The following is a 47,483-nucleotide window of genomic DNA, read 5'->3' on the forward strand; positions in this document are numbered from 1 at the left end:
ATGGCCAGACCTACAACGTCGTCGACATCACCCTCGCCCCGACCGTTCCAGCGCCGGACGCGAGCCTCGACCGCGCCTTTTACACCAGCAGTTCCTGCGGACTGTGCGGGAAGACCAGTATCGACGGGGTCCGGTTGCGCAGCCGGTACGAGGTGGACGCCGACCCGCTGGTGCTGCGTCCGGATGTGGTGCTCGCGCTGCCCGACCGGCTTCGCCTGGCGCAGAAGGTCTTTGCCACCACCGGTGGGTTGCATGCGGCCGCGATCACCGATGCCGACGGGAACCTGTTGGTGGCCCGGGAGGACGTCGGCCGCCACAACGCGGTCGACAAAGTCATCGGATGGGCGGCGCGTGAAGGGTGGCTGCCGTTGCGCGAACGGGTCCTGGTGGTCAGCGGCCGCGCGTCGTTCGAGCTGACCCAGAAGGCCCTGCTGGCTGGGATTCCCGCGCTGGTCGCGGTGTCCGCGCCGTCATCGCTCGCGGCGGACCTGGCTGAGGAGGCCGGGATGACGCTGGTCGGGTTCGTCCGCGGCGGCTCGATGAACGTCTACACCGGCGCGCACCGCATTGCCGAGGCGCTGGTGAACAGCGGTTCATGAGGAGAGGATTCCAACGATGCCACGTCATGCTCCACGGGAGGACAGCGGCGAGAGCGGGATCAAGGTCGGTTCCCCCGCGTCGTCCGCGGCCGGTATTCCCGGTGTGCTGCACGCGATGGCGCATGTCCGTGACCAGTTGGGCGTCCGCCGCGGAGTCCGCTCGCTGCTCGCGCTGAACCAGGTCGACGGTTTCGACTGTCCCGGGTGTGCCTGGCCCGAAGGCGACCCGGCCGAGCGCAGGAAGGCCGAGTTCTGCGAGAACGGCGCCAAAGCCGTCGCCGAGGAGGCGACCCTGCGTCGGATCACCCCCGCGTTCTTCGCCGAGTACTCCATCGGTGAACTTGCCTCCCGCAGCGGGTACTGGCTGGGTCAGCAGGGCCGCCTCACCGAGCCGATGTACAAGGCGGCCGAGGCGGAGCACTACGTACCGGTGGGTTGGGACGATGCGTTCGCGATTGTCGCCGAGGAACTGCGGGCGCTGGACAGCCCGGACGAGGCGGCCTTCTACACGTCCGGGCGGGCCAGCAATGAGGCCGCCTTCGTCTACCAGTTGTTCGTGCGCGCCTTCGGCACGAACAACCTGCCGGATTGTTCGAACATGTGCCACGAGTCGTCCGGGTCCGCGTTGACCGAAACGATCGGCGTGGGCAAGGGCAGCGTAAGCCTCGACGATCTCGCCAAAGCCGACCTGATCTTCGTTGTGGGGCAGAACCCGGGCACGAACCATCCGCGGATGCTCACCGCGTTAGAGGCGGCCAAGCGCGCGGGAACGAGCATCATCGCGATCAACCCGTTGCCCGAGGCGGGCCTGCTGCGCTTCCGTAACCCCCAGCATCCCCGTGGCGTCATCGGGTCGGGCACGGTGTTGGCCGACCAGTTCTTGAAGATCCGCATCGGCGGCGACCTGGCCTTGTTCCAGGCGATCAACGCACGCCTGCTGGCCGCCGAGGACGCGCGGCCGGGGCAGGTACTCGACCGGGCGTTCATCGACACCCATACCGACGGTTTTGCCGAGCTGGCCGCGCAGCTGCGGACGCTGTCCGCCGATGACGTGCGGGCTGCCACGGGCCTGGCCGACGCGGAGATCGACCAGGTCGTGCAGCGGGTACTGGCCGCAAAGAAGATCATCGTCTGTTGGGCGATGGGGCTCACCCAGCACCGTGACTCGGTGCCCACGATCCGGGAGGTCGTCAACTTCCTGCTGCTGCGTGGCAACATCGGTCGTCCCGGTGCCGGGGTGTGCCCGGTGCGCGGGCACAGCAACGTCCAGGGTGACCGGACCATGGGCATCTGGGAGAAGCCGCCGGCGCTCTTTCTCGACCGGCTGGCGGCCGAGTTCGGTTTCGATCCACCGCGTGCGCACGGGCTCGACGTGGTCGACACGGTGCGGGCGATGCGCGACGGCCGGGTGAAGGTGTTCACCGCACTCGGCGGGAACTTCGTCGCGGCCACCCCTGATTCCGAGGTCACCGAGACCGCGATCCGGCGGCTGCGGCTCAGCGTCCAGGTGTCGACGAAACTGAACCGTTCGCATACCGTCACCGGCCAGCGGGCGTTGATCCTGCCCACGCTCGGCCGTACCGAGATCGACGTGCAGGCCGGCGGGCCGCAGTTCGTCACGGTCGAGGACTCGATGAGCGCGGTGCACGCCTCCCGGGGGAATCTCGCGCCCGCCTCGGTCGCGCTGCGTTCGGAGGTGGCGATCGTCTGCGGGCTGGCCCAGGCCACGCTGGGTGATCGTGTCGCCGTCGACTGGGAGGGGCTCACCGCCGACTACGGCCGCGTCCGGGGGCATATCGGCCGGGTCGTTCCCGGCTGCGAGGAGTTTGAGGCGAAGGTCGCCCGGCCCGGTGGGTTCGTCCTCGCCCACCCGCCGCGGGACTCCCGTACCTTCCCGACCGAGACCGGGCGGGCCCGGTTCACCGTCAACACCCTGGACGTGCTGCGGGTTGCACCCGGGCATCTGCTGTTGCAGACGGTCCGTTCGCACGACCAGTTCAACACCACGATCTACGGGCTGGATGACCGTTACCGCGGTGTCCGTCAGGGCCGCCGGGTCGTGTTCGTCAACCCCGACGACCTCGCCGCCCTGACCATCGCCGACGGCGATCAAGTCGATCTGGTCAGCGTGTGGGGGGACGGAGTCCTCCGGCGCGCGGCGGACTTCCGGGTGGTGGCGTATCCGACCGCGGCCGGCTGTGCCGCCGCCTATTTCCCGGAGACCAACGTCCTTGTGCCGCTGGACAGCACAGCGGCGGTCAGTAATACTCCCACCTCCAAGTCGATCGTGATCCGGCTGGAACCCGTCGTATCCGGCCGGCGGTGACGATTCTCAAATCCGTGACATCACGTGGAAATTCCTGATTCATTCAGGTGAACGGAAGGCTGTTGTTGTCTCAGTCCGGTGCTGCTGACCGTTGAGCCGGGCGCGATCTGCGAGGCTGACGGACGTGATAACACTGGCGGCTTGTGCGCTTTGTTCCCTGTTGGTGTGGTTGGTGCTGCTCGGCGGCCACGGAATGTTCTGGTGCACCGACACCCGGCTTGATCCCGATGATTCCCGAGCACGGGGCGGAGCGGAGCCGCCGGGCGGCTGGCCCGCGGTCACCGTGATAGTCCCTGCTCGGGACGAGGCTGAGATGTTGCCCCACAGCCTGCCGTCGCTGCTCGGCCAGCATTACCCCGGTTCGCTGCGGGTCGTGCTGGTCGACGACGCCAGCGACGACGGAACCGGTGACGTTGCCCGTACTCTGGGCCGGCATCCCGATGCACAGGTGCCGTTGACGGTCATCACCAGCCAGCCGCGGCCGGCCGGCTGGGTCGGCAAGGTATGGGCGCTGGAACAGGGCATGCGCACCGTGCCACCGGATGTGGACTGGCTGCTGTTCACCGACGCGGACATCGCCCACGGCCCGGATTCGGTCACCCGGCTGGTGAGCCACGCAACCAGCCGCGGTCTCGACCTCACGTCGCTGATGGCCGTGCTGCGCACCGAGAACCGCTGGGAAAGGATCATCATCCCGGCCTTCGTCTACTTCTTCGCCCAGCTCTATCCGTTCCGCCGGGCCAACCGGCCCGACGCGAGGACGTCGGCCGCGGCCGGCGGTTGTGTGCTCCTGCGCCGGGCCGCGCTGGAACGTGCCGGTGGGCTGGCCGCCATCTCCGGCGCGGTCATCGACGACTGTTCCCTGGCCGGCGCGATCAAACGAACCGGTGGTCGGACCTGGTTGGGCCTTGCCGACCGCGGCCCGCGCGGCGTGCGCAGCGTGCGACCCTACCCGCAGCTGGCGGACCTATGGAAGATGGTCGCCCGCAGTGCCTACACCCAGCTGCGGCATTCCCCGGCGCTGCTCGTCGGTACTGTCGTCGGACTGATATCGGCCTACCTCATCCCTCCGCTGGCCGCGGTGGCCGGCCTTGCCGGTCTCGCCGCCGGTGTCGGTGGCGGCGCCGCGGCCGTCGCTGCTGGGGCCGGGATCAGTGCCTGGGTGGTGATGACCGTCACCTATCTCCCGATGGTCCGTTACTACCGCCAGCCGCTGTTCGTCGTCCTGACCCTCCCTGCGGTCGCGGTCCTCTATGTGCTCATGACGCTGGATTCGGCGCGGGCACACCGCCGTGGCCACGGCGCCGCGTGGAAGGGGCGCGCATACTCGGCGCCGGACCCCGGTGGCGTCAACTCCGGTGGCGTCAACTCCGGTGGCGTCGCCTGAACGTGAGAGTCCCGGCGTCCGCGCCCCCGCCGGTCACCGGGACGTGAGTGGCCGGGGCGCGGCTGGTGGGCCACCCCGTAGGGTGTGCGACATGGCGCTGATCCTCCTGCCTGCCGTGGATATCGCCGACGGCCGGGCCGTCCGGCTGGTTCAGGGCGAGGCCGGTTCCGAGACCTCCTACGGCGATCCGCGCGAGGCGGCCCTTGCCTGGCAGCGCGACGGCGCCGAGTGGATCCACCTCGTCGACCTTGATGCGGCGTTCGGTCGCGGCTCGAACCGTGATCTGATCGCTGAGGTGGTCCGGTCGGTCGACGTGGCGGTGGAGCTCTCCGGCGGTATCCGCGACGACGATTCGTTGGACGCGGCACTGGCGACCGGCGCGGCCCGGGTCAACATCGGCACGGCCGCGCTGGAGGACCCCGACTGGGTGCGTGCCGCGATCGGCCGGGTCGCCGACAGGATCGCCGTCGGTCTCGACGTCCGCGGCACGATCCTGTCCGCCCGTGGGTGGACGCGCGACGGTGGCGAGCTGTTCGACGTCCTGGCCCGCCTGGATGCCGACGGCTGTGCCCGGTATGTGGTGACCGACGTTCATCGTGACGGTACGCTTACCGGGCCCAACCTGGACCTGCTGACTGCCGTCACCGCGGCGACGTCACGGCCCGTGATCGCCAGTGGTGGGGTGTCGTCCCTGGCCGACCTGGTCGCGATCGCGGGTGTGGCCGGGGTCGAGGGCGCCATCGTCGGCAAGGCCCTCTACGCCGGGGCGTTCACCCTGCCCGAGGCGTTGGCGGTCGCCGCGGGCCGACCCGCGCCCACCCGATGAGCGGGTCCATCCGATGACCGTCGCCGTCCGGGTGATCCCCTGCCTGGATGTCGACGCGGGCCGGGTCGTCAAGGGTGTGAACTTCACCGACCTGCGGGATGCGGGCGACCCGGTGGAGATGGCGAAGCTGTACGACGCCGAGGGCGCCGACGAGCTGACCTTCCTCGACATCACCGCGTCCAGCGGGAACCGGGAGACCACCTACGATGTGGTCCGGCGCACCGCCGAGCAGGTGTTCATCCCCCTGACCGTCGGCGGCGGGATACGGACACCCGACGACGTCGACCGGCTCCTGCGAGCGGGAGCGGACAAGGTCGGTGTCAACACCGCCGCGGTCGCTCACCCCGAGCTGATCCGCGAGTGCGCGCTGCGGTTCGGCAGCCAGTGCATCGTGCTGTCGGTGGACGCCCGACGCGGCCACGAACCGGGCGGCCCGCGGTTCGAGGTGACGACCCACGGCGGGCGCCGGGGTACCGGCATCGACGCGGTTGCCTGGGCGGTGCGGGCGGCGGAGCTCGGTGCCGGGGAGATCCTGCTCAACTCGATGGACGCGGACGGGACCCGGGACGGTTACGACCTGGAGATGATCGGGGCCGTCCGCGCGGTCGTCGACGTGCCCGTGATCGCCAGTGGCGGGGCCGGGTCGCTCGCCCACTTCCCCCCGGCTGTCGCCGCGGGCGCGGACGCGGTGCTCGCCGCGAGCGTCTTCCACTTCGGTCACCTGCGCATCGGTGATGTCAAGAACGCGTTGCGAGCCGCCTCGGTATCTGTTCGCTGAGTACCTGTTCGCTCAGTGCACGTCAGTTGTTGGATGTCCATTGGACATCCAGCCGGCCAAAGGGCGTGCGACGATCGTCAGATCGCGCGCCCGGAGGCCGAAGTCCTCGGACATCACTTTCGGTTCGAATCCGTTTGGGCGGTGCCGACGTCGGCGGCGTGGTGAGCGACGAGAGGAGAACCATGCCCGATGACCCGGTGGGATCGACGGAGTCGGTTTCCGCAGGTTCACCCGATGTCATCCGAAGAGGTCTGGCAATCATCGGGATGGGCATTCGCGAGGAACCCCGGTCGTTTGCCGTGGCAGTCGCCGGCAGTTCGCTGTTCGGCCTCATGACCGTGGCAAGTTCGGTCGTGCTCGGCGAGGTCACGGACAAGGTCCTGCTGCCGTCCTTCGCAACCGGACGGGTGGCGGTGGGCAGCTTAACGCTGGCAGCGACATTACTGGTCGCCGTCGGCGTTGCCAGGGCGGTGGGCATGTTCGTGCGCCGGCTCGGTGGTGGGGTGATGACGTTCCGGCTACAGGCACTCTACCGTCGCCGGGTGACGCGGCAGTACCTGCTGCTGCCGCTGTCGTGGCACCAGCGCCACTCGACCGGCCTGCTGCTGTCCAACGCCAATGCCGACGTCGAGGCGACATGGGCTCCGATCCTCCCGCTGCCGTTCGCGGTGGGTGTACTCGTCATGATCGTCGTTGCCTTGATGGTGCTGATCGCGACCGATCCGCTGCTGGCCGTTGTCGGATGCGTCATCTTCCCCTTCTTCGGCATCGTCAACGTCATCTACGGGCAGAAGGTCTCGCCGCTGCTGTCGCGCGCCCAGCAACTGCGGGCGGAGGTGAGCGGGGTGGCGCACGAGTCGTTCGACGGCGCCCTGGTGATCAAGACGATGGGGCGGGAACGGGACGAGACCGCCCGGTTCGCTCGCAAGGCGGACGAGCTGAAGGATGCGATGATCAGCGCCGGGCGGGTGCGCGGGCTGTTCGATCCGGTGATGGACGCCTTACCGAACATCGGCGTCCTCGCGGTTCTGCTGGTCGGTACGGTCAGGATCTCGGCGGGTGCACTCGATGTCGGAGATCTGATACGTGTCGCCTACCTGTTCACGCTCCTGGCCTTTCCGCTGCGGGCGATCGGCTGGGTGTTCGGTGAACTGCCCCGATCGGTCGTCGGTTACGGCCGGGTGCGCGCGGTCCTGGGCGCCCGCGGCGAGCAGCACTTCGGATCCCGGACACTGCGTGAGCAGGGCCCGGCGAGACTGACCGTGGACGCCGTCACCTACACCTATCCGCGATCGGCGGATGCGGACGGGCCGGCGACCCAGGTTCTGGACGGGGTGAGCTTTGATGTCCCGCCCGGCCGGGTGGTGGCGCTCGCAGGACGGACCGGGTCCGGGAAGTCGACCGTGGCAGGCCTGCTGGTCAGACTGTACGACCCTGACGTCGGAGCGGTCCGGATCGACGGAGTTGATCTTACTGAGGCCGCCGACGGCGAGGTCGCCTCGGCCGCGTCCCTGGTTTCCCAGCAGGCGTTCCTGTTCGACGACACGGTCCGCGGCAACGTCGCGCTCGGCCTGGCAGTGGACGACGCGGCGGTGTGGGAGGCGCTCGCGTGTGCGCAGGCTGACCGCTTCGTCGCGGCACTGCCCGCCGGTCTCGACACGCAGGTCGGCGAACGCGGAACCACGCTGTCCGGCGGGCAGCGGCAGCGGATCGCCCTGGCTCGGGCGTTGGTCCGCCAGCCGCGTCTACTCGTTCTCGACGACGCGACATCCGGGGTCGACCCGCGGATCGAGGCGGCCATCCTCGCTGGTCTGCGGGAGCGGGCGGGCGCGTCCACGGTGGTCGTCGTCGCACACCGGCGGGCGACGATCGAGCTGGCAGACGAGGTCGTGTACCTGGATCGGGGACGGGTGGCCGGGCGAGGCAGCCACGATGGACTGATGGCCACCTCGCCCGGGTATGCGGCGCTGTTGACCGCATACCACCCGATGAGCGGCGCGAGCGCCGTCGATGACGTCGTCGGGGATGTCATCGACGGCGCCGTCGAGGACGCCGGAGCGGCACGGTGAGCGTGACGGTGCCGGTTCCTCGCCAGGAGGACGGCCCCGTCAGCCACAGGTCCCGCGACCGGGGACGGCTGGTGGGTGGTCCCGACAGCGGTGATCGGCTCCGCTCCGGGGAGCCGCTGGGGGTGACCCTCAACAAGATCCGGCGACTTGTACCGGAGCTCACCGTCGGGCTGCCCGTAACCCTTGCTCTCGCGGTCGTCGCCACCGCGGGACGGGTGGTGGTCCCGATCGCGGTCCAGCAGACCATCGACCACGGCCTGCTTCACGGGACACCCAACCTGTCGGTGGTCCGTTGGGCGGCGGCCGGCGCAACCGTGGCGATCGGGGTGACGGCCTTCGCGGCCTACCTGATGAGCGTCCGGCTCTACCGGACGTCCGAGTCGGCCTTGGCGACGCTGCGGATACGCGCGTTCGGGCACATCCACGATCTGTCCGCCCTGACTCAGTCGGAGCAGCGGCGGGGGGCGCTCACCTCGCGGGTTACCAGCGACGTCGACCAGATGTCGCAGTTCCTGCAGTTCGGTGGCATGATCCTGCTGCTGTCCTCCGGGCAGATGATCATAGCGACCGTCCTCATGGCGGTCTACTCCTGGCCGCTGACCATCGTCGTCTACGTGTGTTTCGTACCGATGGCCCTTGTGATCAAACGGTTCCAGTCGATTCTCGCGCAGCGGTATCTGGCCGTTCGGGAACGGGTTGCGGAGATGCTGGGCGGGATCTCGGAATCCGTGGTCGGCGCGGCGGTGGTGCGCGCCTACGGTGCTCAGGCGCGCACGGCGACGCGGGTCGACACCGCCGTGGACCGCTACCGGTCGGCGCAGACCGCGGCGCAGCGGATGGTCGCCACGGTTTTCTCGGCGGGCGAGCTGGTGGCGGCCTGCGCGACCTGCGCCGTGGTGGTCGGCGGGGTGCTGCTCGGGGTGGACGGCGATCTCAGTGCCGGCCGGTTGGTGGCATTTCTGTTTCTGGTCACACTGTTCGTGGTACCGCTGCAGACCCTGACCGAGGTGCTGAACGAGGGAGCCAACGCCTTCGCCGGTATGCGTCGCGTGCTCGACGTTCTGGACACGCCGCAGGACGTGCGTGACCCGGGCCCCGACGGCGGACGAGATCTTCCGCCCGGCCCGCTCGGAGTGCGTTTCGACGGTGTCGCGTTCGCCTATCCGGGGGGACCGCGCGTTCTGGCGGCCGTCGACCTGGACATCGCACCTCGGACGAGGGTCGCCGTGGTCGGCGAGACCGGATCGGGCAAGACCACCCTGGCCAAGCTGCTCACCCGGCTGATGGATCCGACCGTCGGTCAGGTGCTGCTCGGCGGCGTGCCCGTGGAGCAGGTCCGGTTCGCGTCGTTACGCAGGCGGGTCGTGATGGTCCCGCAGGACGGCTTTCTGTTCGATCTGACCATTGCGGACAACGTCCGCTATGGCCGTCCGGAGGCATCCGACGCCGATGTCATGGCGGCGTTCACCTCGCTGGGGCTCGCGGACTGGGTTGCGGGGCTCGCCGACGGTGTGCACACTCGGGTCGGCGAACGCGGGAGCGCGCTGTCCGCGGGAGAACGTCAACTTGTCGCCGTCGCCCGCGCTCAGGTCGCCGGACCGGACCTCCTCGTCCTTGACGAGGCGACATCGTCGGTCGACCCGGCGACAGAGGTGCGGCTCGCCCGCGCGCTGATCGCGCTGACCCGGGGGAGGACATCGGTCACGATCGCCCACCGACTGTCCACGGCGGAGGCTGCGGACCTGGTGGTGGTCGTCGACGCCGGCCGGATCGTCGCGCAGGGGACCCACGCCGAACTCGTCGGTGTCCCCGGGGTGTATCGGCGGCTGCACGCCTCGTGGACGGCGGGCATAGCCCATGACCTCGACGGCGACCTCATCTGACCGGGGGCACGGCACAATGGGCAGGTGTCCGCCTCCGCGTCCCGACTGGACCCCGCCATAGCCGGTCTGCTCAAGCGTGACGCGGCCGGTCTCTTCCCGGCCGTCGCACAGCAGTACGACACCGGAGAGGTGCTGATGGTCGGCTGGATGGACGACGAGGCCCTGCACCGCACGCTCACCACCGGGCGTGCTACGTACTGGAGCCGTAGTCGCCGGGAGTACTGGGTCAAAGGGGACACCAGCGGCCACCGCCAGCTGGTCCGGTCGGTCGCCCTCGACTGCGACGGGGACACCGTGCTGGTCCAGGTGGACCAGCTGGGTCCGGCCTGCCACACCGGCAGCCGAACGTGCTTCGACAACCGCAGCCTGCCGGCCGCTGCCACGCAATCTGCCACGCAATCTGCCACGAAACCTGCCACGAAACCTGCGAGGAGAGCCGAGTCGTGACGACAGGCGAGGTCAGTCCGGGCCGGGCCGACTTCCACGCGCTCGCAGCCGAGTACCCGGTGGTCGCGGTGACACGCCGCCTGCTCGCCGATGGTGAGACCCCGGTCGGGATCTACCGCAAACTCGCCGGGGGGCCGGGAACGTTCCTGCTGGAGTCCGCCGAGCACGGCGGGGTGTGGTCGCGGTATTCGTTCATCGGTGTCCGGGCCGCGGCGACCCTTACCGAGCGGGACGGATCAGCGGTCTGGACCGACGGCCAGGCGCCGCCGGGTGTTCCCACTGATGGGGACCCGTTCGACGTCCTTCGCGCGGTGCAGGTGGCGTTGCGTACTCCCAAGCCGCCGGATGCGCCACCGCTCACCGGCGGGCTGGTGGGTTACCTGTCGTACGACATCGTCCGGCGGGTCGAACGGCTTCCGTCCGGTTGCGTGGACGACCTGGGCATGCCCGAGCTGCGCATGATACTGACCGCCGACCTCGCGGTACTCGATCACAGAGACGGTTCCTGTCTGCTGATCGCAAACGTGTTCACCGGCGGCGAAGGCGACCCGGACGCAGCCTATGACGACGCCGTGCACCGCCTTGAGGCGATGACCGCCGATCTCGGCAAGTGGAGCGAGCCGACGGTCGCGACCACCACGGCGCCAGCCGATCTCTCGCTCGCCGGCTTTGCCTCGCGTACCGCTCCGGAGCGCTTCGAGGCTGCCGTCGAAGCCGCCATCGAGGAGATCCGGGCCGGCGAGTGCTTCCAGATCGTGGTCTCCCAGCGCTTCGAGCGGCCGACCGCAGCTGCGGCCCTGGACGTCTACCGGGTCCTGCGGGCCTCGAACCCCAGTCCCTATATGTACCTGCTCCGCTTCGATGATCATGATGTCGTCGGATCGTCGCCGGAGGCGCATGTGAAGGTGACGGGCCGGCACGCGTTGCTGCATCCGATCGCCGGCAGCCGTCCCCGTGGCGCCACACCCGAACAGGACGCCGAGCTCGCCGCACAGTTGCTGGCCGATCCCAAGGAGCGGGCCGAGCACGTGATGCTCGTCGACCTGGTGCGCAACGACCTGGGACGAGTCTGTACGCCGGGTTCGGTACGGGTGGTCGAGTTCGCCGCGGTCGAGCGATTCTCGCACATCATGCATATCGTCTCCACGGTGGTCGGTGAGGTCGCGCAGGACCGGTCGGCTGTGGACGTGCTCACGGCGACCTTCCCCGCGGGCACCCTCACCGGTGCGCCCAAGGTGCGTGCAATGGAGATCATCGATGAGCTTGAGTCGACCCGCCGGGGCCTGTACGCGGGCGTGGTCGGCTATCTGGACTTCGGCGGCGATCTGGACACCGCGATCGCCATCCGGACCGCTGTGCTCCGGGACGGGCGGGCCTACGTACAGGCCGGCGCCGGAATCGTCGCCGATTCCGTGCCCGTGACCGAGAACAACGAAAGTCGAACCAAAGCGGCGGCGGTGCTGCGGGCAATCGAGATCGCCGAGTCGCTGCGTCCCCCGACATGACCGATCAGCAGGAGTCCGTCGCCACGGACACGGACACGGGCACGGGCACGGGTACCGGCCGCCGTGGACACGGGGAGATGGCTGCGGCGGTGCTCTGCTGCCTGTTGGGCGCCGCGCTTGTCCTTGTCAGCGTCGGCGCGACCTGGGTGAATCTGCGTGTCGCGGACGGGGCCATAGCCGGGGAACCGGTCACCGCCGCGCCGCTCGCGGTACACCTGTCCGGTTCGGATCTTGCCCCGGCCGTGGCCGGTCTGGGTCTGGTCGGGCTTGCCGGAGTCGTCGCGATCGCCGCGACCCGGCGACGGGGGCGTGTACTCGTCGGTCTGCCGGTTCTGCTGGCCGGGGTGGTGGTCGCCGTCGTCGCAGGCCGGATCGCCGCCGACCCGCTGCCGGCTGTGCGCGTCGCCTCGCAGGTGCGCCAGATCGCCCCGAGCCTCACCGCTGATCTGCGGGACCTTCGGCGTACGGCCGCGCCGTGGCTTGCCACCTGCGGAGGCGTACTCCTTGCGTTCGGCGGCGCACTGGTGGCATTTCGGGGGCACACATGGTCGGCGCTGTCCCCCCGATATCAGGCTCCGGCCGCCCGGCCGGTCGACGCCTGGCAGGCCATTGACCGGGGCGACGACCCGACGTGACCGGCGGCTGTTGGTCGGCGTACCGGTCCTGACCCTCGGCAGCAACAGAGATCGTTGGACAACGACAGGACAATCACGATCCGTGCATATGCAGCGAGCATGCCCGACGTGGGTGGCCTTTCCAGTCGCCCATGTCGGTGCGTCTCCGGCTTGGGTCAACCGACGGGCAACCGCCGAACGTGATGGTCGGCTGTCGTCGACGGGGGTCTGGTGCCCCTGGCCGATGCCTGGCCTAACATCGGCGCCATGGCTGTGACAGTCCTGGGTACCGGCCGATGAGTGTCCTTGACGACATCCTGTGCGGGGTACGGGCGGATCTTGCAGAGCGGGAGGCTGCGGTCTCCCTGGCGACGCTCAAACGGCGGGTGGAGCGTGTCCCCGATCCCAGGGATGCACTCGCTGTGCTGCGCACCCGGGCCGTTTCGGTGATCGCCGAGGTGAAGCGTCGCTCGCCGTCAAAGGGCGATCTCGCCCCGATTGCCGATCCGGCGGCGCTCGCGGCGCAGTTCGAGGCTGCGGGCGCGGCGGCGGTGAGCGTCCTGACCGAGCGGCACCGGTTCGGCGGGTCGCTCGCCGACCTGGACGCCGTGCGGGTGGCGGTGGACGTGCCCGTGTTGCGCAAGGACTTCATCGTGTCGCCATACCAGGTCTTCGAGGCTCGGGCGCACGGCGCCGACATCGTTCTGCTGATCGTGGCGGCGCTGGATCAGCCGCGCCTGGTCGGGCTGCTCGATCGGGTCGAGTCGCTGGGTATGACCGCGCTGGTCGAGGTGCACGACTGCGACGAGGTCGTCCGCGCGGTCGATGCGGGTGCGCGTCTGATCGGTGTGAACGCACGCAGCCTGCGGACGCTCGAGGTCGATCGCGACACCTTCTCCCGGTTGGTGCCGCTGTTGCCGCCAGGGGTGATCAAGGTTGCCGAATCGGGTGTGCGCGGCCCGCACGACCTGCTCGCCTACGCGGCGGCAGGAGCGGACGCGGTGCTTGTGGGGGAGGCTGCGGTGACGGGGAGTGATCCACGCCAGGCGGTCGCGGATCTGGTCACCGCGGGTGCCCACCCTGCGACCAGGGTGGGGCGCTGACTGAAAGCGGTCCTTGACCGATACAGTCAGACGATGACCTCCGCCGGAACCGCCGGGTTCGCCGCTGAGGGTGTCGTCTCGGGCGGCCCGGTGCCTGACAGCGCCGGTCACTTCGGTCGTTTCGGCGGTCGCTTCGTGCCGGAGGCGTTGTTCGCCGCTCTGGATGAACTGACAGCGGCGTACGCGGCCGCCCGCGCCGATCCGGCGTTCACCGCGGAACTGGACCGGCTGCTCGCGACATATGCCGGCCGGCCCACCCCCCTCACCGACGCGACCCGCCTGGCTGAGTACGTCGGCGGTGCCCGCATCCTGCTCAAGCGTGAGGATCTGGCGCACACCGGTTCGCACAAGATCAACAATGTGCTCGGCCAGTGTCTGCTCGCTCGTCGGATGGGCAAGAGTCGGGTGATCGCCGAAACCGGTGCCGGCCAGCACGGCGTCGCCACGGCCACGGCCTGTGCGCTGCTCGGCTTGGACTGCGTGGTCTACATGGGTGAGCAGGACACGCGCCGCCAAGCGCTCAACGTCGCGCGGATGCGACTGCTGGGCGCCGAGGTCGTTGCGGTCGCCTCGGGCAGCCAGACCCTCAAGGACGCCATCAACGAGGCCATGCGGGACTGGGTGGCCTCGGTGGACACGACGCACTACTGCATCGGTTCGGTCATGGGGCCGCATCCGTTTCCGGCGTTGGTCCGTGACTTCCAGCGGGTCATCGGCGTGGAGGCCCGCGGCCAGGTCCTCGACGGTATCGGGAGGCTGCCCGATGCCGTGGTGGCCTGCGTCGGTGGCGGATCCAACGCGATGGGCATATTCCACCCGTTCATCGCCGACCCGTCCGTTGCGCTGGTCGGTGTCGAGGCCGGCGGTGACGGGGTGGCGACCGGACGTCATGCGGCCGCGATCGCGGGCGGGGTACCCGGCGTCCTGCACGGGATGCGGACCTACCTCCTCCAGGATGCCGACGGGCAGACCCAGGTGTCGCACTCGATCTCGGCCGGGCTTGACTATCCGGGCATCGGTCCGGAACACGCCTGGCTGCACGAGACCGGCCGGGCGACCTACCGGGTGGTCGACGACCGTGACGCCATGGACGCACTGGCCACCGTCGCACGGCTGGAGGGCATCCTGGTCGCGATCGAGAGTGCACACGCGTTCGCCGGCGCGTTCGCCCTCGCCCGGGAGCTGGGTCCCGACGCGGTCGTGATGGTGAACTGCTCCGGTCGGGGCGACAAGGACGTCGACACCGCGGCTCGGTGGTTCGACCTTCTCGATCATTCATGAGCTGACGGAACGGACGCGCTGTGCAGAGTCTGTCAGGTGAGCGGAGCCGTCTCGGCGGTGAGCGGAGCCGGTTGAGCGACACGTTCGCGACGGCACGCGAGGCGGGGCGAGCGGCACTGATCGGCTACCTGCCGGCGGGTTTCCCCTCGGTTGCCGGTGGTGTCAGCGCCATGCGGGCCATGGTCGAGGCGGGGGTGGACATCGTCGAGGTCGGCCTGCCCTACTCCGACCCGACCATGGACGGCCCGGTGATTCAGGCCGCGGCCGATGCCGCGCTGAGCCGTGGTGTCACGACACGTGAGGTTTTGGCGACCGTGGAGGCGGTGGCCGCCACCGGTGCCCCCGTCCTGGTCATGAGCTACTGGAATCCGGTCGAGCGGTACGGGGTCACCGCGTTCGCCCGGGATCTCGCGGCTGCCGGCGGGGCTGGGACGATCACTCCGGACCTTCCCCCCGAGGAGGCCGATCCCTGGCTTGCCGCCGCCGCGGCGGTCGGCCTCGACCCGGTGTTCCTGGTCGCCCCGAGCTCCTCGGATGCGCGCATCGCGCGGATCGCCCAGGTCAGCCGGGGCTTCATCTACGCTGCCTCGCTCATGGGGGTGACCGGTGCCCGGTCGGCGGTGGGTGCGCAGGCGGCCGGGCTGGTGAGCCGGGTCCGAGCCGTCAGCGACACTGCGGTCTGCGTGGGGGTGGGCGTGAGCACGCCCACCCAGGCGGCGGAGGTCGCCGGCTTCGCCGACGGGGTGATCGTGGGTTCGGCTCTGGTGAACGTGTTGGTGGACGCCGACCGTGCGGGCGATGATCCCGATACCGCTGCGGCGGCGGTGGGACGGCTCGTGGCAGCTCTGGCCACCGGTGTCGGCCGGGATGCGGCCGGGTAGCCGGCCCGACCGTGGTACGGGAATGTCGGGTATAACGTTGGCGACCGTGGTCCTAGCTGCGATTCCCAGCCCGTCGACGGGCGTCCTGCATGTGGGTCCCATTCCGCTGCGGGCCTATGCCTTTATGATCATCCTTGGTGTCCTGGTCGCGATCGTCGTCACCGACCGGCGCCTGCGGGCCCGTGGCCAGCCGCCGGGCCTCGCAGCGGACGCCGCGGCCTGGGCGGTCCCGCTCGGCATCGTCGGTGCGCGGATCTACCATGTCATCACCAGCCCGGACGCGTACTTCGGCGCCGGCGGCCATCCCCTCGACGCGCTCAAGGTCTGGCACGGCGGGTTGGGGATCTGGGGCGGTGTCGCCGGTGGCGCGCTCGGCGTGTGGCTGGCCTGCCGCCATCGCGGGACACCGTTCGGCCTGTTCGCGGACGCCGCGGCCCCCGGGCTCGTGCTCGCTCAAGCCGTCGGGCGTTGGGGTAACTGGTTCAACCAGGAGCTCTACGGACGGGCGACCGAGCTACCCTGGGCAGTGCGGATCGACCCGGGCCATCAGCTTGTTCCCGGTGTCTCGCTTTACCATCCGACGTTCCTGTACGAGTCGTTGTGGGATGTCGGCGTCGCCGGTGTGCTGCTGTGGGTGGACAGTCACCGCAGGCTCGGGCGGGGGAAACTTTTCGTCCTCTACGTGGCGCTGTACACTGCCGGGCGAGGGTGGATCGAGGCGCTGCGCATCGACGACGCCCACACGTTTCTCGGGATGCGGCTCAACGACTGGGTGTCGATCGTCGTGTTCGTCGTCGCGGTGGCCGCCATGGTGGCGGTACGCAGATCGGTCGATCCGCCGGCCACCGTGCGCCCGGGGCCGCCGGACGCGGATACCGGTTCGCCGGGCGCGAACGCAGACGCGGGCGCCGGTTCGCCGGACGCGGATACCGACTCGGGTCCGCAGCCGGTATCCCAGGAGGTACCCCAGCGCGGCCGGTGACGGTGGTTTCATGCCCGGTTGGCCACATCGGGGTCCGGGCTGTGATTGATCACGGCGGATCCTGAGCGTACGTGGCACACTCATTAGTGCGCCTGGCCGGGACTGCCCTGTCACGGTGGCGCGTCCGGACAGCGTCGTCCGCCTCACGGAGAACCCCTGAAGACGGACAGGACCCGCCGGATGTTGATCGCACAAGGCTTGTACGACCCCACCTTCGAACACGACGCCTGCGGGGTCGGTTTCGTCGTGGATGTCCGTGGCCGACGCAGTCATGAGCTGGTCGAACAGGGCCTCACCGTGCTGCGCAACCTCGACCACCGCGGAGCGTCGGGCTGCGACCCGGACACCGGCGACGGCGCCGGCATCCTGCTGCAGGTGCCGGACGTCTTTCTGCGCGACGTCGTCGACTTTCCGCTACCTCCACCCGGCCGGTATGCGGTGGGTACCGCCTTCCTGCCGCAGGTCGCCGGTGACCGGGACAACGCCGTCCGCGCGATCAGTCGTATCGTCCGCGCGGAAGGCATGCGGGTACTGGGCTGGCGCGAGGTTCCAGTGGTCAGCCACATCGTCGGCCGGGCCGCCGTCGAGGTCGAGCCGCGGATGCGGCAGATCTTCCTCGGCCTGCCCGCGGCGGTCGACGGTCCGGGTGAACCCGCGGAGCCCGCCGACCTGCTGGATCTTGAGCGGCGGGCGTTCTGCGTCCGCAAGCGGGCGCGCCGTGAAGCCGGTGTGTACTTCCCGTCGCTGTCGGCGCGCACCATCGTCTACAAGGGCATGCTCACCACCCATCAGCTCTCGGCGTACTTCCCCGACCTGGACGATCCCCGGTTGGCCAGCGCGATCGCCCTCGTGCACAGCCGGTTCTCGACCAACACCTTTCCGAGCTGGCCGCTTGCCCATCCGTACCGCTACGTCGCCCACAATGGTGAGATCAACACTGTGCGTGGCAACCGCAACTGGATGCGGGCCCGTGAGGCCCTGCTGGCCAGCGATCTCATCCCCGGTGACCTGCACCGGATCTTCCCCATCTGCGCGGACGGCGCGAGCGACTCTGCCAGCTTCGACGAGGTCCTGGAACTGCTCCACCTGGGTGGCCGCAGCCTCCCGCACGCCGTCCTCATGATGATCCCGGAGGCATGGGAGAACCACGACGAGATCGACCCGGCCCGCCGGGCGTTCTACCAGTTCCACTCGGCGCTGATGGAGCCGTGGGACGGCCCGGCGTCCATCGCGTTCACCGACGGAACGGTCATCGGCGCGGTGCTTGACCGTAATGGGTTGCGCCCGTCGCGTTACTGGGTGACCGACGACGGTCTGGTCGTCATGGCCTCCGAAGTCGGTGTCCTGGACCTTCCCGCGCACAAGGTGGTGCAGAAGGGCCGGCTCCAGCCGGGGAAGATGTTCCTGATCGACACCGCGCAGGGCCGGATCGTCGACGACGAGGAGATCAAGTCGGAGCTGGCCGCTGCCGCGCCGTACGGGGAATGGCTGCACGCGGGGTTGATCGCCCTGGACGACCTACCCGAACGCGAGCACGTCGTCTACGGTCATTCCTCGGTCCGCCGCCGCCAGCAGGTCTTCGGCTACACCGAGGAGGAACTGCGCGTCATCATCGCGCCCATGGCCCGAGGCGGTGTCGAACCGATCGGCTCGATGGGCACCGACACGCCGGTCGCGGTGCTCTCGGGCCGTCCGCGGCTGCTCTTCGACTACTTCAGCCAACTGTTCGCGCAGGTGACCAACCCGCCCTTGGACGCCATCCGGGAGGAGATGGTCACGAGCCTGGGCCGGACGCTCGGTCCCGAAGGTAATCTGCTGGCGCCGTCGCCGGCATCGTGTCGAGTGGTACACCTGCCGTTCCCGGTCATCAGCAACACCGAACTCGCCAAGATCGTCGGTATCAACGACGACGGGGACATGCCCGGGTTCGCGGCGGTGACCGTCCGTGGTCTTTACGACGTGGAAGGCGGCGGCGTGGCGCTCGCCGAGCGGCTGGCCGAGATCTGCCGTGGCGTCAGCGAGGCGATCGCGGACGGTGCCCGCGTCGTGGTCCTGTCCGATCGTGACTCCGATCGATACAAGGCGCCGATTCCCTCCCTGCTGCTCACCGCGGCCGTCCACCACCACCTCATCCGGGAGAAGACCCGCACCAAGGTCGGTCTCATCGTCGAGTGCGGCGACGCACGCGAGGTCCACCACGTCGCGCTGCTCCTCGGGTACGGCGCGGCCGCCGTCAACCCCTACCTGGCGTTCGAGTCGATCGACAGCATCCTCGACAGCGGTGACCTGGACGGCATCACCCGCGACCAGGCCCAGCGCAACCTCATCAAGGCGCTGGGCAAGGGTGTGCTCAAGGTGATGAGCAAGATGGGCATCTCCACCGTGGCCAGCTACACCGGAGCCCAGGTGTTCGAGGCGATCGGGCTGTCCCAGCAGTTGGTGGGCACCTACTTCACCGGGACGCCGTCGCGGCTGGACGGCGTGGACATCGATGTCATCGCGGCCGAGGTCGCGGCCCGTCACCACAAGGCGTACTCGGCGGTCTCCTCGGAGTTGGCCCACCGCAACCTGGACACCGGTGGTGAGTATCAGTGGCGCCGCGAGGGCGAGGTGCACCTGTTCAACCCGGAGACGGTCTTCCTGCTCCAGCACGCCACGCGCAGCCGGCAGTACGAGGTGTTCAAGCAGTACACCGCCACCGTCGACGAGCTGTCGCGGCGCAACGCCACCCTGCGCGGCATGTTCTCGCTGCGTGAGGGCCTGCGCCCGCCGATTCCGATCGACCAGGTCGAGCCGGTGTCGGAGATCCTCCAGCGGTTCGCCACCGGTGCGATGTCCTACGGATCGATCAGCGCCGAGGCGCATGAGACGCTGGCGATCGCGATGAACCGGATCGGGGCGAAGTCGAACACCGGCGAGGGCGGCGAGGACGCCAGACGGTTCACACCGGATGCCAACGGCGACCTCCGTCGATCGTCGATCAAGCAGGTCGCCAGCGGTCGCTTCGGCGTGACCAGTGAGTACCTTGCCAACGCCGACGACATCCAGATCAAGATGGCCCAGGGCGCCAAGCCCGGTGAGGGCGGCCAGCTGCCCGGGCAGAAGGTCTACCCGTGGATCGCGCGGACCCGGCACTCGACGGCGGGCGTGGGTCTGATCTCGCCACCGCCGCACCACGACATCTACTCCATCGAGGACCTCGCCCAGCTCATCCACGACCTGAAGAACGCCAACCCGGGGGCACGGGTGCACGTCAAACTCGTGGCCGAGGTCGGTGTGGGTACGGTGGCCGCCGGCGTGTCCAAAGCCCATGCGGATGTCGTACTGATCTCCGGGCATGACGGCGGCACCGGCGCGGCCCCGCTGACCTCGCTCAAGCACGCGGGCGCCCCCTGGGAGCTGGGCCTGGCCGAGACCCAGCAGACCCTGCTGCTCAACGGTCTGCGCGACCGGATCGTGGTCCAGGTCGACGGCCAACTCAAGACCGGCCGCGACGTCATCATCGGTGCACTGCTGGGTGCGGAGGAGTTCGGGTTCGCGACCGCCCCGTTGGTGGTCGCCGGCTGCGTGATGATGCGCGTGTGCCACCTTGACACCTGCCCGGTGGGGGTGGCGACCCAGAACCCCGAGCTGCGTGCCCGTTTCACCGGCAGACCCGAGTTCGTGGAGGCATTCTTCACCTTCATCGCGCAGGAGGTGCGTGAGTACCTCGCGGCGCTGGGGTTCCGCACGCTGCACGAGGCCGTCGGCCACGTGGAGGTCCTCGACGCGCGGGCCGCACTCGACCACTGGAAGGCCGCCGGCCTGGACCTCACCCCGCTGCTGCACGCGCCGGAACGGCCCTTCGGTGGCTCCCTGCACTGCACGACCGCTCAGGACCACGGGCTGGACAAGGCGCTGGACAACTCCCTGATCCAGCTGTGCGAGGGGGCGTTGGAAGACGGTCGGCCCGTGTGGCTGGAGATGCCGATCCGTAACGTCAACCGGACGGTCGGCACCATGCTCGGTTTCGAAGTGACCAGGCGTTACGGTGCGCAGGGGCTCCCCGATGACACGATCTCGCTGCGGTTCACCGGCTCCGCCGGGCAGAGTTTCGGCGCGTTCGTGCCACGTGGGGTGACTCTCACGCTCGAGGGTGACGCCAACGACTACACCGGCAAGGGCCTGTCCGGTGGACGGATCATCGTCTTCCCGCCCAAGGAGGCGCCGCTGCGGGCCGAGGAGAACATCGTCGCCGGCAACGTGCTGCTCTACGGTGCCACGGCCGGTGAGGCGTATTTCCGCGGCATCGTCGGCGAGCGGTTCTGCGTCCGCAACTCCGGTGCGACCGCCGTCGTCGAAGGCGTCGGCGATCACGGCTGCGAGTACATGACCGGGGGCACCGTGGTCGTCCTGGGGTCCACCGGACGCAACTTCGCGGCCGGGATGAGCGGTGGCGTGGCCTTCTTGTACAAGCCCATCCTGCGCCGGATCAACACGGAGATGGTCGACGTGGACCCGCTGGATGACGACGACCGGGCGCTGCTCCTCGCCCTGATCGCCCGGCACCGGCGCGAGACCGGGTCGACCGTGGCGGCGGGCCTGCTCGCGGACTGGCAGGCCGAACAGTCCTCCTTTGTCAAGATCATGCCCCGGGACTACAAGCGGGTGCTCGCCGCGATGCGCAGAGCCGAAGAGGACGGCCTGTCCGCCGAGGATCTGATCATGGCGGCGTCCCGTGCCTGATCGGTGTCCTACCGCGTGTTGGCGAACACGCCCCGGCAGCCCCGATACGATCATTCGACAGGAGCGGCATGGCTGACCCGACCGGCTTCCTCAAGCATCGCCGGGAGTTGCCGACACGCCGGCCCGTCGACGTGCGGATCACCGACTGGAACGAGGTCTACGAACCGTTCCCGGTCGAATCCCTGCGTCAGCAGGCAACCCGGTGCATGGACTGCGGCATCCCCTTCTGCCATAACGGCTGCCCGCTGGGGAACATCATCCCGGAGTGGAACGACCTGGTACGACGGGCCGACTGGGGCGAGGCGATCGAACGGCTGCACGCCACCAACAACTTCCCGGAGTTCACCGGGCGGCTGTGCCCGGCGCCGTGCGAGACAGCGTGTGTGCTGGGAATCTCCGATGATCCGGTGGCCATCAAGCAGGTCGAGGTGTCGATCATCGGTCGGGCCTGGGCCGATGGTACGGTCCGGCCGGTCCTGCCGTCCGCGCGCACCGAGCAGCGGGTCGCCGTGGTCGGCTCGGGCCCGGCGGGGCTCGCCGCGGCTCAGCAGCTCACCCGGGCCGGCCACAACGTCGTCGTGTACGAGCGGGCCGACCGCATCGGTGGGTTGCTGCGCTACGGCATCCCCGAGTTCAAGATGGAAAAGCAGGTGCTGGACCGTCGGCTCGCGCAGATGCGAGCCGAGGGGACGGTGTTCATGTCCTCGTGCAACGTGGGTGTGGACATCACCGCGGACGAGCTACGCGCGTCCTATGACGCGATCGTGCTCGCCGGTGGGTCGACGGTCGGGCGGGATCTCAACGTGCCCGGCCGCGAGCTGGCCGGCGTCCACCTCGCGATGGAGTACCTGGTTCCCGCGAACCGGGTCCAGCAGGGCGACCTCACCGAACCGCCGATCAACGCGGCGGGCAAACGGGTGGTCATCATCGGTGGCGGTGACACCGGCGCGGACTGTCTGGGTACTGCCCACCGCCAGGGGGCGGTGTCCGTGCACCAACTGGAGATCATGCCGCGACCGCCGCACCTGCGACCGGAGGCGAACCCGTGGCCGACCTGGCCGGTCGTCTACCGGGTGTCCAGCGCGCACGAGGAAGGCGGCGAGCGGGTTTTCGCCGTCTCCACCGAGTGCTTTCTCGGTGATGACGGCGGTCGGGTTCGCGCCTTGCGCATGCACGAGGTCGCCATGGTCGACGGCCGCTTCGAGCCGGTGCCGGGCAGCGAGGTGGAGCTGGCGTGCGACCTCGTGTTGCTGGCGATGGGTTTCGTCGGGCCGGAACGACCCGGTCTGCTCGACCAGCTCGGTGTCGCGTTCGACGCCCGTGGCAATGTCGCCCGGGACGCCGGCTGGGCGAGTTCCGTCGCGAAGGTGTTCGTCGCCGGGGACATCGGCCGGGGTCAGTCCCTGATCGTGTGGGCGATCGCGGAGGGTCGGGCCGCCGCCGCGGCGGTGGACCGTTACCTGCGTGGCACCACCGATCTCCCTGCACCGATCACCCCGACCCGTCGATGATCGTCCGTGGTCGGGTTGGCGGGCGGTAGGCTTTTCAGCGACGTGCAGGGATCCCGCTGGAGGGCGACGAGGCCAGATGCTGGACAGACGGTTCATCCGGGAGAATCCCGACGCCGTGCGGGATGCCGCCCGCGTTAAAGGGGTTGACCTCGACGTCGACGCCATCTTGGGCCTCGACCAGTCCGTACGGGCGCTGCAGCACGCGCTGGACACCGCCCAGCGTGAGCGTCGGGAGCTCGCCGGTGGCTTCAAGGCCGCGGACGCGGCCGAGCGCGAGCGGCTGCGGGAACGCTCGGGCGCCCTGGACGAGCAGCTACGCCGGACCCGTGCGGAGCTTGAGGACGCCGGCGCCCGGCTGGCGGACCTGCTGCTGGCGACACCGAACATCCCGTGGAGCGGGGCACCGGTCGGGCCCGATGAGGCGGCGAACACCGTCATCCGGGTCTGGGGCGATCCCCCGGTGTTCGACTTCACCCCGGTCGACCATGTCGAACTGGCCGAGAAGCGTGGCTGGGCGGAGTTCGAACGGGCCCGTAACTCCTCGGGGGAGCGGGCGTACGCGCTCGCAGGTGACCTCGTGCTGTTGGAGCGGGCCGTGCACTCCTACGCGCTGGACCTGCTGGCGGGCAGGGACTTCCGGCTGCTGTCGGTGCCGTCGCTGGTCAAGCGCGAGGCGCTGGTCGGTACCGGCTTCCTGCCGGGGCACGGCGAGGAGATCTACCAGCTACCCGGGGACGATCTCTACCTCGCCGGCACCGCCGAGGTCGCGCTGGTTGGCCTGCACGCAGGGGAGATGCTGTCCCTGCGTGACCTGCCGTTGCGTTACGCCGGGATCTCGCCGTGCTTTCGCCGGGAGGTCGGCAGCGCCGGACGCGACGTCCGTGGGCTGCTGCGCGTGCACCAGTTCGAGAAGGTCGAACAGTTCGTGATCTGCGCGGCCGACGAGGCGGAGTCGGCCCGCTGGCACGCCGAACTCCTCGACACCGCCGAGCACGTCCTGCAGGCCCTGGACCTGGCCTACGAGGTGGTGGAATGTGCCACCGGCGACATGGGCCTGGGTAAGTTCCGGATGAACGACATCAACACGTGGTTCCCGTCGCTGGAGCGCTTCCGGGAGACCCACAGCTGCTCGACCCTGCACGACTGGCAGGCCCGGCGGGCGAACATCCGCTACAAGGACGCCGACGGACGGGTCCGGTTCGCTCACACGCTGAACAACACGGCGGTGGCGACGCCCCGGCTCCTGGCGGCCATTCTGGAGAACTTCCAGACCGCCGACCACCGGGTCCGCGTCCCCAAGGTGCTGCGGCCCTATCTCGGCGACCGCGAACTCATCTGACCCCGGCTCAGGGAGGCGGAAACACAGGGGCGCGTGAACACATGGGCGATGGTGCAGTGGACGGTGGCCCGGGTGGATTCCCGCCCGCCCGCAGCGCATTGGGTCTGCGTCTGGCTCTCGCCCTGTTCGGGCTGCTGTTCTGTGCGGGTGCCTGTGTGTACTACGCCGTTTCCGACCAGCCGGTCCCGGCCGTCCTGCTCGGTGTGATTGCGTTGACGGCGGTGGTCGACCTCACCGTGATCGTCCGGCGGATGCGCCGGGAACGACGCTGAGGGCTTGGGCGGTGTTGCGGGGGATCCCCCGGGGATGACGGCCGCCGGCGGTAGGTGGAAACTGTCGTTCCCGTGACCGCAATGACCTACCATGCAGTTTCTTGGCCGCCGGCGGTAGGTGGAAACTGTCGTTCCCGTGACCGCAATGACCTACCGTACGGCTGGTGGGCGGTTATCGGCTATTTTTGTAGTCGTGCGAGGCGGGTGTTGATGACGTCGGTGTCGAAGAGCGCGTCAGTACGGCCTTCGCCGTCCTCGTCGAAGTAGTACTGGACGGGATCGGGCTGGCGTCCGCCGATGCACTGGGGATAGGCGGCGCCCGCCGTGACGGGAACGACCTTTTCGACAATGACGTCGTGGTCCAGATCGTCGCCGAAGTCGAAGAGGTAGCGGAATTTGACGCCTTCCCCGGCGATCTGGGCGATGGTCGTCTCATCCGGATCCCGATCGCCCAGGTCGGGGGAGCAGCCGAACTTTCCGTACGCGGTCGTGAACATCCACAGATGGTCGTCGTCCCAGTCGAACGCGGCCTGGATCACGTTGTGCAGATCCGCCAGCGTGCTCGTCGAGGAAATCTCAAGCCGACGCCAGATCGGCGGTTTCGACCCGCGTAGCAGGACTTTGATCTGATGGACGGTTCCCGTCGATTCAACGGTGGCGGCGGGGATCGTGGGTGGCTGCACGGCCAGCCCGGCGTCGTCGAGTTGCCTGCGCAAAAAGGCGGGGGCCGCCGCGTACAGTCTGTCGAACACGGCTTCGGAACTGGTCTCGGTCTCGTACAGACGGAAGTCGATGACATCCGCGCAGGTGGCGCGGTGGTCGGCCGCATCGGGTTCCCGGTAGGAGGCCGCGAACTCGTCCAGTATCTCCGGCAGCTGCTCGTCCCACTGCTGGTGCGCGGCGGAGCCCAGCTCGCGAGCGTCGGCGGTGAAGTGTGCCCAGGCCCGGATGACGGCTGGCAACAGTGCGAGGTCGTCGGCCCCGAGCGCGATGTGCTGGCTCACTTCGGTGATGAGAAAGTAACCCAGCGAAAGAGGGCCGTAGCGTTGCGCTGGTCGTCCCAGGTCGAGAGCCCAGTCGGCCGCCATCCGTGCCCAGATCCGGGCCGCCTCGCGATCGGGCAGCGCCTGGGCGTGGTCGGATGCGAGGAACTCCGCGGCGACCCGCTCCGCTTCCGCTCGGTCTGCCTCGTCGTCGATCAGGTCGATATCGAACTCGTCGGCGTCGGCGAGCAGATCGTCAGCGAGTAGGTCGTCGGGTAGTAGGTCGTCGGGTAGTAGGTCGAGCCGTGCTCGCAGCAATGCCCAGCTGCGGGCCGCGTCACCCTCGTCCTCGTCGTCCGTGCCGCTGTCATCGTCGCTGCCGGCCTTCTCCGCAGCCGGTGCGTCCCGCTGGTATTCCACGTCCGGTGGCCCGTGATCGAGCATCCTGTCGAGGGCGTCATCGAGCAGGGTTTTTACCTGCGCTGCCTCCAGCGGGACCGGCGCGGCAAGGGATCCCTGCGCGCCGAAGGTCTCGACCAGTCCGCTGATGCCGTCGGCCGCCAATTCGCCAATCATGATCTTAAAGATGCCCGCGAGAGAGGCGTGGTCGACGAACACCACGACTGCGTGTTCGGTGTCGGCTCGCCGGAAGCCGAGTGTGATCACTTCGACATCGCCGAACATGTCGGTCATCGACAGGACGTCGGTCAGTTCGGCCGGTTCGGCGACGTCGGTATGTGCGCCCCACGCCGGTTCCGGGACACCGCGCCTGGCCAGCCCACGCGCGGCATCGGTGGCCAGCTCGCGCGTCCAGTCCTCACCCACCAGCGCCAGCGCGCGCAGAACCGCAAGCCCGGCGGGTGTGGGCTGGCCCGCCATATGGCGGATCAACGCTTCGACCTCGTTCTGCAGGAAGTCGTTCGGGTCGTGGGCGTCGTCGGCTGCGTAGCCGGCCCAGCCGGCAACCCAGATCTGCCCCAGCAGCGCTGACGCCCACGCTTCGGCGATGAGCACCGACTCCTGGCCATGAAGCTCAGCTGCGTCGTCGAGTATCGGCCCGTACGGCGACGGTGCGCTCCGGTTACGGCTCTTCGTCAGAGTGCGACCGGACTTTTTCCTGGCACGGTTGGCGGAACTCACACCCGTTATCGTAACAAGCCGCGACCAGGCAAGCGCGGGCAGGCTTGCCCATGCCGAGCGTTGCGGTGGCCCGGCGCTGCGGCCTGACGCCTCACCCGCGCCGGCCACAAAGTGGTCGTGTACGAGCGGGTCGATCGTATCTGCGATCTGCTGCGCGACGGCATCCCCGAGTTCGAGATGGGGAAGCACTTCCGCCTTGGATTCCTCTACCTGGCTCCCCGCTCGTTGATCCGAGACCCCTGTTGCCGGTCGCTCTCAGGCCGTGTCTCGTGGTTCCCCGGCGCGGTTCCTGGGCCCGCTGGTGTGATCAGTTTCTGCAGGCAGGGCCCGAACAGGTGGGTCAGGCGCTCGGCAGGTACCTCCGCGACCGCAGGGATCTTCAGGAGGTAGCGCGTGATTATCAGGCCGATTATCATGCTGGCGACGAGTCCGGATCTCACCTCGGCGTCGTCGCCGATGATTATGTCGGCGAGCGGGCTGGCTCCCTTGTCGATCATTGCGGCCCGCACCGCCTCGGCGGCCTGGTCGTGGGTGAGCATCGACCGCAGCATGGACACGGTCGCCTCCGGGGCGGACTCAAGCCGCTCCAACAGCGTACCGAGCAGGCGTTCACCCAGATCGTCAATCGGCCCGGGTAGGGCGTCGTCGATGCCCAGTTCGATCTCGGCGGCGGAGACGAAGAGCGCCTCCTTCGATCCGAAGTGCTGCATGACCAGGGCTGGATCCACGCCCGCTCGGCTGGCGATAGCCCGGATCGTCGTGCCCTGATAGCCGCAGTCGCCGAACACTGTGCGGGCTGCGGTGAGGATCGCGGCTCTCGTGCGGGCGCGACGTTCAGCCCGCCCGATGGGCGGCGTGTCTGATATCACAGAACGTGTTACTCCACGCACGTTGACTGACCTCCGTACGTCCTTCTACGGTCATTGAGTCTACAAGTGTTGAGTATGTGCTCAAGATGATCCTTCCGGCGGTCAGGCCCACACAGGCCGTTTCGCGGACCCTCGAGTGTTCCACCAGTTGATCATTGTCTTCGCCTGTCGTGCCAAGAGGGGAACCTGTGACAATACTGGCCCGCTGGAGCTTCCAGCACCGCCGCCTTGTCCTGCTGCTGTGGCTTGCGGCTGTGCTCGGTGTCGGCGCGACCGGCGCCGCCACAGGTACCGACTACAAGAACGTCTTCTCACTTCCGGGGACCGGCTCGCAGGAGGCGATCAATCTCCTCGCCCGTGAATTCCCCGCGGCGTCGGGGGACAGCGCGTCGATCGTCCTGCATGCCCGTTCCGGGACACTGCGGGATCCGCAGGTGCAGGCCACCGCCTCCCGGATGCTCGTTTCTGTCGCGCGGCTGCCCCATGTCGTGGAGATCACCAGCCCCTACGGCCCCGAAACGGTCGGTCGGTTCAGTGAGGACGGCCGGACCGCCTTCGCGACTGTGGCGCTCGACAGACAGGCGAACGAGATCCCCAGGGACGACATCGTCGCGATCGTCGACACGGCTCGGGCCGCGGACAGCGGTGCCCTGCAGGTGGAGCTGTCCGGCAACCCGATCAGCGTCGCAGAACAGGAGCTCGGCAGTACCAGCGAGCTGGTGGGTATCGCCGCCGCCGCGGTGATCCTGTTTATTGCCTTCGGCACGCTACTGGCCATGAGTCTGCCGCTGCTCACCGCGATCATCGCGCTGGGAGTCGGACTTTCGCTCATCGGACTGCTCTCCCATGCGATGAACATCGCCGAATTCGGGCCGACCCTGGCCACGTTGATCGGACTGGGTGTCGGCATCGACTACGCCCTGTTCATCGTCAACCGGCACCGGACTGCGCTGCGGGCCGGCAGGAGCCCGCTGGATGCGGCCGTCACTGCCGTCAACACTTCCGGTCGCGCGGTCATGTTCGCGGGTGTCACCGTGTGCATCGCCCTGCTCGGGATGCTCGCGCTGCGGGTGGACTTCCTGGTCGGGGTCGCCGTGGGCGCGGCGCTCACGGTGGCTCTGACCATGGCCACCGCTGTCACCCTGCTGCCCGCGCTGTTCGGCTTTTTCGGGATGAAGCTGCTCAGCAGGAAGGAGCGGGCGAGGCTTGCGACCGCTGGTGGGGAACCCGAGGTGCCCACCGGCTTCTGGTGGAACTGGGCCCGCCGGATCGAGCGGCGTCCCGCCCTTTCGGCCGTGATCGCCACTGGACTGATCGTGGCCGTGGCCGTGCCCTTCTTCTCCCTGCGGCTCGGGTCCTCCGATCAGGGCAACGGACCGGAGTCCAAGACGTCCAGACGGGGGTATGACCTGCTCGCGGAAGGGTTCGGCGCCGGATTCAACGGTCCGTTCGTGCTCGCCGCCGAGATTGGCTCCCCGGCGGACCGCGGTGCCCTGTCGAGGCTGGTCGCAACGTTGCACGACACACCCGGAGTGGCGTCGGTGTCAGAGCCGCGGGAAAGTCCCAACGGACGCGCCGCGACGGTGACGCTCTACCCGACCACCAGCCCGCAGGACGCTGCGACCTCCAAGCTGCTCGACCGGCTGCGGAACAAGATCATACCGGAGTCGGCCCGGGGCAGTTCGCTGGTCGTCCACGTAGGCGGCGTAACGGCGATCTTCGATGACTTCGCGAATGTGCTCGCGGACAAGCTGCTTCTGTTCGTCGCCGTGGTCATCGGCCTCGCCTTCCTGCTGCTGGTCGTGGTGTTCCGCAGCTTCGTCATTCCGCTGATGGCGTCGGTGATGAACCTGCTCGCGGTCGCCGCGTCCTTCGGGGTCCTCGTTGCGATTTTCCAGTGGGGATGGCTGTCCGACCTGTTCGATATCCAGTCCGGGCCGATCGAGCCGTTCCTACCGGTGATGATCTTTGCGATCCTCTTCGGACTGAGCATGGACTACGAGGTGTTCCTGGTTAGTCGGATGCACGAGGAGTGGCTCGTGCGCCGGGACAACCGGATCGCCGTCTCGCTGGGCCAGGCCGAGACCGGCCGTGTGATCAGTGCGGCTGGAGCGATCATGGCGTTGGTGTTCGGCTCCTTCATGCTCGGGGACGATCGTGTGATCAAGATGTTCGGTCTGGGCCTCGCGCTCGCGGTCGTGATCGACGCGTTCGTCATCCGGACCGTGCTGGTGCCCGCGCTGATGCACCTGTGCGGTAGGGCGAACTGGTGGCTGCCGGCCCGGCTCGACCGGGTGCTACCCAGGGTCTCGGTTGAACCCGCGGACCAGAGCGAGGAGATACGCCACACGCCCGTACCCCCCGGTGCCGACGTGCCGGCGCAAGCCGGTGTCGGCGGGCACAGCTGACAGGCGCATGCGGGCAGGCGGCATCCGGCGTGCAGACCTGGCCGACGGCGGCGCTATGATCTTTTTGCGTCGGCGCTCTAATAGGACGGTGCCGTACACACTGGTCTCCTTCCACGCCCACCCGGACGACGAAGCGCTGCTCACCGGCGGAACCCTGGCGCGGGCAGCCGCGGAGGGTCATCGGGTGGTGCTCGTGGTCGCCACCACCGGCGGAGCCGGCCCGGCGTCGCGCGACGTGCTCGCCCGCGGCCCGTTGGCCGACCAGCGCAAGGCCGAGCTGGAGCGCTCAGCCCGGGTACTCGGCTGCGCCCGGGTCGCGTGGTTGGGCTACGAGGATTCCGGGACGGCCGACGCGCCCTCGGGGGCGGACTCGGCGTTTGCCGAGGCCGATGTCGAGGAGGCAGCGGCACGCCTGGCCGAGATCCTGCGCGAGGAGCGGGCCGACGTGCTCACCATCTATGACCCCGCCGGTGGATACGGTCATCCCGATCACGTGCAGGTGCACCACGTCGGGGTCCGTGCCGCCACGATCGCCGGTACCGGTGTCGTTCTGGAGGCGACGCTGGACCGCGGGGCGTTGCAACGGATGCTGCGAATCGTCTCGCGGTTACCTCGTGTCCCGGCGAGCTTCGACCCCGTGCGCGTCGCGGACCTCTACACCGCGCGCGAGGCGTTGACCCACCGGGTCGACGTGCGTCGCCATACGCGGGCGAAGCGGGCGGCTCTGGCCGCGCACGCCAGCCAGGCAAGCACCGACTCGGGGCTGCGCCTGCTCACGGTGCTCCTTCGGCTTCCCCGTCCGGTGTTCCGGTGGGCACTTGGCCGTGAGTGGTACGTCGAACACGGCCGGGCACCCGGGCAGCCGCTCCTCGACGACATCTTCGCAAGCCTCACCCGGTGAACCCGCACCCGCACCCGCAGGCCGCGGTATCGGGCGTCCTCACACGCCGGGGCTGGCGGTGGGCCGGTTGCCGGGGGAGCGCGACCTTCGTCGGTGACAGGACGGGACGGTGGTCCCCCGCGGCGGGAAACGTCTTTCCGTCGTTGCTTCCCCAAAGTCCCGCCAATGGTGTTGTCCGCGCAATTGTGGACGCTTTTCCCGCACGTCCGAGGATATATGTGACGGTGCTGTTGTCGAATTCAGCGTGACGTGCACCGCCCCCTTTATGAGATGGCGATTTGACACCGCGAAACACCGCTGAATCAATGCCTCCGTATAAGAAGGACGGGCGAGCCGCATGGCCCGCTCTACCCACTGTAGAACAGTGGGTACGCACCCTCGCCGACCGTCGGTCATTGAGGAGGTCCACGTACGTGGCCAAGCAGATTCAGCATCTGGACCGGGTGGCAATCCGGTTCGCCGGTGACTCCGGCGACGGAATGCAGCTCACCGGCGACCGTTTCGCCTCCGAGACCGCCATCCTGGGAAACGACCTGTCGACCCTGCCCAACTACCCCGCCGAGATCCGCGCCCCATCGGGCTCGTTGCACGGCGTGTCCAGTTTCCAGGTGCATTTCGCGGCCCATGACGTCCTCACCCCCGGTGACTCCCCGGACGTCCTGGTGGCGATGAACCCGGCTGCGCTGCGCGCCAATCTCGCCGATCTGCCGCCGAATGCGGAGATCATTGTCAACACGGATGAGTTCACCACGCGTAACCTTGAGAAGGTCGGTTACACGAGCAATCCGCTGGAGAACGACTCGCTCGACGGGTACACGGTGCACCGGGTGCCGCTGACCACCGCGACCGTCGCCGCGCTCGCCGACATCGACGTCTCCAAGAAGGACGCCGAGCGGGCGAAGAACATGTTCGCGCTCGGGTTGCTGTCGTGGATGTACAGCCGGCCCACCGAAGGTACGGTCGAGTTCCTCAAGCAGAAGTTCGCCAAGAAGCCGCAGCTGGCCGCCGCGAACGTGGCCGCGTTCCAGGCCGGTTGGAACTACGGTGAGACCACCGAGGACTTCGCCGTCCGCTACGAGGTCAAGCCCGCGAAGCTGGTACCCGGCACCTACCGCAGCGTCAACGGCAACTCGGCGCTCGCCTACGGCCTTGTCGCGGCTGGTCTGCGCGCCCAACTGCCGGTCTTCCTCGGTGCCTACCCGATCACCCCGGCATCGGAGATCCTGCACGACCTGTCGGGATACAAGCGTTACGGCGTGACCACCTTCCAGGCCGAGGACGAGATCGCGGCGGTCGGTTCGGCGCTCGGTGCCTCCTACGGCGGCGCGCTCGGTGTCACCTCGACCTCCGGCCCGGGGCTGGCGCTCAAGACCGAGACCCTCGGCCTCGCGGTGATGCTGGAGCTTCCGCTGGTGGTCGTGGACGTGCAGCGGGCCGGCCCGTCGACCGGTCTGCCGACCAAGACCGAGCAGTCCGACCTGAACATCGCCCTGTTCGGCCGGCACGGGGAGGCACCGCTCGCGGTGATCGCGGCCCGCTCCCCGGCGGACTGCTTCGACGCGGCGCTGGAGGCGGCGCGGATCGCGCTGACCTACCGGATGCCGGTCATCCTGCTCTCCGACGGATACCTGGCCAACGGTTCCGAACCGTGGCTGCTGCCGGACCCGGCCGACCTGCCCGACCTGCGGGTGGAGTTCGCGACCGAACCCAACGGGCCCGACGGGACGTTCCTGCCGTACCTGCACGACCCGCACACGCTCGCGCGTCCCTGGGCGGTGCCGGGCACACCGGGTCTGGAACACCGCGTCGGCGGGTTGGAGAAGGCCGACCGTACCGGTGCGGTGTCCTATGTGCCGGCCGACCACGACCTGATGATGCGGCTGCGCGCCGCCCGCGTCGAGGCGATCGACGTGCCCGACCTGGAGGTCGAGGACCCCTCCGGTGAGGCCCGGGTGCTGGTGCTCGGCTGGGGTTCCACCTACGGGCCGATCGGCGCGGCCTGCCGCGCGCTGCGGGAAGGCGGGGTGGCCATCGCCCAGGCACACCTGCGTCACATCTCCCCGATGCCGAAGAACGTCGGCGCGGTACTTGCCAGCTACGACCGCGTCGTCATCCCGGAGATGAACCTCGGCCAGCTCGCCCACGTGGTGCGTGAGCGTTACCTGGTCGACGCCGTGTCCTACAACAAGGTCAACGGCCAGCCGTTCACCTCGGCCGAGCTGGAGACGGTCCTCGAGGAGGTCGTGCGTAATGACTGAAGTGCCCGTCAAGCTCACCGCCAAGGACTTCCGGTCGGATCAGGAGGTCCGCTGGTGCCCGGGCTGCGGTGACTTCGCGATCCTGTCGGCGATCCAGTCGTTCATGCCGGAACTGGGTATTCCGCGCGAGAACGTCACGTTCGTCTCCGGGATCGGCTGTTCGTCGCGTTTCCCGTACTACCTCAACACCTACGGCATGCACTCGATCCACGGTCGGGCGCCGGCGATCGCGACGGGTCTGGCGGTCAGCCGGCCGGACCTGTCGGTGTGGGTGGTCACCGGTGACGGTGACGCCCTGTCGATCGGTGGCAACCATCTCATCCACGCGCTGCGCCGCAACGTCAACATCAAGATTCTGCTGTTCAACAACCGTATCTACGGGTTGACCAAGGGTCAGTGCTCGCCCACGTCGGAATTCGGCAAGGTCACCAAGTCGACGCCGGTCGGCTCCCGCGACACCCCGTTCAACCCGATCGCGCTGGCGCTCGGCGCGGAGGCGTCGTTCGTGGCCCGCACCGTCGACTCCGACCGCAAGCATCTGCAGTCGGTGCTGCGTGCCGCCGCCGCGCACGAGGGCAGCGCGTTCATCGAGATCTACCAGAACTGCGCCATCTTCAACGACGGTGCCTTCGACGTGCTGAAGGACCCGGCCAGTCGCGACTCGGTGCTGGTCCGCCTTGAGCACGGTAAGCCGATCACGTTCGGTGGCTCGGGGGAGAAGTGTGTGGTGCGCGAGCCGCGCGGCTTCGGGCTTGAGGTCGCGGACACCGCCCACGTCCCCCGCAGCGAGATCATCGTCCATGACGAGACAGTGGAGGGCCCGGCCTACGCCTTCACTCTGTCCCGGTTGTCCGACTCCGACCTGAGCAACACCCCGATCGGGGTTTTCCGTCGGGTGGGTCGGCCCACCTATGACGCCATGGTGGCCGAACAGAATACCTCGGCACGGTCGGGTACCGCGAACGCGACTCCCGACGAGCTGCTGTCCGAACTGTTGCACACGGGCAACACCTGGACGATCGGCTGATCTACTGATCCACCGGCATGGTCTGATCCCGCACTTTCCCCGCTCGACAGCGCACATTGATCCCTGGCGTTCCCCGGTCGTCGGCGTCGTCACAACGCCCGCGGCCGGGGGACGCCTTTGTTGTTCTCATCACCGTCTTCCGCGGTTCCGGCATTCGGTCATGGATGCCAAGGACGTGTGAACAATGGCTCGGGCCGTTGGTCGGAAAGTACAGGTACGTTCGTCCCACCAGCGGCGGTCAGTCGTATTTGGGCACGGCTTCCGGTCGTAAAACAATGAGCGGGAGACAACCTGTCGTATTGCACCGTGGGCAGGGTGTCGGCCGGCGGCGCACCATTCGGCGCCAGCCGTTCGCACCGTTGGTCCCAGGGTCTTTCGGACACCCGGCCCGAGCTCCTTCAGCTATTCGTCCCAGAATCGCGGATGCGGCCGAAACGTTACTGGGAAGATACGGCGCTTAAAGAGCACGAAACAACAGTGGACGACATTCCTAATCGCGGCGCTTCAACGGCGAGGCCCGCGGAAGTCGCCACCGGTCGCAACAGCCGATCGCAGGCGGGCACATCTCGCCACCTTCCTTTTCAACCGACGGAGGGCAACTGTGGGGCACGACATCGTGATCGGGTTCTGTGACACCACCTTGCGTGACGGTGAGCAGGCCCCGGGAGTTGCCTTCACGGCGGAGGAGAAGCTGGCCATCGCCACCGCGCTCGACCGGGCGGGGGTGGCGCAGATCGAGGCGGGCGTGCCGGCCATGGGTCCGGCCGAGCGCGAGGTGCTGGCTCGCATCGCCGGCGCCGGGCTGCGAGCGGAGATCGTCGCCTGGTGTCGTGCCTTGCGGTCCGACATCGACGCGGCGGTCGCCTCCGGCGTCGGCCGGGTGCACCTCAGCATTCCCGTGTCCGACCTGCATCTGGCACACAAGCTCGGTCGGGACCGGGCGTGGGCGCGCAGCCAGATCCGCGACTGCGTCGCCGACGCCCTCGATCGGGGGCTTGTCGTCGGGGTCGGGTTCGAGGACGCCTCACGGGCGGACGACAGCTTCGTTATCGAGCTCGCCGACGAACTGGTCCGCGATGGTGTCGACCGCCTGCGATGGGCCGACACCGTCGGAGTCCTCGAGCCCTTCAGCGCCTGTGCCCGGATGTCTCGGCTGGTGGGCGCGGTGCCCGCCAACTGGGAGATCCACGCCCATGACGACTTCGGACTCGCCACCGCCAACACTCTCGCGGCGGTTCGGGCCGGCTTCGGGTTTGTCAGCACCACCGTCGCGGGGCTCGGCGAACGTGCCGGCAACGCGCCGCTGGAAGAGGTGGCGATGGCGCTTCGCCACCTGTTGGGAACCAGGGTCGACCTTGACACCACGTCCTTCCGGGCGCTGGCCGGCCTGGTCTCGCGCGCGGCACGCCGTCCGGTGCCATGCGGGAAGGCCATCGTCGGTGAGTCCGCGTTCATCCACGAGTCCGGCATCCACGTGGATGGCGTGCTCAAAGCGCCCAGCATCTACGAACCCTTCGACCCCGCGGAGGTCGGTGCGCACCGCCGCCTGGTCGTGGGCAAGCACGCGGGGCGGGCGTCACTGCGGTACGCCCTGCGCAAGCACGGAATCGATGCGGACGAAAGCGTTCTCGGACCTGTTCTGGAGGGTCTGCGATCGCAGGTCTGCATGCTCAAGCGGCCGCTGCGCTCGGACGAGGTCCGCGATCTCTACGAGCAGTTCCAGGTTTCGGCTGTCTGCACCAGTACCGCTGTCTGAACCAGCACGGCTGCCTGTACCAGCACGGCTACCTGAACCAACTCCGGCTTTCCCACAGTGACGCACGCTCGGGCGTGCGGTGAAGGAGCACACACCGATGAGGCAGATCGCCTTTTACGGCAAGGGTGGTATTGGTAAGTCCACCACTCAGCAGAACACGATGGCGGCGCTGGCCACCCGCGGCAACCGCATCATGATCGTTGGCTGCGACCCGAAGGCGGACTCGACCCGTCTGATCCTGCACTCGAAGGCGCAGACCTCGGTTCTGGCCCTGGCCGCGGAGAGGGGCTCGGTCGAGGACCTCGAGCTCGAGGATGTGCTGCTGTCCGGCGAGTTCAACATCCGCTGCGTCGAGTCCGGCGGTCCGGAGCCGGGTGTCGGGTGCGCGGGTCGTGGTGTCATCACCGCGATCACCTTCCTCGAGGAGAACGGCGCCTACGAGGACCTCGACTTCGTCTGCTACGACGTCCTGGGTGACGTCGTGTGCGGTGGCTTCGCGATGCCGATCCGCCAGGGCAAGGCCCAGGAGATCTACATCGTGACCTCCGGTGAGATGATGGCGATGTACGCGGCGAACAACATCGCCCGAGGCATCCTCAAGTACGCGCACTCCGGTGGCGTGCGCCTGGGTGGGCTGATCTGCAACAGCCGTAAGACCGACCGCGAGGACGAGCTCATCATGGAGCTCGCGCGGCGCCTGAACACCCAGATGATCCACTTCGTCCCCCGCGACAACATCGTCCAGCACGCCGAGCTGCGCCGCATGACGGTTCTGGAGTACGCGCCTGAGTCCAACCAGGCCAACGAGTACAAGGAACTCGCGCGCAAGATCGAAGAGAACGACATGAAGACGATCCCGACCCCGATCACCATGGACGAGCTCGAGGAGCTTCTGATCGACTTCGGGATCATGGAGCAGGAGGACGAGTCAGTCATCGGCCAGAAGGCCACCGCGGTCGCGTGACCGGGCGTACCTCCTCATCAGAAAGGTCTGTCGTGACTCCTCCTGTGACCCCTCCCGCGACTCCAGCCGTGACCCCGCCGCTCGACACGCAGGCGATGATCGATGACGTCCTCACCGGGTATCCGGCGAAGGCCGCGAAGTTCCGGGCCAAGCACATCAAGCCCAACGACCCGACGGGGTCGAAGGAGTGCGAGGTCAAGTCCAACATCAAGTCGCGCCCCGGCGTGATGACGGTCCGCGGCTGCGCATACGCAGGTTCCAAGGGGGTGGTGTGGGGGCCGATCAAGGACATGGTCCACATCAGCCACGGGCCGGTCGGCTGCGGCCAGTACTCCTGGGCGTCCCGGCGTAACTACTCGCACGGTACCCGCGGCGTCGACAACTTCGTCACGTTCCAGTTCACCAGCGACTTCCAGGAACGCGACATCGTGTTCGGCGGTGACAAGAAGCTCGCCGTGATCTGCAAGGAGATCGCCGAGCTGTTCCCGCTGGCCAAGGGCATCTCCATTCAGTCCGAGTGCCCGATCGGCCTGATCGGTGACGACATCGACGCGGTCGCTCGCGAGGCGTCGAAGGAACTGGACATGCCGGTCGTTCCGGTGAAGTGCGAGGGCTTCCGCGGCGTCAGCCAGTCGCTGGGTCACCACATCGCCAACGACGCGATCCGCGACATCGTGCTCGGCACCCGGGACACCACCAAGCAGACCGCGTACGACGTCGCCCTGATCGGTGACTACAACATCGGTGGTGACGCCTGGGCGTCGCGCCGCATCCTGGAGGACATGGGCCTGCGGGTGGTGGCCCAGTGGTCCGGTGACGGCACGCTCAACGAGCTGTCCACCAGCCACCTCGCCAAGCTGAACCTGATCCACTGCTACCGGTCCATGAACTACATCTGCACCACGATGGAGGAGCGCTTCGGCACTCCGTGGACCGAGTTCAACTTCTTCGGCCCAACCAAGATCGTTGAATCGATGCGGAAGATCGCTTCGTTCTTCGACGACACGATCAAGGAGAAGACCGAGGCTGCGATCGCCAGCTACCAGCCCCTGTTCGACCTGGTACGCAACGAGTACCGGCCGCGGCTGGAGGGCAAGCGGGTGATGCTGCTCGTCGGTGGCCTGCGCCCGCGGCACACCATCGGCGCCTACGAGGATCTCGGCATGGAGATCATCGGTACCGGCTACGAGTTCGCCCACAAGGACGACTACAGCCGCACCAACCCCGAGCTCGGCGAGGGCGTCGTGATCTACGACGACCCGAGCGCATACGAGCTGGAGGAGTTCGCCCGCCGGCTCAAGCCCGATCTGATGGGTGCCGGGGTGAAGGAGAAGTACGTCTTCCACAAGATGGGCCTCCCCTTCCGCCAGATGCACTCCTGGGACTACTCCGGTCCGTACCACGGCGTCGACGGGTTCGCGGTCTTCGCCCGCGACATGGACATCGCCATCAACAGCCCGACCTGGAAGCTGTTCCAGGCGCCTTGGTCCACGGCCGCATAGCACGGCACCGGACTGGTGAACCGGACGGCTCGGGAGTCGTTTTCTGATCGGCTCCCGGGCCGCCGGCTGGTTCCCTCCGCAGCACCGCCTGCAGCACCGACCGTTTCTTCTTCCCATCGAACAAATAAGAGGGCGTTCGCATGCCAGACAATCCCGTACCTCTTCGTGTGCTGGACCACAACGAGCTGTTCAAGGCCCCGCACTTCCAGGAGCAGTTCGACCGCAAGCGTGAGTTCGAGGAGCCCGCCGACCCCGCCGAGATCGCCCGGATCACGGACTGGACCCGGTCCTGGGAATATCGGGAGAAGAACTTCGCCCGCGAGGCACTCACCATCGACCCGGGCAAGGCATGCCAGCCGCTCGGCGCGCTGCTCGCGGCCATCGGGTTCGCCGGTACGCTCCCGCTCGTCCACGGTTCGCAGGGCTGCGTGGCGTACTTCCGCAGCTACTTCGCCCGGCATTTCAAGGAGCCGTTCCCGGCGGTGTCGTCGTCGATGACCGAGGACGCGGCCGTCTTCGGTGGCCTCAACAACCTCATCGAGGCGCTGGAGAACGCCACCACGCTCTACAAGCCGGACATGGTCGCGGTCTCCACCACCTGCATGGCCGAGGTCATCGGCGACGACCTGCAGAACTTCATCGGCACGGCCCGGGAGAAGGGCGCCATCCCGGCGGACTTCCCGGTACCGTACGCGCACACCCCGAGCTTTGTCGGCTCCCACCTCACCGGCTACGACAACATGATGAAGGGCATTCTTTCCTACCTGAACAAGGGAAAGAAGGCCAAGAAGTCCAACGGCACGCTGAACGTGGTGCCGGGCTTCGAGACCTACACCGGGAACCTGCGGGAGATCAAGCGGCTGCTCACCCTGCTGGGCGTCAAGCACGTCCTGCTCGGCGACCACACCGACGCACTGGACTCGCCGGCCACCGGCGACTACGAGCTGTACCCGGGTGGTACGCCGCTGAAGGTCGCCGCCGACGCGATCAACGCCAAGGCGACCCTGTTCCTGCAGGAGAGCGCCACCCGCAAGACCGCGGAGCTGGTGAACACCGAGTGGGGGCAGGCGACCGCCACGGTGCCGCTGCCGATCGGCGTGGGCAACACCGACCGCTTCGTGACCGAGGTGGCCGCCCTTACCGGGATCACGGTTCCCCCCGCCGTCACCGCCGAGCGCGGCCGGCTGGTCGACGCGATGACCGACTCGCACGCCTACCTGCACGGCAAGCGCGTGGCGCTCATGGGCGACCCCGATCTCGTCGTGGGGCTGCTCGGGTTCCTGCTGGAGCTCGGCGTCGTGCCGGTGCACGTGGTGTCCACCAATGGTGACGAGGCATTCAAGAAGCGTGCCGAGGCCGTCCTGGCCGCGAGTCCCTACGGTCACCACGCCACCGTCTGGACGGGCAAGGACCAGTGGCACCTGCGGTCGCTGCTGTTCACCGAGCCGGTCGACCTGCTGGTCGGGAACTCGTATCTGAAGTTCCTGTCCCGGGAGGCGAACCTGCCGCTGGTGCGGGTCGGCTTCCCCATCCCGGACCGCCACCACCTGCACCGGTTCCCGATCGTCGGCTACGAGGGCGGGATCACCCTGCTCGCCCAGTTCGTCAACACGGTGCTCGACGAGCTCGACCGCAACGCCCCAGACCACAGCTTCGACGTCATTCGCTGAGGTGGAGATGGCTGCCCTGACCCGCGGCACGCTCGCGACAGTCCCGCTGTTCGACGAGCCGGCATGCGATCACAACCGCACCAAGGACCTCGCGACGCGAAAGGCGGGATGCCCGAAACCCAAGCCGGGCGGTACCGCCGGCGGCTGTGCGTTCGACGGTGCGATGATCACGTTGGTGCCCATCGCCGATGTCGCCCACGTGGTGCACGGGCCGATCGGATGTGCCGGCAACTCGTGGGACGGTCGGGGCAGCCTCTCTTCCGGTCCGACACTGTACCGGCGCGGCTTCGCCACCGACGTCGGTGAACAGGAGGTGGTGTTCGGCGGGGAACAGCGTCTCTACGACACCGTCGTCGAGGCCGCCCGACGCCACCATCCAGCCGCGGTCTTCGTGTACTCCACCTGCGTCACGGCGATGATCGGCGACGACATCGACGCGGTGTGCGCGGCGGCGGCGACCGTGACCGAGGTGCCGATCATCCCGGTGCACGCGCCCGGATTCGCCGGCAGCAAGAACTTCGGCAACCGCCTCGCCGGTGCGGCCCTGCTGGAACACGTGATCGGCACGGTCGAACCGGCGTTCACCACCCCCTACGATGTGAACCTGATCGGCGAGTACAACATCGCCGGCGAGTTGTGGGACGTCACCCCGGTGCTGGCAACACTCGGTATCCGGGTGCTGGCGAGCATCAGCGGGGATGCCCGCTACGCCGAGGTCGCCGCGGCTCATCGGGCCCGGGCGACGATGGTCGTCTGCTCGCGCGCACTGCTGTCGCTGGCCCGCGGGCTGGAAGACCGCTACGGCATCCCGTGGTTCGAAGGCAGCTTCTACGGCCTGCGGGCGATGGCTGACACCCTGCGCGGGTTCGCCGGCCTCCTCGGTGACGACGACCTCGCCTGGCGCGCGAACGAGCTCATCGCCGCGCAGGAGGCCGGCGTCGCGGCGGCGCTCGCCCCTTACCGGGAGCGTCTGGCCGGGGCCCGCGCGGTGCTCTACACCGGCGGCGTCAAGAGCTGGTCACTCGTCTCGGCACTGCAGGACCTCGGGGTGGAGGTCGTTGCCTCCGGAGCGACGAAGAGCACCGACGACGATGTCGACAAGATCACAGCGTTGCTCGGCCCGGACGGTCATGTGATCAAAGACGGGAACCCGACCGAGCTGCTGCGCATCGTCCGTGAGAGCCAGGCCGACATCCTTATCGCGGGCGGGCGTAACCAGTACACCGCGCTCAAGGGCAGGCTGCCGTTCCTCGACGTCAACCAGGAACGCCAGCACGCCTTCGCCGGCTACGCCGGGATGGTCGAGCTCGCCCGTCGCCTCGATCTGGCGCTGTCCAGCCCGGTCTGGGAGCAGGTTCGCGCGCCGGCCCCGTGGGACCGGCCCGCCACCCCTGAGAACACCGAGAACACCGAGAACGGAGCCTCCTGATGGCGCGCGTGGTGCCCGGCGCCACCGGCGCGGCGTTCGATCCGCTCAAGCACAGCCAGCCCCTCGGCGGCGCTCTGGTCTTCCTGGGCCTGGCCCGCTCGATACCGCTGCTGCACGGTGCCCAGGGCTGCACAGCCTTTGCCAAGGCTCTGCTGACACGGCACTTCCGCGAGCCGATTCCGCTGCAGACAACGGCGGTCACCGAGGTCAGCGCCGTACTCGGGGCGTCCGATTCGGTCATTGCCGCGTTGGACACGATCAGTGAGCGCAATCACCCGGATGTGATCGGGGTGTTGACCACCGGCATGACCGAGGTCAACGGCGAGGACCTGCTCGGTGTCCTGCGGACCTCGCCGTACGGGCCGGCGGCGTCCGCCGCTCCGGCTGCCGGGCACCCACTGGTCATCCCGGTGTCCACGCCGGACTTCCGCGGCGGGCTGTCGGATGGCTGGTCGGCCGCGCTGGAGGCCCTGGTCGGTGCAGTCCCGGCCGTCGGGACGGCACCGACCAGGCATCGGCAGGTGGCGGTGCTGGTCGGCCCGTCGTTGTCCGCCGTCGACCTCGATGAGATCGCCGGCCTGGTACGGGCGTTCGGGCTCGACCCCGTGCTCGTCCCGGACCTGTCCGGATCACTGGACGGCCATCTCGACGAAGCCTGGTCGCCGCTGACCACCGGTGGCACGAGCAGGTCGGACCTGCTCGGGCTTACCGCTTCGGGCGCCGTGACGGTGATCGGCGCGACCGCCGCCAGCGCGGGTACGGCGCTGGCCGCCCGCTCCGGTGCCGGCACAGCCCTGACCATTCATGATCATCTCAGTGGATTGGAGATGGTCGACCGGCTCGTGCGCATGCTCATGGACCACAGCGGCGCGTCCGCGCCCGAGGCGGTCCGACGGTGGCGGCGTCGGCTCGCCGACGGCCTGCTCGACAGCCATTTCGTGCTCGGCGGCGCGCGGATCGCGCTGGCCGGTGAGCCCGAGCAGCTCGTCGCGGTGGGTTCGCTTCTCTACGACGCCGGTGCCGAGATCGTCACGGCGGTGTCACCGACCGACGCCCCGGTGCTCGGCCGGGCGCCATGGGAGGAGGTCGTCGTCGGTGACTTCCTTGATCTCGCCGAGCGGGCCGCCGCCGCCGGGGCCGAGCTTGTCGTCGCGTCCAGTCACGGCCGCGACGTGGCCGACCGTATCGGCGCGGCACACCTGGCGCTGGGTTTTCCCGTTTACGACCGTCTCGGCGCGCAGCTGCGGGCCACCGCGGGCTACCGCGGCAGTCTCCAGTTGCTCGTCGACGCGGCCAACTGCCTTCTTGACCATCGCTCCGGCCGGCGTACCGGGCCGGGGCGTGAGCATTCTGCGGCCCGGTCCAGTACGCGTTTTGAGGATATGAGGAGTTGACGTGCTGAAAGTCGCATTCGCCACGAGTGACGGCAACGCCGTCGACCAGCATTTCGGCCTGTGTCGTCGGTTCGACGTGTACGAGGTCTCGGCGACCGCGGCCGAGCTCGTCGAGACGCGCACGCTGCCCCCCGCCGATGACGACGAGGACAGCAAGATCGAAAGTCGGCTGGCGGCGGTGGCCGACTGCTCGATCCTGCACGTCTGCGCGATCGGCGGGTCCGCGGCCGCCCGGGTGGTGAAGGCCAAGGTCCATCCGGTGAAGACCGCGCAGGACACCCGGGTGGCCGAGCTGATCGAGCGGTTGCAAGGTGTCCTTGCCGGGAATCCGCCACCGTGGCTGCGCAAGGTTCTGCGCCAGCACTCGCCGGGTCTCGCACCCACGTGGAACCCCCGATGAGCGCCCCTGTCGGCCCTGTCGGCGCCGGAGGTGCGCCGAGTGTGATCGCCGGCAGCGGGTTCCTGCGTGACCTGGTCGATCAGCTGCGGGCCGGCGACACCTACGGGCAGTTCGACCGGCTCGGTGTCGAGAAGCTGCTCGGTCCGTTCGTCCTCACCGCGGCGCGGCGGCGCGAGCTCGGAATCACCTGCGACATCGATCCGGCGACCGAGGGACGACTGCGTACCTACTACCAGGCGGTCGCGGCCGGTATCGAGAAGGCGACCGGTCACGTCACCGGCTACGTGTTGGACCTCAGCCATGAGGGCTTCGGCCGGGTCATCGTGTTCGTCGGCCGGCTCGTGGTCATCTCCGACGTGCTGCGTGACGCCCATCGGTTCGGCTTCGACTCCATCGATCATCTGGCCGAGCGTGGCGAGGCGCTGGTATGCGCCGCCGCCGCCCTGGCCGGCGCCCACCCGGAGGTGACCCGTGACGACTCCTGACGAAATCCCCCACCTGCAGACGAAGCTGAAGAAACTCAACAGCCTCGCCACCCGCTTGAAGCTCGACCTGCACGACCTGGCCGAGGACCTGCCGGTCGGCTGGGAACAGATCCTGGAGACGGCCACCGCCACCTACAACACCTATGTCGAGATCAACCGACTGGAACACGAGCTGGCAAAGGTGGATGCCCGGTGAGCGCCCGCCCGCCGGTGCCGCCCCTGGCGCCGGACACCGACCGGTTGGCGGACTTCCGCCGGGCCGAGACCGCCGAGGAGTACTTCGAGACCCTCGACGTCCCGTACGACCCACAGGTCGTTGCCGTCAACCGGCTGCACATCCTGCGGCACTTCGCCGCGGCGGTGGCCCGGATCGACGCCGAAGTCGCCCTGCCGAACGCCCGCATGGCCGCCTATCGAACCGCGCTCGCCCAAGCCCATGAGGCGTTCACCACCGCCGGGGCGCTGGACCACCGTCTGTTCAAGGTCCTGGCCGACCGCGCCCCCCAGGCGTTCGTCGCCCTGGCTGCCGTCACCGTCGAGTCAGCCGTCGAGTCAGCCGTCGAGTCACCGGAGAGTGTGCGATGAGAGCCGCGTTCGACATCGGTGACGAGGTGAGCGCCGTCAAGGCGCTGCGTAACGACGGGACCTACCCGGAACCCGGTATCGCCGTCGGCGACGTGCTGGTCGACGCCGGATCGGTCGGCCACGTTCGCGGCGTCGGGCTCTACCTGCAGGAGCACATCGTCTACGCGGTCGCGTTCACCAACGGCCGGGTCGTGGGTTGCCTGGAGAAGGAACTGGAGCCGGTGGCTGTCGCGGCGGGTCACGAGACCCGATATGGGACCCGTCACGAGGCGTCTCACGAAGGAGGCGAACCGGCATGATCGATGGCTCCATTCCGCTCCCGGTGCTGCCCTCCCCGCGGGCCGTCGTGCCGGCCGTCGAGGATGCGGCTCCCACCGGCGGGTGCGCGTCGACCAAGGGCTGCGGGCGCAGTGCCACCGGACTCGACCCGGAGATCGCCGAGAAGATTGCGAACCATCCCTGTTACAGCCAGGAGGCGCACCAGTACTACGCCCGGATGCACGTCCCGGTCGCGCCCGGCTGCAACATCCAGTGCAACTACTGCAACCGCAAGTACGACTGCTCCAACGAGAGCCGGCCCGGTGTCACCAGCCGGCTGCTGTCTCCGGAGGAGGCGCTCGCCAAGGTCAAGCGGGTTGCCAGCGAGATCAAACAGATGAGCGTGCTCGGCGTGGCCGGGCCCGGTGAACCGCTGGCGAACGCCGGCCGTACCTTGCGCACGATGGAACTGGTGGCCCGGGACTGTCCGGACATCAAACTGTGTGTGTCCACCAACGGGCTCACCCTCGTCGACCACGTCGATCGCATCGAACAGCTCGGCATCGACCATGTCACGATCACCATCAACATGATCGACCCTGAGATCGGGGCGCGGATCTACCCGTGGGTGATGTTCCGGGGCAAGCGGCACACCGGCCGGGAGGCATCGAAGATCCTTTCGGACCGGCAGTTGGCCGGGCTCGCGGCGCTGACCGAACGCAAGATTCTCTGCAAGGTCAATTCGGTCATGATCCCCGGTGTCAACGACGAGCACCTGGTCGAGGTCTCCCGGACGGTCAAAGGCATGGGTGCGTTCCTGCACAACGTGATGCCGCTGGTGTCCGCGCCCGAGCACGGCACCCACTACGGCCTGACCGGGCAGCGCGGCCCAACCCCGCAGGAGCTCCAGGCGCTGCAGGACCGCTGCGCGGGCGACGACGGCGCTGAGATGACCATGATGCGCCACTGCCGCCAGTGCCGGGCCGACGCGGTCGGGCTGCTGGGCGAGGACCGCAGCGAGGAGTTCGGCCCGGAGACCTACCTGACCGGCGAGGTCACCTACGATCTGGCCGGGCGCCAGGCGGCCCACGCCGCGATCGAGCGCTGGCGCACCGACGTCCAGGCCACCCGCGAGGAGTTGCGGATCTCCGCGGATGGCATCGCCAAGCCGGAGCGGACCGTCCTGGTCGCGGTCGCCACCAAGGGGGGCGGCGTGGTCAACCAGCATTTCGGCCACGCCGAGGAGTTCTGGGTCTACGAGGCAGGCGAGAACTGGGCACGCCTGGTCGGTACCCGCAGCGTCGCGCGTTACTGCGAGGGCCCATCCGAGTGCGACGAGGACGCCTCGGTGCTCGACAAGACCGTCCGGCTGCTGTCGGACTGTGCCGCCGTGCTGTGCAGCAAGATCGGAAATGGGCCACGGGAGGCACTGACCGCGGCCGGGATCGACGCCGTCGAGTGTTACGACCTCATCGACTCCGCTGTCGCGGCGCAGGGAGCGCGGCTGGCCGCTGGGGAACCGTCGCAACCCCTGACCGGACCGGGCGAGCCGACCGCGCAGCGGGCGCCGATCACCGGTCATCTCGCAGCGAAGGTAGGATCATGATCAGTAAATTGCAGGTCGTTCTCACCGAGCGCGCGGGCGACCAGGTGCGTGCCCTGCTCGCCAGGGACGATGCGACCGTCGGCTACGGCCTGCGGGTCGGTGCGCAGCCCGGTGGATGTTCGGGCTACACCTACAGCCTGGCGCTCGCGCCCGCCGCCGCGAAGGGGGATGTCATCGTCGGCCAGGATGGGTTCGACGTGCTCGTCGACTCGGCCTCGGCGTCGATCGTCCACGGTGTCCGTATCGACTACGTCGAGTCGCTGACATCATCGGGTTTCGTCTTCTCCAACCCCAACGCGTCGGACCCGTGCTCATGCGGGTCGTCGTTCTCGGCGCCGAAGCCGAACGGGAATGAGGATGCCCTATGGCAGCAGGTCGAGGATGCGATGGCGTTGATCCGCCCGTTCCTGCAGCGTGACGGCGGGGACGTCTCGGTGGTTGATGTCACCGGTGGTGTCGTGTCGGTGCGGCTGACCGGCGCCTGCGGGGGGTGTTCCTCCGCGCTGGACACGCTTGCGGGCGTCATCGAACGTCAGTTGAAGGAATCGGTGCCCGCGGTCGAGCGAGTCGTCCTCGCCCCCTGACCGCGCCTGGACGTATCGGGAGATGGACCAGTGAGTATCGCGATCAGTTTCACCGACCGGGCTGCGGACAAGGTGCGCGCGCTGCTCGACCGGGCGGGGACGGACCCCGCGTCAGGCCTGCGGATCGTTGTCGACACGTCCGGCAACTGTGCCGGCCACCGCTATCGGCTCACGGTCGTGCCGGCGCCGGCGGCCGGTGATGTCGTCACCCCCGTCGGGGATTTCGAGGTGTTCGTCCCCGCCGACGCGACTGAACAGTTCGACGGCATGCGTATCGACTACACTGAGTCGCTGATGTCGTCCGGCTTCACCTTCTACAATCCGAACACCCGCAGCAGCTGCCTGTGTGGTCCGTCGTTCGTGCCCCCCGTCCAGCCCGACGGGGTGGAGACGTCCCTGTTGCAGAAGGCGAACGTCGCCATCCAGTACATCCGGCCGCATCTGCAGCTTGTCGGACGGGACGCGTCCGTCGTCGGGGTCGCCGACGGTGTCGTCTCGGTGCGGCTGACCGGTGCCGGCCTCGAGCAGGAGGCCGAGGTGATCGCACTGGTGCGGACGGTCGAGCAACAGCTGCGGGAGGCCGTTCCTGACATCAGCCGGGTTGTGCCCGCCGCCGTGAGCCGATAGTGCGGCCGGGGACATGGGTGGGGACATGCAGCGCTTTGCACGCCAACTGACACTGGATGGTTTCGGCGGACCGGGACAGGAGCGACTGTGCGCGGCGACGGTGCTTGTG

At 68.5% G+C, this 47,483-nt stretch carries 37 protein-coding genes and 1 pseudogene; 36 read left to right on the forward strand and 2 right to left on the reverse strand.

What is annotated here, in order from left to right:
• The 18 genes from fdhD to U9978_RS07135 form a co-directional block, all read left to right on the forward strand.
• Positions 1–599: formate dehydrogenase accessory sulfurtransferase FdhD (gene fdhD / locus U9978_RS07050; RefSeq protein ID WP_322760240.1), on the forward strand; the 599-nt coding region annotated here is incomplete at its 5' end.
• A gap of 16 nt (positions 600–615) precedes the next feature.
• Entirely contained in the window at positions 616–2,925 is a 2,310-nt protein-coding gene (locus U9978_RS07055) for an FdhF/YdeP family oxidoreductase (RefSeq protein ID WP_322760241.1), read from the forward strand.
• Positions 2,926–3,049: 124 nt separating this feature from the next.
• Complete coding sequence (locus U9978_RS07060; protein WP_322760242.1) at positions 3,050–4,312, forward strand: glycosyltransferase; 1,263 nt, start codon at positions 3,050–3,052, stop codon at positions 4,310–4,312.
• Between the two features lie 91 nt (positions 4,313–4,403).
• A complete protein-coding gene (priA, locus tag U9978_RS07065) occupies positions 4,404–5,138 on the forward strand; it encodes a bifunctional 1-(5-phosphoribosyl)-5-((5-phosphoribosylamino)methylideneamino)imidazole-4-carboxamide isomerase/phosphoribosylanthranilate isomerase PriA (RefSeq protein ID WP_322760243.1) in 735 nt (244 codons plus the stop codon).
• Between the two features lie 13 nt (positions 5,139–5,151).
• The gene (hisF, locus tag U9978_RS07070) at positions 5,152–5,916 is read left to right on the forward strand and encodes an imidazole glycerol phosphate synthase subunit HisF (protein ID WP_322760244.1); all 765 of its coding nucleotides are present in this window, start codon (positions 5,152–5,154) and stop codon (positions 5,914–5,916) included.
• Positions 5,917–6,098: 182 nt separating this feature from the next.
• Positions 6,099–7,985, forward strand: a complete 1,887-nt coding sequence (locus U9978_RS07075) for an ABC transporter ATP-binding protein (RefSeq protein ID WP_322760245.1) — start codon at positions 6,099–6,101, stop codon at positions 7,983–7,985.
• 122 nt (positions 7,986–8,107) lie between these two features.
• Entirely contained in the window at positions 8,108–9,868 is a 1,761-nt protein-coding gene (locus tag U9978_RS07080) for an ABC transporter ATP-binding protein (RefSeq protein WP_322760280.1), read from the forward strand.
• 24 nt (positions 9,869–9,892) lie between these two features.
• On the forward strand, positions 9,893–10,315 hold the full coding sequence (gene hisI, locus U9978_RS07085; protein WP_322760246.1) for a phosphoribosyl-AMP cyclohydrolase: 423 nt from the start codon (positions 9,893–9,895) through the stop codon (positions 10,313–10,315).
• Positions 10,312–11,820, forward strand: coding sequence for an anthranilate synthase component I (locus tag U9978_RS07090; RefSeq protein ID WP_322760247.1), 1,509 nt, complete (start codon positions 10,312–10,314; stop codon positions 11,818–11,820). Before hisI ends, U9978_RS07090 begins: the two co-directional genes overlap by 4 nt.
• Entirely contained in the window at positions 11,817–12,455 is a 639-nt protein-coding gene (locus U9978_RS07095) for a Trp biosynthesis-associated membrane protein (protein WP_322760248.1), read from the forward strand. Before U9978_RS07090 ends, U9978_RS07095 begins: the two co-directional genes overlap by 4 nt.
• A gap of 275 nt (positions 12,456–12,730) precedes the next feature.
• Entirely contained in the window at positions 12,731–13,537 is an 807-nt protein-coding gene (gene trpC / locus U9978_RS07100) for an indole-3-glycerol phosphate synthase TrpC (RefSeq protein ID WP_322760249.1), read from the forward strand.
• A gap of 33 nt (positions 13,538–13,570) precedes the next feature.
• The gene (trpB, locus tag U9978_RS07105; RefSeq protein WP_322760250.1) at positions 13,571–14,818 is read left to right on the forward strand and encodes a tryptophan synthase subunit beta; all 1,248 of its coding nucleotides are present in this window, start codon (positions 13,571–13,573) and stop codon (positions 14,816–14,818) included.
• Between the two features lie 20 nt (positions 14,819–14,838).
• Positions 14,839–15,699, forward strand: a complete 861-nt coding sequence (gene trpA / locus U9978_RS07110) for a tryptophan synthase subunit alpha (protein WP_322760251.1) — start codon at positions 14,839–14,841, stop codon at positions 15,697–15,699.
• Entirely contained in the window at positions 15,617–16,681 is a 1,065-nt protein-coding gene (lgt, locus tag U9978_RS07115) for a prolipoprotein diacylglyceryl transferase (RefSeq protein ID WP_322760252.1), read from the forward strand. Before trpA ends, lgt begins: the two co-directional genes overlap by 83 nt.
• A gap of 180 nt (positions 16,682–16,861) precedes the next feature.
• A complete protein-coding gene (gene gltB, locus U9978_RS07120) occupies positions 16,862–21,406 on the forward strand; it encodes a glutamate synthase large subunit (RefSeq protein ID WP_322760253.1) in 4,545 nt (1,514 codons plus the stop codon).
• Between the two features lie 68 nt (positions 21,407–21,474).
• On the forward strand, positions 21,475–22,917 hold the full coding sequence (locus U9978_RS07125; protein ID WP_322760254.1) for a glutamate synthase subunit beta: 1,443 nt from the start codon (positions 21,475–21,477) through the stop codon (positions 22,915–22,917).
• Between the two features lie 76 nt (positions 22,918–22,993).
• A complete protein-coding gene (serS, locus tag U9978_RS07130; RefSeq protein WP_322760255.1) occupies positions 22,994–24,256 on the forward strand; it encodes a serine--tRNA ligase in 1,263 nt (420 codons plus the stop codon).
• A gap of 41 nt (positions 24,257–24,297) precedes the next feature.
• Positions 24,298–24,528 (forward strand): DUF6343 family protein, encoded by a 231-nt coding sequence (locus U9978_RS07135; RefSeq protein WP_322760256.1) that lies wholly within the window; start codon positions 24,298–24,300, stop codon positions 24,526–24,528.
• A 179-nt stretch (positions 24,529–24,707) separates the two neighbouring features.
• On the opposite strand, the gene U9978_RS07140 is transcribed toward U9978_RS07135, so the two are convergent.
• Entirely contained in the window at positions 24,708–26,390 is a 1,683-nt protein-coding gene (locus U9978_RS07140; protein WP_416210877.1) for a plasmid pRiA4b ORF-3 family protein, read from the reverse strand.
• A gap of 467 nt (positions 26,391–26,857) precedes the next feature.
• A complete protein-coding gene (locus U9978_RS07145) occupies positions 26,858–27,520 on the reverse strand; it encodes a TetR family transcriptional regulator (protein ID WP_322760258.1) in 663 nt (220 codons plus the stop codon).
• A gap of 188 nt (positions 27,521–27,708) precedes the next feature.
• On the opposite strand from U9978_RS07145, the gene U9978_RS07150 reads away from it, so the two are divergent.
• The 18 genes and pseudogenes from U9978_RS07150 to U9978_RS07235 all read left to right on the forward strand — a co-directional run bounded on the left by U9978_RS07150 (position 27,709) and on the right by U9978_RS07235 (position 47,374).
• Positions 27,709–29,928 carry an MMPL family transporter gene (locus tag U9978_RS07150; RefSeq protein ID WP_322760259.1) on the forward strand — a complete coding sequence of 740 codons (2,220 nt, stop codon included), beginning with the start codon at positions 27,709–27,711 and terminating at the stop codon, positions 29,926–29,928.
• Positions 29,929–29,935: 7 nt separating this feature from the next.
• Positions 29,936–30,829 (forward strand): PIG-L family deacetylase, encoded by an 894-nt coding sequence (locus tag U9978_RS07155; protein WP_322760260.1) that lies wholly within the window; start codon positions 29,936–29,938, stop codon positions 30,827–30,829.
• A 479-nt stretch (positions 30,830–31,308) separates the two neighbouring features.
• A complete protein-coding gene (locus tag U9978_RS07160) occupies positions 31,309–33,087 on the forward strand; it encodes a 2-oxoacid:acceptor oxidoreductase subunit alpha (RefSeq protein WP_416210878.1) in 1,779 nt (592 codons plus the stop codon).
• Entirely contained in the window at positions 33,080–34,114 is a 1,035-nt protein-coding gene (locus U9978_RS07165; RefSeq protein WP_322760262.1) for a 2-oxoacid:ferredoxin oxidoreductase subunit beta, read from the forward strand. The genes U9978_RS07160 and U9978_RS07165 overlap by 8 nt, the downstream gene beginning before the upstream one ends.
• 601 nt (positions 34,115–34,715) lie before the next feature.
• Positions 34,716–35,870, forward strand: a complete 1,155-nt coding sequence (gene nifV, locus U9978_RS07170; protein ID WP_322760263.1) for a homocitrate synthase — start codon at positions 34,716–34,718, stop codon at positions 35,868–35,870.
• A 97-nt stretch (positions 35,871–35,967) separates the two neighbouring features.
• The gene (nifH, locus tag U9978_RS07175) at positions 35,968–36,834 is read left to right on the forward strand and encodes a nitrogenase iron protein (RefSeq protein WP_322760264.1); all 867 of its coding nucleotides are present in this window, start codon (positions 35,968–35,970) and stop codon (positions 36,832–36,834) included.
• A 95-nt stretch (positions 36,835–36,929) separates the two neighbouring features.
• Positions 36,930–38,336 carry a nitrogenase molybdenum-iron protein alpha chain gene (nifD, locus tag U9978_RS07180; protein WP_322760281.1) on the forward strand — a complete coding sequence of 469 codons (1,407 nt, stop codon included), beginning with the start codon at positions 36,930–36,932 and terminating at the stop codon, positions 38,334–38,336.
• A gap of 140 nt (positions 38,337–38,476) precedes the next feature.
• Positions 38,477–40,006, forward strand: coding sequence for a nitrogenase molybdenum-iron protein subunit beta (gene nifK / locus U9978_RS07185; protein ID WP_322760265.1), 1,530 nt, complete (start codon positions 38,477–38,479; stop codon positions 40,004–40,006).
• A 7-nt stretch (positions 40,007–40,013) separates the two neighbouring features.
• Complete coding sequence (nifE, locus tag U9978_RS07190; RefSeq protein WP_322760266.1) at positions 40,014–41,435, forward strand: nitrogenase iron-molybdenum cofactor biosynthesis protein NifE; 1,422 nt, start codon at positions 40,014–40,016, stop codon at positions 41,433–41,435.
• Positions 41,435–42,829 (forward strand): nitrogenase iron-molybdenum cofactor biosynthesis protein NifN, encoded by a 1,395-nt coding sequence (nifN, locus tag U9978_RS07195; RefSeq protein WP_322760267.1) that lies wholly within the window; start codon positions 41,435–41,437, stop codon positions 42,827–42,829. The genes nifE and nifN overlap by 1 nt, the downstream gene beginning before the upstream one ends.
• A gap of 1 nt (position 42,830) precedes the next feature.
• On the forward strand, positions 42,831–43,229 hold the full coding sequence (gene nifX / locus U9978_RS07200; protein WP_322760268.1) for a nitrogen fixation protein NifX: 399 nt from the start codon (positions 42,831–42,833) through the stop codon (positions 43,227–43,229).
• On the forward strand, positions 43,226–43,714 hold the full coding sequence (locus U9978_RS07205) for a NifX-associated nitrogen fixation protein (protein ID WP_322760269.1): 489 nt from the start codon (positions 43,226–43,228) through the stop codon (positions 43,712–43,714). Before nifX ends, U9978_RS07205 begins: the two co-directional genes overlap by 4 nt.
• Positions 43,701–43,910 (forward strand): CCE_0567 family metalloprotein, encoded by a 210-nt coding sequence (locus U9978_RS07210; RefSeq protein ID WP_322760270.1) that lies wholly within the window; start codon positions 43,701–43,703, stop codon positions 43,908–43,910. Before U9978_RS07205 ends, U9978_RS07210 begins: the two co-directional genes overlap by 14 nt.
• A gap of 23 nt (positions 43,911–43,933) precedes the next feature.
• Positions 43,934–44,321: pseudogene (gene nifW / locus U9978_RS07215) on the forward strand (nitrogenase-stabilizing/protective protein NifW).
• Entirely contained in the window at positions 44,296–44,598 is a 303-nt protein-coding gene (locus U9978_RS07220; RefSeq protein ID WP_322760271.1) for a nitrogen fixation protein NifZ, read from the forward strand. The pseudogene nifW and the gene U9978_RS07220 overlap by 26 nt, the downstream one beginning before the upstream one ends.
• Entirely contained in the window at positions 44,595–46,163 is a 1,569-nt protein-coding gene (gene nifB, locus U9978_RS07225) for a nitrogenase cofactor biosynthesis protein NifB (protein WP_322760272.1), read from the forward strand. Before U9978_RS07220 ends, nifB begins: the two co-directional genes overlap by 4 nt.
• On the forward strand, positions 46,160–46,747 hold the full coding sequence (locus U9978_RS07230; protein ID WP_322760273.1) for an iron-sulfur cluster assembly accessory protein: 588 nt from the start codon (positions 46,160–46,162) through the stop codon (positions 46,745–46,747). The genes nifB and U9978_RS07230 overlap by 4 nt, the downstream gene beginning before the upstream one ends.
• Positions 46,748–46,777: 30 nt before the next feature.
• Positions 46,778–47,374: an iron-sulfur cluster assembly accessory protein gene (locus U9978_RS07235; protein ID WP_322760274.1), complete on the forward strand. Its 597-nt coding sequence runs from the start codon at positions 46,778–46,780 to the stop codon at positions 47,372–47,374.
• Positions 47,375–47,483: the final 109 nt, after the last annotated feature.

This window comes from Protofrankia sp. Cr2 (genome assembly GCF_963555885.1).
Taxonomy (GTDB): domain Bacteria; phylum Actinomycetota; class Actinomycetes; order Frankiales; family Frankiaceae; genus Protofrankia.

Excerpts from the sequence above, each read along its gene's own strand:
- hisF (WP_322760244.1), top strand. The coding sequence starts at position 5,152 with ATGACCGTCGCCGTCCGGGTGATCCCCTGCCTGGATGTCGACGCGGGC.
- U9978_RS07095 (WP_322760248.1), top strand. The coding sequence starts at position 11,817 with ATGACCGATCAGCAGGAGTCCGTCGCCACGGACACGGACACGGGCACG.
- nifB (WP_322760272.1), top strand. The coding sequence starts at position 44,595 with ATGATCGATGGCTCCATTCCGCTCCCGGTGCTGCCCTCCCCGCGGGCC.
- U9978_RS07155 (WP_322760260.1), top strand. The coding sequence starts at position 29,936 with ATGCGGGCAGGCGGCATCCGGCGTGCAGACCTGGCCGACGGCGGCGCT.
- serS (WP_322760255.1), top strand. The coding sequence starts at position 22,994 with ATGCTGGACAGACGGTTCATCCGGGAGAATCCCGACGCCGTGCGGGAT.
- U9978_RS07140 (WP_416210877.1), bottom strand. The coding sequence starts at position 26,390 with ATGGCGGGCCAGCCCACACCCGCCGGGCTTGCGGTTCTGCGCGCGCTG.
- lgt (WP_322760252.1), top strand. The coding sequence starts at position 15,617 with ATGATCCCGATACCGCTGCGGCGGCGGTGGGACGGCTCGTGGCAGCTC.
- U9978_RS07160 (WP_416210878.1), top strand. The coding sequence starts at position 31,309 with ATGCAGCTCACCGGCGACCGTTTCGCCTCCGAGACCGCCATCCTGGGA.
- gltB (WP_322760253.1), top strand. The coding sequence starts at position 16,862 with ATGTTGATCGCACAAGGCTTGTACGACCCCACCTTCGAACACGACGCC.
- U9978_RS07135 (WP_322760256.1), top strand. The coding sequence starts at position 24,298 with ATGGGCGATGGTGCAGTGGACGGTGGCCCGGGTGGATTCCCGCCCGCC.
- nifK (WP_322760265.1), top strand. The coding sequence starts at position 38,477 with ATGCCAGACAATCCCGTACCTCTTCGTGTGCTGGACCACAACGAGCTG.
- U9978_RS07055 (WP_322760241.1), top strand. The coding sequence starts at position 616 with ATGCCACGTCATGCTCCACGGGAGGACAGCGGCGAGAGCGGGATCAAG.
- U9978_RS07230 (WP_322760273.1), top strand. The coding sequence starts at position 46,160 with ATGATCAGTAAATTGCAGGTCGTTCTCACCGAGCGCGCGGGCGACCAG.
- nifE (WP_322760266.1), top strand. The coding sequence starts at position 40,014 with ATGGCTGCCCTGACCCGCGGCACGCTCGCGACAGTCCCGCTGTTCGAC.
- U9978_RS07220 (WP_322760271.1), top strand. The coding sequence starts at position 44,296 with ATGAGAGCCGCGTTCGACATCGGTGACGAGGTGAGCGCCGTCAAGGCG.
- trpB (WP_322760250.1), top strand. The coding sequence starts at position 13,571 with ATGACCTCCGCCGGAACCGCCGGGTTCGCCGCTGAGGGTGTCGTCTCG.
- U9978_RS07075 (WP_322760245.1), top strand. The coding sequence starts at position 6,099 with ATGCCCGATGACCCGGTGGGATCGACGGAGTCGGTTTCCGCAGGTTCA.
- nifD (WP_322760281.1), top strand. The coding sequence starts at position 36,930 with ATGATCGATGACGTCCTCACCGGGTATCCGGCGAAGGCCGCGAAGTTC.
- U9978_RS07125 (WP_322760254.1), top strand. The coding sequence starts at position 21,475 with ATGGCTGACCCGACCGGCTTCCTCAAGCATCGCCGGGAGTTGCCGACA.
- priA (WP_322760243.1), top strand. The coding sequence starts at position 4,404 with ATGGCGCTGATCCTCCTGCCTGCCGTGGATATCGCCGACGGCCGGGCC.
- nifH (WP_322760264.1), top strand. The coding sequence starts at position 35,968 with ATGAGGCAGATCGCCTTTTACGGCAAGGGTGGTATTGGTAAGTCCACC.
- trpC (WP_322760249.1), top strand. The coding sequence starts at position 12,731 with ATGAGTGTCCTTGACGACATCCTGTGCGGGGTACGGGCGGATCTTGCA.
- U9978_RS07205 (WP_322760269.1), top strand. The coding sequence starts at position 43,226 with ATGAGCGCCCCTGTCGGCCCTGTCGGCGCCGGAGGTGCGCCGAGTGTG.
- U9978_RS07165 (WP_322760262.1), top strand. The coding sequence starts at position 33,080 with ATGACTGAAGTGCCCGTCAAGCTCACCGCCAAGGACTTCCGGTCGGAT.
- nifN (WP_322760267.1), top strand. The coding sequence starts at position 41,435 with ATGGCGCGCGTGGTGCCCGGCGCCACCGGCGCGGCGTTCGATCCGCTC.